Annotated in this window: 55 protein-coding genes, 1 tRNA gene and 1 pseudogene (2 of these 57 cut by a window edge); 26 read left to right on the forward strand and 31 right to left on the reverse strand. The window is 64.1% G+C overall.

What is annotated here, in order from left to right:
- The 3 genes from X265_RS00495 to X265_RS00505 form a co-directional block, all read left to right on the forward strand.
- On the forward strand, positions 1-209 hold the 3' portion of the coding sequence (locus X265_RS00495; RefSeq protein WP_128963140.1) for a sn-glycerol-3-phosphate import ATP-binding protein UgpC. The gene continues 877 nt to the left of window position 1, outside the view; the window shows 209 of its 1,086 coding nt (coding positions 878-1,086); the start codon falls outside the window, past its left edge; it ends in the stop codon at positions 207-209.
- Positions 210-458: 249 nt separating this feature from the next.
- A complete protein-coding gene (locus tag X265_RS00500) occupies positions 459-884 on the forward strand; it encodes an Hsp20 family protein (RefSeq protein WP_028133593.1) in 426 nt (141 codons plus the stop codon).
- Positions 885-934: 50 nt separating this feature from the next.
- Positions 935-1,207, forward strand: coding sequence for a BQ00720 family protein (locus tag X265_RS00505; RefSeq protein ID WP_035704148.1), 273 nt, complete (start codon positions 935-937; stop codon positions 1,205-1,207).
- A 140-nt stretch (positions 1,208-1,347) separates the two neighbouring features.
- Here the strand turns inward: X265_RS00505 and X265_RS00510 are convergent, their stop codons facing one another.
- The gene (locus X265_RS00510) at positions 1,348-1,929 is read right to left on the reverse strand and encodes a TetR/AcrR family transcriptional regulator (RefSeq protein ID WP_128963141.1); all 582 of its coding nucleotides are present in this window, start codon (positions 1,927-1,929) and stop codon (positions 1,348-1,350) included.
- Positions 1,930-2,192: 263 nt separating this feature from the next.
- Between X265_RS00510 and X265_RS00515 the strand changes: the two genes are divergently transcribed.
- Positions 2,193-3,332 (forward strand): alpha/beta fold hydrolase, encoded by a 1,140-nt coding sequence (locus X265_RS00515; RefSeq protein WP_128963142.1) that lies wholly within the window; start codon positions 2,193-2,195, stop codon positions 3,330-3,332.
- Positions 3,307-3,387 (forward strand): annotated as a pseudogene (locus X265_RS00520) (DUF1150 family protein); the annotation flags it as partial. The gene X265_RS00515 and the pseudogene X265_RS00520, both read left to right, overlap by 26 nt.
- A 266-nt stretch (positions 3,388-3,653) precedes the next feature.
- Here X265_RS00520 and X265_RS40260 read toward each other — a convergent pair.
- The 10 genes from X265_RS40260 to X265_RS00570 all read right to left on the reverse strand — a co-directional run bounded on the left by X265_RS40260 (position 3,654) and on the right by X265_RS00570 (position 13,196).
- Positions 3,654-3,854, reverse strand: a complete 201-nt coding sequence (locus X265_RS40260; RefSeq protein ID WP_188637430.1) for a hypothetical protein — start codon at positions 3,852-3,854, stop codon at positions 3,654-3,656.
- On the reverse strand, positions 3,851-4,963 hold the full coding sequence (locus X265_RS00530) for a tetratricopeptide repeat protein (protein ID WP_128963144.1): 1,113 nt from the start codon (positions 4,961-4,963) through the stop codon (positions 3,851-3,853). The genes X265_RS40260 and X265_RS00530 overlap by 4 nt, the downstream gene beginning before the upstream one ends.
- 135 nt (positions 4,964-5,098) lie before the next feature.
- Complete coding sequence (ptsN, locus tag X265_RS00535) at positions 5,099-5,560, reverse strand: PTS IIA-like nitrogen regulatory protein PtsN (protein ID WP_008141251.1); 462 nt, start codon at positions 5,558-5,560, stop codon at positions 5,099-5,101.
- Between the two features lie 219 nt (positions 5,561-5,779).
- Positions 5,780-6,391, reverse strand: a complete 612-nt coding sequence (gene hpf, locus X265_RS00540) for a ribosome hibernation-promoting factor, HPF/YfiA family (RefSeq protein ID WP_128963145.1) — start codon at positions 6,389-6,391, stop codon at positions 5,780-5,782.
- Between the two features lie 168 nt (positions 6,392-6,559).
- Complete coding sequence (rpoN, locus tag X265_RS00545) at positions 6,560-8,185, reverse strand: RNA polymerase factor sigma-54 (protein ID WP_128963146.1); 1,626 nt, start codon at positions 8,183-8,185, stop codon at positions 6,560-6,562.
- Positions 8,186-8,275: 90 nt separating this feature from the next.
- On the reverse strand, positions 8,276-9,292 hold the full coding sequence (gene lptB / locus X265_RS00550) for an LPS export ABC transporter ATP-binding protein (protein WP_128963147.1): 1,017 nt from the start codon (positions 9,290-9,292) through the stop codon (positions 8,276-8,278).
- Positions 9,293-9,512: 220 nt separating this feature from the next.
- Positions 9,513-10,241, reverse strand: a complete 729-nt coding sequence (locus X265_RS00555; RefSeq protein ID WP_164938353.1) for an LptA/OstA family protein — start codon at positions 10,239-10,241, stop codon at positions 9,513-9,515.
- 5 nt (positions 10,242-10,246) lie between these two features.
- The gene (gene lptC, locus X265_RS00560) at positions 10,247-10,969 is read right to left on the reverse strand and encodes an LPS export ABC transporter periplasmic protein LptC (protein WP_128963149.1); all 723 of its coding nucleotides are present in this window, start codon (positions 10,967-10,969) and stop codon (positions 10,247-10,249) included.
- Between the two features lie 184 nt (positions 10,970-11,153).
- Entirely contained in the window at positions 11,154-11,768 is a 615-nt protein-coding gene (locus X265_RS00565; RefSeq protein WP_128963150.1) for a ribonuclease D, read from the reverse strand.
- 102 nt (positions 11,769-11,870) lie between these two features.
- Positions 11,871-13,196 (reverse strand): UbiA family prenyltransferase, encoded by a 1,326-nt coding sequence (locus tag X265_RS00570; protein WP_128963151.1) that lies wholly within the window; start codon positions 13,194-13,196, stop codon positions 11,871-11,873.
- 253 nt (positions 13,197-13,449) lie between these two features.
- On the opposite strand from X265_RS00570, the gene X265_RS00575 reads away from it, so the two are divergent.
- Positions 13,450-14,721: an MFS transporter gene (locus X265_RS00575; RefSeq protein WP_128963152.1), complete on the forward strand. Its 1,272-nt coding sequence runs from the start codon at positions 13,450-13,452 to the stop codon at positions 14,719-14,721.
- A 227-nt stretch (positions 14,722-14,948) separates the two neighbouring features.
- Here the strand turns inward: X265_RS00575 and mauJ are convergent, their stop codons facing one another.
- From mauJ to X265_RS00600, 4 genes are all read right to left on the reverse strand, one after another.
- Positions 14,949-16,394 carry a methylamine utilization protein MauJ gene (mauJ, locus tag X265_RS00580; protein WP_128963153.1) on the reverse strand — a complete coding sequence of 482 codons (1,446 nt, stop codon included), beginning with the start codon at positions 16,392-16,394 and terminating at the stop codon, positions 14,949-14,951.
- A 163-nt stretch (positions 16,395-16,557) separates the two neighbouring features.
- Positions 16,558-17,262 carry a recombinase family protein gene (locus X265_RS00585; protein ID WP_128963154.1) on the reverse strand — a complete coding sequence of 235 codons (705 nt, stop codon included), beginning with the start codon at positions 17,260-17,262 and terminating at the stop codon, positions 16,558-16,560.
- Between the two features lie 1,406 nt (positions 17,263-18,668).
- Positions 18,669-20,129: a DUF6538 domain-containing protein gene (locus tag X265_RS00595; protein ID WP_128963156.1), complete on the reverse strand. Its 1,461-nt coding sequence runs from the start codon at positions 20,127-20,129 to the stop codon at positions 18,669-18,671.
- Positions 20,130-20,214: 85 nt separating this feature from the next.
- Positions 20,215-20,301, reverse strand: a tRNA-Leu gene (locus X265_RS00600).
- A gap of 150 nt (positions 20,302-20,451) precedes the next feature.
- Between X265_RS00600 and X265_RS00605 the strand changes: the two genes are divergently transcribed.
- Positions 20,452-21,417, forward strand: coding sequence for a complex I NDUFA9 subunit family protein (locus X265_RS00605; protein WP_128963157.1), 966 nt, complete (start codon positions 20,452-20,454; stop codon positions 21,415-21,417).
- A 58-nt stretch (positions 21,418-21,475) separates the two neighbouring features.
- On the opposite strand, the gene X265_RS00610 is transcribed toward X265_RS00605, so the two are convergent.
- From X265_RS00610 to X265_RS00620, 3 genes are all read right to left on the reverse strand, one after another.
- Entirely contained in the window at positions 21,476-22,216 is a 741-nt protein-coding gene (locus tag X265_RS00610; RefSeq protein ID WP_128963158.1) for an SDR family oxidoreductase, read from the reverse strand.
- Positions 22,217-22,219: 3 nt separating this feature from the next.
- Positions 22,220-23,545 carry an FAD-binding oxidoreductase gene (locus X265_RS00615; RefSeq protein ID WP_128969087.1) on the reverse strand — a complete coding sequence of 442 codons (1,326 nt, stop codon included), beginning with the start codon at positions 23,543-23,545 and terminating at the stop codon, positions 22,220-22,222.
- A gap of 171 nt (positions 23,546-23,716) precedes the next feature.
- Complete coding sequence (locus X265_RS00620; RefSeq protein ID WP_128963159.1) at positions 23,717-24,523, reverse strand: undecaprenyl-diphosphate phosphatase; 807 nt, start codon at positions 24,521-24,523, stop codon at positions 23,717-23,719.
- Positions 24,524-24,693: 170 nt separating this feature from the next.
- Here X265_RS00620 and X265_RS00625 point away from each other — a divergent pair, with 170 nt between their 5' ends.
- From X265_RS00625 to X265_RS00635, 3 genes are all read left to right on the forward strand, one after another.
- Complete coding sequence (locus X265_RS00625) at positions 24,694-25,386, forward strand: glutathione S-transferase family protein (protein WP_128963160.1); 693 nt, start codon at positions 24,694-24,696, stop codon at positions 25,384-25,386.
- Positions 25,335-26,510 (forward strand): tRNA epoxyqueuosine(34) reductase QueG, encoded by a 1,176-nt coding sequence (queG, locus tag X265_RS00630; RefSeq protein ID WP_128963161.1) that lies wholly within the window; start codon positions 25,335-25,337, stop codon positions 26,508-26,510. Before X265_RS00625 ends, queG begins: the two co-directional genes overlap by 52 nt.
- A 185-nt stretch (positions 26,511-26,695) precedes the next feature.
- A complete protein-coding gene (locus X265_RS00635) occupies positions 26,696-27,493 on the forward strand; it encodes an acyl-CoA thioesterase domain-containing protein (protein ID WP_128963162.1) in 798 nt (265 codons plus the stop codon).
- Positions 27,494-27,542: 49 nt separating this feature from the next.
- Here the strand turns inward: X265_RS00635 and X265_RS00640 are convergent, their stop codons facing one another.
- Both X265_RS00640 and X265_RS00650 read right to left on the reverse strand, forming a co-directional pair.
- Positions 27,543-28,010 carry a nuclear transport factor 2 family protein gene (locus X265_RS00640; RefSeq protein ID WP_128963163.1) on the reverse strand — a complete coding sequence of 156 codons (468 nt, stop codon included), beginning with the start codon at positions 28,008-28,010 and terminating at the stop codon, positions 27,543-27,545.
- A gap of 142 nt (positions 28,011-28,152) precedes the next feature.
- On the reverse strand, positions 28,153-28,953 hold the full coding sequence (locus X265_RS00650) for an alpha/beta hydrolase (protein WP_128963165.1): 801 nt from the start codon (positions 28,951-28,953) through the stop codon (positions 28,153-28,155).
- Positions 28,954-29,216: 263 nt separating this feature from the next.
- Here X265_RS00650 and infC point away from each other — a divergent pair, with 263 nt between their 5' ends.
- Positions 29,217-29,756, forward strand: a complete 540-nt coding sequence (infC, locus tag X265_RS00655; RefSeq protein ID WP_128969088.1) for a translation initiation factor IF-3 — start codon at positions 29,217-29,219, stop codon at positions 29,754-29,756.
- A gap of 209 nt (positions 29,757-29,965) precedes the next feature.
- Here the strand turns inward: infC and X265_RS00660 are convergent, their stop codons facing one another.
- Complete coding sequence (locus tag X265_RS00660) at positions 29,966-30,364, reverse strand: hypothetical protein (protein WP_164938355.1); 399 nt, start codon at positions 30,362-30,364, stop codon at positions 29,966-29,968.
- Positions 30,365-30,638: 274 nt separating this feature from the next.
- Here X265_RS00660 and rpmI point away from each other — a divergent pair, with 274 nt between their 5' ends.
- Positions 30,639-30,839, forward strand: coding sequence for a 50S ribosomal protein L35 (gene rpmI / locus X265_RS00665; protein ID WP_008143958.1), 201 nt, complete (start codon positions 30,639-30,641; stop codon positions 30,837-30,839).
- 82 nt (positions 30,840-30,921) lie between these two features.
- Positions 30,922-31,281, forward strand: coding sequence for a 50S ribosomal protein L20 (gene rplT / locus X265_RS00670; protein ID WP_027561620.1), 360 nt, complete (start codon positions 30,922-30,924; stop codon positions 31,279-31,281).
- Between the two features lie 8 nt (positions 31,282-31,289).
- Here rplT and X265_RS00675 read toward each other — a convergent pair whose 3' ends face one another.
- On the reverse strand, positions 31,290-31,688 hold the full coding sequence (locus tag X265_RS00675) for a hypothetical protein (protein ID WP_128963167.1): 399 nt from the start codon (positions 31,686-31,688) through the stop codon (positions 31,290-31,292).
- Positions 31,689-31,839: 151 nt separating this feature from the next.
- On the opposite strand from X265_RS00675, the gene pheS reads away from it, so the two are divergent.
- The 4 genes from pheS (at position 31,840) to X265_RS00695 (ending at position 36,702) form a co-directional block, all read left to right on the forward strand.
- Positions 31,840-32,922 carry a phenylalanine--tRNA ligase subunit alpha gene (pheS, locus tag X265_RS00680; RefSeq protein WP_128963168.1) on the forward strand — a complete coding sequence of 361 codons (1,083 nt, stop codon included), beginning with the start codon at positions 31,840-31,842 and terminating at the stop codon, positions 32,920-32,922.
- Positions 32,923-33,068: 146 nt separating this feature from the next.
- Positions 33,069-33,473 (forward strand): endonuclease domain-containing protein, encoded by a 405-nt coding sequence (locus tag X265_RS00685; protein ID WP_244659435.1) that lies wholly within the window; start codon positions 33,069-33,071, stop codon positions 33,471-33,473.
- On the forward strand, positions 33,470-35,878 hold the full coding sequence (pheT, locus tag X265_RS00690; RefSeq protein ID WP_128963170.1) for a phenylalanine--tRNA ligase subunit beta: 2,409 nt from the start codon (positions 33,470-33,472) through the stop codon (positions 35,876-35,878). The genes X265_RS00685 and pheT overlap by 4 nt, the downstream gene beginning before the upstream one ends.
- 53 nt (positions 35,879-35,931) lie before the next feature.
- The gene (locus tag X265_RS00695) at positions 35,932-36,702 is read left to right on the forward strand and encodes a sulfite exporter TauE/SafE family protein (RefSeq protein ID WP_128963171.1); all 771 of its coding nucleotides are present in this window, start codon (positions 35,932-35,934) and stop codon (positions 36,700-36,702) included.
- 7 nt (positions 36,703-36,709) lie between these two features.
- Here X265_RS00695 and X265_RS00700 read toward each other — a convergent pair whose 3' ends face one another.
- The gene (locus X265_RS00700) at positions 36,710-38,098 is read right to left on the reverse strand and encodes a flavin monoamine oxidase family protein (protein ID WP_128963172.1); all 1,389 of its coding nucleotides are present in this window, start codon (positions 38,096-38,098) and stop codon (positions 36,710-36,712) included.
- Positions 38,099-38,285: 187 nt separating this feature from the next.
- On the opposite strand from X265_RS00700, the gene X265_RS00705 reads away from it, so the two are divergent.
- Positions 38,286-39,257: a YiiX/YebB-like N1pC/P60 family cysteine hydrolase gene (locus X265_RS00705; RefSeq protein ID WP_128963173.1), complete on the forward strand. Its 972-nt coding sequence runs from the start codon at positions 38,286-38,288 to the stop codon at positions 39,255-39,257.
- A 42-nt stretch (positions 39,258-39,299) separates the two neighbouring features.
- Here the strand turns inward: X265_RS00705 and X265_RS00710 are convergent, their stop codons facing one another.
- On the reverse strand, positions 39,300-39,575 hold the full coding sequence (locus X265_RS00710; protein ID WP_024338640.1) for a metal-sensitive transcriptional regulator: 276 nt from the start codon (positions 39,573-39,575) through the stop codon (positions 39,300-39,302).
- Positions 39,576-39,637: 62 nt separating this feature from the next.
- Between X265_RS00710 and X265_RS00715 the strand changes: the two genes are divergently transcribed.
- The gene (locus tag X265_RS00715; RefSeq protein WP_164938356.1) at positions 39,638-42,085 is read left to right on the forward strand and encodes a heavy metal translocating P-type ATPase; all 2,448 of its coding nucleotides are present in this window, start codon (positions 39,638-39,640) and stop codon (positions 42,083-42,085) included.
- A gap of 189 nt (positions 42,086-42,274) precedes the next feature.
- Entirely contained in the window at positions 42,275-42,715 is a 441-nt protein-coding gene (gene nikR, locus X265_RS00720) for a nickel-responsive transcriptional regulator NikR (protein ID WP_128963175.1), read from the forward strand.
- A 145-nt stretch (positions 42,716-42,860) separates the two neighbouring features.
- Here the strand turns inward: nikR and X265_RS00725 are convergent, their stop codons facing one another.
- Positions 42,861-43,805 (reverse strand): hydroxymethylglutaryl-CoA lyase, encoded by a 945-nt coding sequence (locus X265_RS00725; RefSeq protein WP_128963176.1) that lies wholly within the window; start codon positions 43,803-43,805, stop codon positions 42,861-42,863.
- Complete coding sequence (locus X265_RS00730) at positions 43,802-44,977, reverse strand: CoA transferase (RefSeq protein ID WP_128963177.1); 1,176 nt, start codon at positions 44,975-44,977, stop codon at positions 43,802-43,804. Before X265_RS00730 ends, X265_RS00725 begins: the two co-directional genes overlap by 4 nt.
- A gap of 106 nt (positions 44,978-45,083) precedes the next feature.
- On the opposite strand from X265_RS00730, the gene X265_RS00735 reads away from it, so the two are divergent.
- Both X265_RS00735 and X265_RS00740 read left to right on the forward strand, forming a co-directional pair.
- Positions 45,084-46,016: a LysR family transcriptional regulator gene (locus X265_RS00735; protein WP_128963178.1), complete on the forward strand. Its 933-nt coding sequence runs from the start codon at positions 45,084-45,086 to the stop codon at positions 46,014-46,016.
- Positions 46,017-46,270: 254 nt separating this feature from the next.
- The gene (locus tag X265_RS00740; protein WP_128963179.1) at positions 46,271-47,686 is read left to right on the forward strand and encodes an MFS transporter; all 1,416 of its coding nucleotides are present in this window, start codon (positions 46,271-46,273) and stop codon (positions 47,684-47,686) included.
- Between the two features lie 115 nt (positions 47,687-47,801).
- Here X265_RS00740 and X265_RS00745 read toward each other — a convergent pair whose 3' ends face one another.
- A complete protein-coding gene (locus X265_RS00745; RefSeq protein ID WP_128963180.1) occupies positions 47,802-49,457 on the reverse strand; it encodes a S53 family peptidase in 1,656 nt (551 codons plus the stop codon).
- 271 nt (positions 49,458-49,728) lie between these two features.
- Between X265_RS00745 and X265_RS00750 the strand changes: the two genes are divergently transcribed.
- A complete protein-coding gene (locus tag X265_RS00750) occupies positions 49,729-50,898 on the forward strand; it encodes a phosphorylase family protein (protein WP_128963181.1) in 1,170 nt (389 codons plus the stop codon).
- Between the two features lie 84 nt (positions 50,899-50,982).
- Positions 50,983-51,723, forward strand: a complete 741-nt coding sequence (locus tag X265_RS00755; RefSeq protein WP_128963182.1) for a sulfate transporter family protein — start codon at positions 50,983-50,985, stop codon at positions 51,721-51,723.
- Positions 51,724-51,729: 6 nt separating this feature from the next.
- Here X265_RS00755 and nth read toward each other — a convergent pair whose 3' ends face one another.
- Positions 51,730-52,509 carry an endonuclease III gene (gene nth, locus X265_RS00760; protein WP_164938357.1) on the reverse strand — a complete coding sequence of 260 codons (780 nt, stop codon included), beginning with the start codon at positions 52,507-52,509 and terminating at the stop codon, positions 51,730-51,732.
- 22 nt (positions 52,510-52,531) lie between these two features.
- Between nth and X265_RS00765 the strand changes: the two genes are divergently transcribed.
- Both X265_RS00765 and X265_RS00770 read left to right on the forward strand, forming a co-directional pair.
- Positions 52,532-53,050 (forward strand): DUF2244 domain-containing protein, encoded by a 519-nt coding sequence (locus X265_RS00765; protein WP_128963184.1) that lies wholly within the window; start codon positions 52,532-52,534, stop codon positions 53,048-53,050.
- Between the two features lie 56 nt (positions 53,051-53,106).
- Positions 53,107-54,003: a methylated-DNA--[protein]-cysteine S-methyltransferase gene (locus X265_RS00770; protein WP_128963185.1), complete on the forward strand. Its 897-nt coding sequence runs from the start codon at positions 53,107-53,109 to the stop codon at positions 54,001-54,003.
- A 162-nt stretch (positions 54,004-54,165) separates the two neighbouring features.
- Here the strand turns inward: X265_RS00770 and X265_RS00775 are convergent, their stop codons facing one another.
- The 3 genes from X265_RS00775 to X265_RS00785 form a co-directional block, all read right to left on the reverse strand.
- Positions 54,166-54,789 carry a 2,3-bisphosphoglycerate-dependent phosphoglycerate mutase gene (locus X265_RS00775; protein WP_128963186.1) on the reverse strand — a complete coding sequence of 208 codons (624 nt, stop codon included), beginning with the start codon at positions 54,787-54,789 and terminating at the stop codon, positions 54,166-54,168.
- Between the two features lie 26 nt (positions 54,790-54,815).
- Positions 54,816-55,634: a 4-hydroxy-tetrahydrodipicolinate reductase gene (gene dapB, locus X265_RS00780; protein WP_128963187.1), complete on the reverse strand. Its 819-nt coding sequence runs from the start codon at positions 55,632-55,634 to the stop codon at positions 54,816-54,818.
- A 114-nt stretch (positions 55,635-55,748) separates the two neighbouring features.
- Positions 55,749-55,756: the final stretch of a DUF1330 domain-containing protein gene (locus X265_RS00785; RefSeq protein WP_128948834.1), read on the reverse strand. Its footprint extends 304 nt past the window's final position; only the last 8 of its 312 coding nucleotides appear in the window; its start codon lies beyond the right edge, outside the window — the gene reads right to left on this strand; its stop codon occupies positions 55,749-55,751.

The raw sequence follows: 55,756 nt of genomic DNA on the forward strand, positions 1-55,756 counted from the left end.
GCGTCGGCGCCGAGACTTTCGTCTACGGCTCCCGCGAACAGGAAGACCAGCGCGTCGCGGCCACCCCGGGCGAGCTGCCGCCCGGCGAGGTCATCGTCCGCATTCCCGGAACCGAGGCCCCTGCCATCGGCCAGAAGATCCGTGTCGCCGCTATCCACTCCAAGCTACATCTGTTCAGCGGCGACGGCCGGACGCGAATCGAGGCCTGAATTCTTCCTGAGGGCGGCCGAACGGCAAAGGCCGCGAAAACAACCCCATGCACAGTAGACGGGGTTCTGTTTTCGTTGAGGTAATTCGCGCGCAGAGCTTCATGACCGGGCAAGGCCGGAAGCAGTGAATCCACAGCCTTCCGCTACGTCCTTGAACCCGCACAGGGATATGCCCATATTGCTGATCAAGGGGTGCCTAGATCGGGCCCCGAAACACCAAAGTCGCTTTCCGCGAGGACTTTGTAAACTATGTCTCGTGTTCCCACGCTCTCCAGTCCGTTCCTTCTGGGCTTCGACGAAATCGAGCGCGTGCTCGACCGCGTCGTCAAAGGCGCCGACGGCTACCCTCCCTACAATATCGAGAGGTGTGATCGATCGGACGGCCAGCCCGAGCGCTTGCGCATCACGCTGGCGGTCGCCGGCTTCACCCGCGACCAACTCGATGTAACCATTGAGGAAAACCAGCTCGTGATCCGCGGGCGGCAGCAGGACGACAAATCCCGGCAATACATCCATCGCGGCATCGCCGCGCGCCACTTCCAGCGCACGTTCGTGCTGGCCGAGGGGATGCTGGTGCTGGGTGCGGATCTGAAGAACGGGTTGTTGTCGATCGACCTCGCCCGGCCCGAACCGGAGAGGATCGTTAAGACAATCGCTATCAATGAGCACGAATAATGGAACGAGTAGCGGACTCGACCGCTTAGTTCGTTAGAGGAGTCGAGACCATGAGTGAAGGTCACGTTGCGTTCGAATACGAAGCCAAGAACGTCTCGCCCGAGACGCTGGCAACCCTGGGCGAAGGCCATATCGCCTATGTGAAGCAGATCCGTTCCGAGGACGTACCGGACCTGTTCCCCGAGGCGCCGAAGATTGCGCCCGGCCTCAAGCTGTTCGCACTCCACGCCGCCGACGGCACGCCGATCATGTTGACCGACAGCCGCGAAGCCGCGATCGCCAACGCCTGGAGCAACGAGCTGCAAGCCGTCAGCGTGCACTGAGCGCGCGCTCTCCGGACGAAGTGAGTTTCAAACGGGCATGCCTTCAGACGAAGGCATGCCCGTTTTTCGTCTTGAGAGATGATGTTTCGGCATTGCTGTCGCGAGCGCTGCAAACCACCCAGAATCCTCCATGAATCCGGTCACCTCCTGGGACCGGCGCAGCTCTGAACACTTGCATCCGCCAGCGCCTCGAATACGGCCGGCGTGCGTTGCAGGCGGGCGATCGTTCGCGCGCCTTCGAGGGCGGCGACCAACGCGGCTGCGGTCGAGGATGCGCGCGCGGGCGCGAAACCGCATCCTCGAAAATGCTCCACGATAACCTCGGTTGAATCAATAAATCCGCGCGCGACCCGCTTGGTCAGATCAGCGTCGAGTGCAGGAAGCTCGTTCGCCAGATTCTGCATGAGACATCCATACTGGAAATCGGAGGCGATCATTTCGGCCGCGAACGTACTGAAAATCTCACGAACAAACTTCAGGGCATCGCCCGTCGTATTCGCCGAGATGTTTCGCAAGACCGCGATTCGGCTCGCCACGTAATGATCGATTGCTTCCTCCGCGAGCTGCGCCTTGCCGCGCGGAAAGTGAAAGTAGAACGATCCCTTCGGCGCGCCGCTTTCCTCGATGATCTGGGTCAATCCAGTCGCCGTGTAGCCCTGGATGCGAAACAGTCGTTCGGCGGTGGCAATCGCGCGAGCGCGGGCATCAGTCTTGCGTGGCATGCCGTGAGCGTAACACCTCTCGCTTGACGTTACTATGGTGATCGATATAGTATGGCGATCACCATAGTAACCAGCGTCTCTTTGTCATGCGCCATCCAGTCAGTCCCAAGCCAGCGGCGTCCCGACGAGCCGTCCTGACGATGGGCGCGGCCGGCCTGGTCGCGACTTTACTTCGACCGGCCCGCGCGAACCCCATGGGAGAAACAGGTTTGGCCACCTCAACATATGGCGCGGGAACGCTTCCCAAGGGTGTCCGCTCGCGCATGATCCATGAGATCAACGGCCTCGATGTCCATGTTCTCGAGGCCGGTTACGAAAGTCCCGGCCGGCCACTTGCGCTGCTGCTGCATGGCTTTCCGGACTTGGCTTACGGCTGGCGGCACCTCATCCCGATCCTGGCGGACGCCGGGTACCATGTCGTGGCGCCCGACCAGCGGGGATTTGGCCGTACCACCGGCTGGGTGAATAGCTATGACGCCGCTCTCGGACCCTTCAGCCTCCTGAACATGACGCGTGACGCGATCGGGCTGGTTTCGGCGTTGGGGTATCGGCGCACGGCAATGCTCGTCGGGCACGACTTCGGCTCGCCCGTCGCGGCCTATTGTTCGCTGGCGCGACCTGACGTCTTTCCCTCGGTGGTGCTGATGAGCGCACCGTTCCCCGGTCCGCCGGCGTTTCCGTTCAACACCGCGAACAGCGAAGCATCGCAGGTGCAACCGAGCAGTGAGAATCAAAAGTTGGCGGCCGCGCTGGCGGCGCTCGATCCGCCGAGAGCGTATTACCAACAATATTTGAGCACACGGGGCGCGAACGATGACATGTGGCACCCCCCACAAGGCTTACATGCGTTTCTTCGCGCGTTTTTCTACGTCAAGAGCGCCGACTGGCCGGGAAACAAGCCGCATCCGCTGAAGTCGCGAAGCGCTGTCGAACTTGCACAAATGCCGACCTATTACGTCATGGATCTCGGCAAGACGATGCCCGATGCCGTCGCTCCATTCCACCCGTCCGACGCCGAGGTCCAGGCCTGCAAATGGCTCACCGAGCCGGAGCTTGGCGTGTACACGGAGGAATATGACCGCACCGGCTTTCAAGGCGCCCTGCAGGCATATCGGGTCTATTCCGATCCTGACCTGAACGCCGAGTTGCGCATGTTTTCGGGCAAAACGATCGATGTCCCCTCGCTTTTCATCGGCGGGATGAGCGATTGGGGCACCTACGCGGCGCCGGGCGCGCTCGAACTGATGACGACGAAGGCGACAACGAGGATGGCGGGCATCGAGCTGATCGACGGCGCCGGTCATTGGATCCAGCAGGAGCAGCCGCTTCGTCTCAGCATGCTCCTGCTCGCCTTCATCAAGGGGGCGGGTGGACCGGCCAATCATGTTGACCGACAGCCGTGAAGCCGCTGTCGTCAAGGCCCGGTGCAGCGAGTTGCAAGCGGTGAGCGTGCACTGAAGCGCGCTCCGCGTGAAGAGAGATTTGGCAGGCCTTCGCAGAAGGCGTGCCCGTTTTCTTTTTGAGCGGTGGATCGCCTGCTCTCTCTGCGTCATTGCGAGCGCAGCGAAGCAATCCAGAATCTTTCCGCGGAAGGAGTCTGGATTGCTTCGTCGCACCAGCGCAAAATTGTTTCGCAATTTTGTCGCGGGCTCCTCGCAATGACGGTGTGGAGAGATGCGTGCTCGACCACCTGCGCCTCGCGCGAGCCGCCCAGGCGAGCCCTATCAGGTCAGCCGCACACGGATATCAGGCTTCAGCACCTTACCCACCTTGGAGCGCGGCAGATCGTCCCACACTTCGATCTGCTCCCAGTCATTGCGTGCGTAGCGAAGCGATCCAGACCGCCTCTGCCGAAAGATTCTGGATTGCTTCGCTGCGCTCGCAATGACGGCGTATGAGGCGGCAGCGCCTCTCTCGCGCATCATTTCAGAAATCCGAGCCCTTCGCGCGCCGTGTCCATGGCCTCTTTGTCGGTCGGCGGCAGCGCGAGTACGCTGTTGAAATCCGCGCGCGCACGCTTGGAGTCGGACATCATCATGTAGAGCAGGCCGCGATTGGCCAGAGTATCCTGGTTGTTCGGATCGATTCGAAGCGCCTCGTTGTAGTCGGCGAGCGCGCGATCGTGCTCTCCCAATTCGCGATAGGCAGCGGCCCGGCGTTTGTACGGCGTCGCATTTGTCGGCTGCAGCCTGACCGCTTCGTCGCAATCGGCAACGGCGCGTTTATCGTCACCCATCTTGTGCCACGCGAGAGCGCGGGCGAGGTAGGCACTGACGAAGGTCGGAGCCATCCTTGTGACCTCGTCAAACTCCCGGATGGCAGCATCGGCCTCGTCCTTTTTCAGGAAGACGACGGCCCGGCAGTAATGGCCGCCGGCCTTGTCGGGCTCCAGACGCACCGAACTGTTGCAGTCGTCGAGAGCTGCGTCGAGCTCGCCTTTGCGGGCATGGATGTTGCTCCGCAGCTCGTAAGGCGCCCCGGCGGTCGGATTGCGCTGCATGGCTTCGGTGTAATCAGCGACCGCACGATCGGCATCGCCCTTCGCTTCGTACGCTTCGCCCCTCCTGAGGAGAGCAGAATAAGCTTGCTTGGGATTGCGCGCGATGGCCTCGGTGAATCCGGCGATCGCGAGATCGAAATCGCCCTTGTTGAAATATTCGAGCGCACGCGATGTGTAAGACGGTCCGTAGCCGGGATCGAGGCGAATGGCCTCGTTGTAGTCGGCCATGGCGCGATCCCGATCGCCTTTGGCGGAATAAGCGCGTCCGCGGCAATTGTAGGCGCGCCCGAAATTCGGATCGATCCGGATCGCGGCGTTGCAATCCTCGAGTGCACGATTCCAGTCCCGCTTGAGATGGTAGGCTTCGCCGCGCAGCTCATAGGCCGTCGCGTTGGTCGGATCGGTCGCGATGATCTCGGTCTTCTCGGCGATGACGCGGTCGTTCGACGCATCGTCAGCGTGGGCCACGACCGTTGCGGCCATGGTGACGGAGCACACGAGACCGAAAATCCGGCCGATCGAACCGCAAATCATGTCTCAAAATCCCTGCGCCGCATCGATCGAAGGACGCGGCGATTCAATTCGTCACGCGCGGGCGCGAATATTCACGCGCCCGGCTGCAAATACGTCGCAGGCGGCGTGGCTCGGGTTCGAACGGGAAAGAGGGCCTTACGCCGCGGTTGCCGGCGGCAGGGCCAGCACCGAATAGATCGCCTGGGCATCGCGCGAGGCGCGGAGCTTTTTGGCGATGTCCTGGTCGCGGAGCAGGCGGGCGATGCGGGCGAGCGCCTTGAGATGATCGGCGCCGGCGCCTTCGGGGGCGAGCAGCAGGAAGACGAGGTCGACCGGCTGGCCGTCCATCGCCTCGAAGTCGATCGGGCGATCGAGCCGGGCGAACAGGCCGAAGATCTTTTCGAGCTTGGGCAGCTTGCCGTGCGGAATGGCGACGCCGTAGCCGACGGCGGTGGTGCCGAGCTTCTCGCGCTGGAGCAGCACCTCGAACACGGAGCGCTCGTTCTGGCCGGTCAGCTCGGCGGCCTTGGCCGCGAGTTCCTGGAGCGCCTGCTTCTTGCTGTTGACCTTCAATGCCGGGAGAATCGCCTCGGGCGCGACCAGATCGGTAATCGGCATGGAAGTCTTCCGAGGTGAATGAAGCCGTCAGGTTCCGAATTGGCCAACTTGATAGACCAAGCTGGGCCGGCGTCAATAACATGAAGCAGGAGGCGCACTTAGCCCCGTTCCTGATGTGGGGCGCTTCTACTCCAACGCAATCCCGGTGCCAACTGCCGCGTGCGGCTTTGCCCCGGTCATTGTTAAGGACTGTGGTTGTTACGGGGGCCGGTTTCGATCCTAATCGCCCGCTTTGCCGTCCGGTTTGGCACCGGGCGGGTCGATCCAGCCGACATTGCCGTCGGCCCGGCGGTAGATGATGTTCACCCGGCCCGAGGAGCCATGCTGGAATACCAGGCAGGGTGCCCCGCTGAGGTCGAGTTCCATGACGGCTTCGCTGACCGACATCTGTTTCAGCGACGTGGTGGCCTCGGCGATGATCACGGGGCTATAGCCGGTGACCTCGTCCTCGTCGTCCGCCTCGCCAGGGGCTTCCAGCACGTAACTGGTGGCGTCGAGGGCAGCCAGGGCGGCGGAGGCGACGTGGGCCTTGCGGGCCGAGCGGTCCTTCAGCCGGCTCTTGTAGCGCTTCAGCCGCTTCTCGATCATGATCAGCGCCTGGTCGGCGCTGGCATAGGCGTCCGGCGCGTTCGAATCGGCCTCGAGCGTGATTCCCGAATCCAGATGCAGCGCGCAGTCGGTGCGGAAGCCGAAGCCGTCCTTGGACAGGGTGATGTGGCCGGAATAATTGCCGTCGAAATATTTGCGCAGGACCTCTTCAGTCCGGTCGGTCACGCGGCCACGCAGGGCCTCGCCGACGCTGACGCTCTTGCCCGAAATCCGAAGAGTCATGTGATGCCTCGCTTGGTTTGCGCCCGGCAACGATGACGCGTCGTCGTAGCCGGGGTTCTTCCTGCGCATGATCTTTCGGAAAACCGCTTTGCACTTTTCCGGATCATGCGCGTGCTTGGATCGGTCGCGATGGGAGGGTGAGAGTAGCGCGATTCCGCGCCAGTGCAATCAGGCCGGCTCGGGATTGCGGGAGCGATCGGATAATGCGGTGGAGAGGACGTTACCAAGAGCGCTCTGCTTGTCGCGACGGCGTTGCACCGAGGACGGAATGCGCATGGCTTCGCGGTACTTCGCGACCGTGCGGCGGGCAATATCAATGCCCGAAGCGCGCAACCGTTCCACGATCGTGTCGTCGGACAGGATCGCTGACGGCTCCTCCGAATCGATCAGCTGCTTGATGTGGTGACGCACGGCTTCGGCCGAATGCGCCTCGCCGCCGTCGGCCGACGCGATCGAGGCCGTGAAGAAATATTTCAGCTCGAACGTGCCGCGATTGGTCGCCATGTATTTGTTGGCGGTGACGCGCGACACCGTGGATTCGTGCATCTGGATGGCGTCGGCGACGGCCTTCAGATTCAGCGGCCGCAAATGCGCGACACCGTGGGTGAAGAAGCCGTCCTGCTGGCGCACGATCTCGGTTGCGACCTTCAGGATGGTGCGGGCGCGCTGGTCCAGCGCGCGCACCAGCCAGGTCGCGTTCTGCAGCGCATCGGTGAAATAGGATTTGTCGCCGTCCTTGCCGATCTTCTTCGACAGCTCGGAATAGTAGGTCTGGTTCACCAGGACGCGCGGCAAGGTGTCGCTGTTGAGCTCGACATGCCAGCCGCCGTCCGGACCCGGCCGGACATAGACGTCGGGCACCATGGTCTGCAGTCGCGCCGAGCCGAACTTCATGCCGGGCTTGGGATTGAGACGCCTGATCTCGCCGATCATGTCGGCGATGTCCTCGTCGTCGACGCCGCAGAGCTTGCGCAAGCTCGCGATGTCGCGCTTGGCGAGGAGATCGAGATGCTCCACCAGCGCCTGCATTGCGGGATCGTAGCGGTCGAGTTCGCGGAGCTGGATCGCGAGGCACTCGCTCAAACTGCGCGCGCACACGCCCGGCGGATCGAATTTTTGCAGCACGGCAAGAACGTCCTCGACATCCTTTTGCGATGCGCCAAGCCGCTCGGCGGCCTGCCCGAGATCGGGCGGCAGGTAGCCGGCCTCGTCGACGAGATCGATCAGATACTGGCCGATCATGCGCTGCGCGGCGCCGGTGAATGCAACCGACAGCTGCTCGGCCAGATGGTCGGACAATGTTGTCTCGGCCGCGACAAAAGCTTCGAGATTGTAGTCTTCGTCACCGGAGGCACCGCCGCCCCATTCGGTGTAGGTGGTCGGCGCGGCGTCCTGGGCGTTGCGCGCGGCCGTCTCCGCCGGCTCCTCGGAAAAGACGTTGTCCAGGCCCGTGTCCAGGGTCTGCTCGATCTCGGCCCGGGTGCCGAGATCCTTGCTCATCCATTCTTCCCGGCCGGGCTCGAAGGCCTCGCCGCTGCCGCCAAAGCCGTCCGCGTCGCCCGAACCGCCGGAATCCTCGCCATCATGGTCGCTGAACTGGGCGGTCTCGGCCGAGGCCTCGCCGGGGGCCTCGTCATTGGCCCGCTCCAGCAGGGGGTTACGCTCGAGTTCCTCCTCCACGAAGGTGGTGAGATCGAGATTGGACAACTGCAGCAGCTTGATCGCCTGCATCAGCTGCGGCGTCATGACCAGCGACTGCGATTGCCGGAACTCTAATCTCTGCGAAAGCGCCATCTAACAAGAACCGTTCTCGAAAATTGGTCCGATTCTTGCTTATCTTAGTCTGAACCCGATGTACACGCCTTGACGAAACGCAAAAACGGGCTAGAGGCGGAATTCCTCGCCAAGGTAAAGACGGCGAACATCGGGATCTGCGACGATCTCGTCCGGGCTCCCCTCCGTCAGTATCTCACCGGCATAGACGATGTAGGCGCGGTCGGTGAGGCCGAGCGTCTCGCGCACATTGTGGTCGGTGATGAGCACGCCGATGCCGCGGTTGGTGAGATGGCGGACGAGATCCTGAATGTCGCCGACCGCGATCGGATCGATGCCGGCAAAGGGCTCGTCGAGCAGCATGTAGTTCGGACGCGTCGCCAGCGCGCGCGCGATCTCGACGCGGCGGCGCTCGCCGCCCGACAGCGCGATCGACGGGGATTTCCTCAAGCGCGTGATGTTGAACTCGTCGAGCAGGGAGTCGAGCTGCTGCTCGCGCTTCTTGCGCGAGGGCTCGACCACTTCGAGCACGGCGCGGATGTTCTGCTCGACGGTGAGGCCGCGGAAGATCGAGGCTTCCTGCGGCAGGTAGCCGATGCCGAGCCGCGCGCGCTGATACATCGGAAGTTTCGTGACGTCGTGGCCGTCGAGCTCGATCGCGCCGCGATCGGCCTTGATCAGGCCTGTGATCATGTAGAACACGGTGGTCTTGCCGGCGCCGTTCGGGCCGAGCAGGCCGACCGCCTCGCCGCGGCGGACATAGATGCTGACGCCGCGCACGACCTGCCGGCTGCCGAAACTCTTTTCCACGCTATGCACAGCCAGGAAGCCCGGCCGGCGCAACAGCTGCGGGCCGCCCGAACCATTGGTCTTGGCGCTGGATCTGGCCCTGGGGGGCTGCGCCGGCTTGGGCGGCTGCGCCGGGGCCGGCCGCGATCGCGGCGGAGCCTCGAGGCCATAGGGATCGGAGGCCTGCATGGGCTCACGGGCGATCGGCGGCGCGTCGCGCACCGGGCTCGGCACCAGGCCACCGACGCTGTCACCGAGGGCGGTGATGTCCTGACGGGCAAATCCTGGCCGGCCGCGCTTGGCGGGGCGCCGACGGAACATGCTGAAGAGATCGACCATCCCCGCCTTCTAGCCTTCTGCTGACCCTGCGCAGTACTCGCGCGGTCTGCGGCGCCGGCCTCTCGATTCGCCGACGCAGCATGAATGAAGGGATGTCTCATGCCCAGTGAAACACGCCCGAAAAGCGGCGGACCCGCTTCGAAAGCCCTGCGCGCTAGATACAGTCTCGCCACGCAAGCTTCAACCTCGGATCGGCCGCATCAGAGCCAAGCTGTTGAATTCACTTTTGTTTAGTTCCACCCGGCAATTGCAGGGGCGAGCCTGCGCCCGGAGCGACCGGCGTTCCGCATTTGCCGTTGCCGCCGCCCTGAGACTGGATGAACAGGCCCTGGACCTTGCCGCTGTCGGATTCCACCCGGGAGACGCCGGTGGTCATGTCGACCATGAGGCGGTCACCGCGCAGCACGTTCTGGCACTGGGTCAGCACCACCTGGCCCCCGGGGCCACCGACCACGGTGATGAGGTTGGTCTTGGTATCGAACACGGCGGTCTCGCCTGTGACCACCTGGTCCTTCTGGGTGACGACGACACTGCCGCGCGCCTCCAGCCGCTTGATCGAGGAGGCGCCGCCCGGCCCCGGCGTCGCCGATTGCATCGGCGGTGCCGCCTTCGCGCCCTTGGCAGGAGCTGCCTGCGGCGCGGCCTGCTTGTCGCTGCTGGATTCGTAGAACACCACCAGCGTCTTCGAGGTCATGGTGGTGTCGCCCTGCACGACCTTCACATTGCCGGAGAAGGTCGCCTCCTTCTTCTTGTCGCGCATCTCGAGGGAAGCCGCCTCGATCTGGATCGGCTGATCGCGGTTCTGCGAAAAGCCCTGCATCGCATTGGGCACACCCTGCATGGCGCCTTGCGCGCGCACCGCATCCGTTGCGCCCAGCGCGAGGCCAGCGACAAGCGCAGCCGTACGAAGGATCGCGCACCATTCATTGCGCGGGAAAAGACTGACCATGAAAATCACTTTGAGTTCGCAGATTTGTTCCTGGACTTCGGCGGTGGCGGCGCGGGCTGCTCGACGGGAGCCGGCGCCAGCTCATCCGTGCTGATCCTGTCCAGATGCATCACCACATTGCCTTCGAAACGAATGACGTCACCGCCTTCCGTGATGCGCAGCCGGTCGGCGGTGAGCGTGCCGTTGGTCAGCTTGACGTCGACCCGCTCGTCCGAGGAGACCGTGCCCTTGTTCATGTCGACGAAAGCCGAGTTCAGCCGTGCCTCGTAGCCGGTCGAGGTGCGCAGGAAGATGTCCTTGTGCAGATCGAGCTGCTGCTGCTTGTTGTCGAAGCGGCCGGTGCGGGCATCGAGGAATATGGTCGACTTGTCTTCCATCAGCACCTTCGCCTTGAGGTCGTTGAGATCGACATGGTCGGGATCGGTGATGTCCTGCGTCGCGGTCTTGGCCCAGAGCTCGTAGGGCCGCTGGTCCGGCGTGAAGCCGGACAGGTGCGGCGTTTCCATCGTGATCTTGGTGCCTGTGACCACGAGATTTCCGGAGTCGAGCTTGATGGGGATCTTGAAAGGATTGAGGAAGGTCGAGACCGCGACGATCGCCGCCAGGGACGCGGCCACTGTCGCCGGCACCGCGATGCGCAGAATCCGCACCAGGCGGCTGTGGCGCGCCGCGCTGGCAAACTTCGCCGCAAGCTCGGCGTCGTAAGTGGGATTGTGGGCCGAATTCACCTGATCTCCAGGGTGCCGCTCGCCTTGTCCTGATAAAGGCCGCGCCATTGTACCCGGCAACGTCCGAATATGCAGCCTCGGATGTCAGCCTTGGACATGTCAGCCCCGGACAGGCCGCAGGAAAGTGTCCGAAACGGGGCGATCGTCTCTCCCTTGCCCGCTTGCGGGGAGAGGTTAAAACACCTCAGGAATGCGCGAAAATGTCCTCTTCCGCCCACCCCTGGAGGTCGAGCAGGGCACGGGTCGGCAGGAAGTCGAAACAGGACTTCGCGAGCTGGGTGCGGCCCTCCCGGACCAGCATGGCGTCCAGCCGCTCGCGTAAGGCATGCAGGTGCAGCACGTCGGAGGCGGCATAGGCGAGCTGCGGCTCGGTCAGGCTGTCGGAACCCCAATCGCTGGACTGCTGCTGCTTGGACAGATCGACATTGAGCACCTCGCGCACGAGATCCTTGAGGCCGTGGCGATCGGTGTAGGTGCGGGTCAGGCGCGAGGCGATCTTGGTGCAGTAGATCGGCCCGGTCATCACGCCGAAAGTCTGGTACAGCACGGCGACGTCGAACCGGGCGAAATGGAAGATCTTCGTATTGGCGGGATTGGCGAGCAGGGCCTTCAGGTTCGGCGCATCGGTGTGCCCCTTCGGGATCTGCACCACGTCGGCGCTGCCGTCGCCCGGCGAGAGCTGGACCACGCAGAGCCGGTCGCGATGCGGGTTCAGCCCCATGGTCTCGGTGTCGATCGCCACCGCGCCGGTGTAGCGGGAGAGATCAGGCAGGTCGCCGCGATGCAGGCGTACGGTCATGGCGTTTCAAACCTTCAATCGAATCGATCGGTCGGCAGCATAGGCTTGGCAGATGGCCCGCGATTTAGCCACTGCAGGCGGGCCATGCAAGCCGCGGATGGTTCAGATCGCCGCCAGCATGATGCAGACCATCGCCGCCACGGTTAGGCGGCTGGCGCCGTCCCGGAAGGCATACAGAATCGGATCGTCGGGCATCTCGCGGCGATGCGCGATCATCAGGGCGCGGCCGAACCAGTAGAGCAGCAAAGGCGCGAGCAGCCACAGCATCCAGGGCCGGCTGTAGAGCGGCGTCACCGCGGAGGAGGAGACGTAGAGCGTAAATACCGTCACCGCGTTCATGGCGCTCGCGGCCGCCATCGCGGCGATGATGTTGAGGTCGGTGATGCGATAGTCGCGGTTGGAGGGATCGGCGAGGCCCTCGCCCTGGCGCATGCTGAGCTCGCTGAAACGCTTGATCAGCGCCAGCGAAGTGAACACGAACAACGAGAACACCATCAGCCATTCCGACAGCACGACGCCGGCCGCGACCGCGCCGGCGACGATGCGCAAGGAATAGAGCCCGGCGAGCGTGACGACGTCGACCAGCATCTTGCGCTTGAGCACGAGCGAATAGGCGATGGTGGTGGCGAGATAGGCGGCGAGCACGCCGAGGAAGCTGGCCGAGATGCAGAGGCTGGCGACGAGCGCAAAGCCCCACAGCACGGGGATCGCCGAGAGCGCCGAGGAGATCTTGAGATCGCCGGCCGCGAGCGCGCGATGACGCTTGGTCGGATGCTGGCGATCGGCGGCGAGATCGAGCAGGTCGTTCATCAGATAGGCGCCGGACGCACAGGCCGAGAACGCCAGGAACGCCAGCAGCGTCGTGCCGAGCGTGGCAAGATTGATCTGATGCGCGGTGATGACGGGCACGAACAGCAGCGTGTTCTTGGCGTATTGATAGACCCGCAGCGCTTTCGCCCAGGTCTTCAAACTTGCGCGGCCGCGGCTGACATGATCGATGCGATCGACGGCAGTACGGTCGAACGGCAGATGATCGCCGGCGGCGAGATCGGAGGGCGTGACGACGCCGTCGAAGCCGAGATGCGCGGCGATGCCGGCCGCATGAGAGGCAAAGCGGTCCGCGACCAGATAGATCTTCGCGCCGCGCGCCCGCGCCGCCAGCGCCTGGTTCAACACGCCGGCATCGTAGGGCAGGTGGGCATAGTCGAGCTCGGCGCGCGCCAGGATCTCGGTGAGTGCCGCCATCCCGGCGCGGCCGCCCGCGCCGAAGCGGGCGAGCATGCGGGCAGGGCTTGAGAACAGCGCTTCCATCAGCAGCTCGGAGCGCAGCAGCGCGCCTTCGAGATCGATCACGAGCGTGCGAGCCTGCGCCGGCGCAGCCTGCGGCGCGGGCTCGCTGCGATCGTACTGCCTGACGGGCTGCTCCATCCGAAAACGCTCTGACTGACCTCGGCACGGCCGCAAACGGGCTGGGAGGCGGGAAAAGGACGGCCGCGAGCCTAGGCGGCATTGGCTAAGGCCGGCTTAATCCGGCCGCAAACGGGCACGATCACCGAGCTGTTGCACGGATCACACAATCCGGCGCGGTCGCGATATACCAGCGGAACTTGATGCACGCCGCGATGGAAATCGCCCACGCCGACCCTATCTGAGGCCAGCTTCCTATCACGCCTCAGGTGCCATGACAGACCAGACGCTCGCCGCGCCGATCGACGATCAGCAGGAACGCCAGCGCGGCTTTACGCGCTACCAGTCACTCCTGGTGGCGCTGCTCGCCTTCGCGCAATTCACCATCATCCTCGACTTCATCATCATGTCGCCGCTCGGCGCCATCGTGATGCCCTCGCTCGACATCACGGCCGCACAGTTCGGCGTGGCGGTGTCGGCTTACGCCTTCAGTGCAGGCTTGTCGGGCATCCTGGCGGCCGGCTTTGCCGACCGGTTCGATCGCAAGCGGCTGCTGCTGTTCTTCTATACCGGCTTCACGCTCGGCACTGCGCTCTGCGCGGTCGCGCAGGATTATCACGTGCTGCTGGTCGGCCGCGTAGTGACCGGCTTGTTCGGCGGCGTGATCGGCTCGGTCGTGCTGGCCATCGTCACCGACCTGTTTCCCCTGCATTTGCGCGGCCGCGTGATGGGATTCGTCCAGACCGCCTTCGCCGCGAGCCAGGTGCTCGGCGTGCCGGCCGGGCTGTTTCTCGCCAATCACTGGAGCTGGCATGTCTGCTTTGCCGCGATCGTCGGCCTTGCGATCGTGACCATCGCCATCATCGCCTTCGCCATGGAGCCGGTCGATGCGCATCTGAAGCTGAAGCAGGACAAGAACCCGTTCCACCATCTGGTCGCGACGATATTCGAGCCGCGCTACACGCTGGCCTTCTGCGTCACCACCTTGCTGGCGACCGGCGGCTACATGCTGATGCCGTTCTCCAGTGCGTTCACCGTGAACAATATCGGCATCGACATCGTGCATCTGCCGACGATCTATCTGGTCTCCGGCCTGTTCAGCATCGTCACCGGCCCGCTGGTCGGCCGCGCCGCCGACACCTTCGGCAAATATCCGACCTTCGTGTTCGGCTGCGCGATGACCGTGCTCATGGTGCTGATCTACACCCATCTCGGCCACGTCTCGCTGGTATCAGCGATCACCGTCAACGTGCTGCTGTTCGTCGGCATCTTCTCGCGCATGATCCCGTCGCAGGCGGTGATGTCGGCGATCCCCGAGCCCAGCCAGCGCGGCTCGTTCAGCGCCATCAGCGCCTCGCTGCAGCAGCTCTCCGGCGGCCTCGGCTCGGTGCTCGCGGCCGCGATCATCTCGCAGCAGCCCGACGGCTCACTGCTGCATTTCGAGCGGATCGGCTACGTCGTCGTCACGACCACGCTCATCACGCTGGTGGCGATGTATTTCGTGCAGAAGGGGGTGGCGGAGCGGACGGGGAAGCGGGTGGTGTGAGGGGGGCGGGGTTTGGCCCCACGAACGACCTATCGCGGCGGCGAGACCAAGATCGCCGTCCGGCTAGCTCCAACGATGGGAAGCAACCCTATTCGGGGACCAAATCCCGCAAAATGGTGCCCAGGAAAGGACTGGGTCGCCACCACTGAAATAGCCCTATTTTCTAGGGGATTCGAGCCTACCGGCTGGGTCATGTGTACCGGTGTTGTGTACCGGAAACAAGCAGCTCAGTTCGAACCGCCGAGGGTCACCTCCATCTGGTAACCCATGGCGTCGCGCTCCATCTGCCGTGCAAATTCCTCATCACGACGCCGCCGCTGGCCCGCCAGGGCCTTCCAGTGCGCCAGCTCCGCTTTGGCACCAGCGCCGTCGAGATACATGTTCATCGGAATGAAGGCGTCCTTGCGTCCGATCAGCTCACCAGTGTCCGCCTCGACGATGTGGAGCTGGCCGTTGCCAAAATAATCCTGCTCGAACCGCCTGACTTCATGAACCCGCTCCGCTGAGTCAGCGCTGCCGGTGTCCCGCACCCCGATATCCTTGAACACGTCGAAGACGATACGCTCCTGCCCGAAATCGAGCAAAAACCTGAACGTGACGTCCCCTTGAAGCGACTCGAAGTGCATCTGAACGAGGCTGCCCGAATGGCCCAGGCGTTTGCACCGCAGACCTTCGAGCGGGCCGTAGGCCCCCTTTCGGCGAATGCGCACGCTGATGTCCGGCACGTCCACGACGGGATCACCGGAGAGCGGCTTACCTTCCTGCATGAACTTCACGATCTCAGGCCCCAAGATCTTCTTGAAGCCCGCCAGCTCGTAGAGGTGCTTCCTGAAGTTCGTACCCCGAGTTTCGACGCCAAAAACCTGCTCAATTGCCCTGATCGCGAGAGCCCGCACGATCGGAAGCTCAGACCCGAGCCGACGGAGATCGCCCGGGATGTCAGGGTCAACGATCGGCTTCCGTGCGCCATGCGCCATGGCACATCGGCCAGATTTGAACAGGTGCGTACCGACCTCCTCGGCGGTCAAAAAGCCCTGCGCCTTGATACCGTCGATTGCCTCCTTGACCCCGAAGCCTTCAAGGTCGGCTATCGCGCCCGCGATCCAGGCAATGCGCTTCTCGTCGCGTGGGAAGGCGGTTTCGAGCACCTTGTAGAACGACAAGAATGCGTAGCCGACGTGGTTGAGGCTGCGCCCCTCCCGCATCAGCGCCAAGGCGAGCATCGCCTTCTCTGCGGTGACCTCGGGGAAGTAGGACAGGTCGAACTCGTCGCAAATCATGAAGCCGCGCTGCTTGTCGCGTCCCATGGGACTCGGGAGACTTCCGCCGCCAAGACCACCGCCCTCGACCGCGTAACCCCGCTCCTCGACCCAGCTGAGCGTGGAGATGAAGCGCATCACCAGCTCCTCGCATTCGTGCCGGGCTTTGCCAGATGGGACCATCATGGCGACGGCCGGGAAGAAGTCCTTCATCACCGGCATGATCCAGATGTCGACCCCGCGCCACCGCACCTTCTGCGCGACGATCGGCCAAGGACTGGTGGTCGCGATGTTGGCGACGATCCACTCACCGCGCTGAGCCAGCTCGCCCTTGATGACGTCTCGGTGGTCCGAAATATCGCGCCGGAAGACCGAGTCTTCTTCGAGGTCCGAGATCTTTGCCGCTACATTCATCGTCGAGAACCCTTAGCTCTTCCTTTCGCCTGTCCTTGCCATTGAGAACGACTCCGGCAGGGAATCGCGCCTGAGAGTCCCAGCATATAGCGCCTACCGAGAAATCTACACCTAAATGTAGAGGCTCGCACCCTGTAGCCCGGGGGTGTTGCGGACCCTAAGGTCACAGCTCACCCAGCATCCTGGCGACGGCGGTGGCTGCGTAGGGCTTCCCGGATTCGCTGACGAACCCGGCATCGGCAAGTGCAGCAGAAATATCTCGCAACGACCGTCGTCCTGCTTTAGGAGATCGCCGCCGCAGCTTCCGCGCCAGGGCAATCATCTGACCCCCGTGCTCGCGCTGATCCAGCTCTGCGTAGCTCTTGCGGCCTTCGACCTTCACGCCTGAGGCGCGCTTGCGGTCACGAGCGGCCTTCAACTTGGCGACCAGCCGTGCTTTTTCGAGTTGAGCAAACACGCCAGCGATCTGCCGCATTGCGACCTTGAACGGATCTTCCGTGGCAGTGAGGTCGTCCCCGGTAGCGGTGAGCACCCGAACGCCACGCTCGATCAGCGCAATGATCCCCGCTTCCTGCACGATTAGCTGCCGGGCGAAGCGCGATGCGTCCTCGACGATGACCGTGCGCACGCCATTGCCCTCGATCCGATCCAAAAGCGCAGAGAACCCCGGCCTGCTTTCGATGGGATCAGCACCGGAGACGTCGGCATCGTAGTACTCGGCGACGATCTCCCAGCGATCCCGCTTGGCGAACGCCTGGATGGACTCCCGCTGACGCTTGTCGCTGTCCTTGTCCGCCCCGACGTTGGCCGCACTCGACGTCCTGAGGTAGGCAATAGCCTGTCGTGATTTCGCAGTTGTATCAGACACTTGATTAGAATCTCTGTTTCGTAATCTTGAGAAATCGTAACAGACTGAAGGCTACGTTTCAACGAAGATCTAGAAGTCTGCATCCTGTGACTGCGGAATGTTGGAGATTTTAGTGAAGGACTTCTCGGAACGAACCGTGAGCAATGTTCTCTACATGTTCTCATCCATCAGTAGGCGCTGCCCTGTTTCAACCCCTAGGCCTGATTTGCGAGTGGCCTGATTTGGTCGCCTTCCCGAAATTGGGCTGGCTATCTGCCTGCTAAAGGCGCACACTCCTGCCATCACAGCCCGGACCGTGGCCTCTTTCTGTGATGAGATCGCACAGCGTTCCCGCCCTTTCGTTTTTGGGACCGCCCATGTGCAAAGATTGCAATCAGATCGACATTAGGATTCGACAGCTACGCAGGGTGCAGGAGCCACCAGGTCTGGATGAGCTTAGCCACGCCATGATCCGAATGGCTATTGAGGCGCTAGAGACCGACAAGGCCGCCCTGAAGTGCGGCGGTATCCAGCGAGAAGGTAAGCTGCCCGATGGACCGTGAGATGCTTCAGAGGCATCTAGAGGAAGCCGATCGCCACGTTGCGCAAGGCGAACGCCATATTGCCGAGCAAGAGATTCGGATCGCGAACCTTGCTAGGCTAGGGCGAGATACGATCGAGGCCCGGAAGCTTCTGGACAACTTTTACGTCAGCCAGGTCCAGCACGTTCAGCACCGGGATCGGCTCAGCGAGCAACTAGCGCAGTAAGGCCGCCCCAGTTGGCGGCCTCTCACGTTTGGCCACGCGACGCACGTCGATGCATCAACGAATCGGAAGGTAGGGCATTCGAACTGGAATTGGCTCTCAGCCGCGAGCGTGCCCGACCGCCGTCGGTGACTAGGGAAAAGCGGGACGAGACATCCGTCGAGGGCTCGGGGCGTGGACTCCTCCGGGGTGATGTACCACCATCCAAGGTCTGATTTTTTTCTTGCATAGGCCCCCCACTCGGATGACCCACTCCTACTTCGAACTCCCAAAAGACCCCTTTTCCGCGAACGACAACTTTCAAGAACTGGAGATGCAGTTCTTTGAGGTCGCCGAATGCGAAGACCTGCCAATTTCTCGGGATTCTTCGACGGTAGGCGGCCCCGAGCTGCAACTGCGCCCGCAGGTTCTCCCTTCTATGGTTTCAGGCGCTCCTGGGGCGGAGCACCATTCTGGAGGGGTATCTCCGTCATCAGGAACACACCGGTACGCCAACTGGACGACCAAGACCAAGATCGGCCGCCGCAAGGTCACGAGGTGCCTCTCGCTGGCTCAGGTCAAAGACGCACAGTCCGCCTGGCATCACGCCAGAAGTATCGGCCAGCCCATGAATGTGAATGCTGATCGAAGAATGACCCCCAATCGGCGTCATGCTGACCCCACTAGGTCGTTGATTTTATTGAATTGCAACTATGAGACCCCGGCGCCGATCGACGTCGGGACCCCGCGCCGAAACACACGTTGACCTTATTCCGCGCTGTCTTCACCGCCCTGCGAACGCCAAGATCCCCGGCTTTGGGATCGATGAATAAATAGCCTCTTGAGGACCTCTCATAAAATTCTGGAAAACCTTCCTCGATGATTTGCCGATGCAGCACTACGTCTCTGGCTTCGTCAGTCTTCACGGGGCCCGCCTCGGGCGTCACGTGCACGACCCAATTTTTACCTTCACGGCGAATGTCCTCTTTGCGAAGCTGAAGCATCTCGCCTACCCGCGCTCCCGTGAAGGCACACAACCACGGCACCCACCGTTTGGCCAACGCCAGCTTCGGAGCAACCCTCCCAGCAACAGAATTCCGGGCGTGCTTGAGAATGGCGGATGCTTCTCGGTCGTAAAATCCCTTTGACCTAAGCTTGCGCGATTTGCCGACCTTGATGGTAAGTCCTTCGGCAGGGTTGGAGTGCATGCGGCGGTTCATGACTGCCCAGCCAAACACCGTCTTTAGGCCGGCTAAGTCACTGTCCTTCACGGTCTTAGCACTCGCGCCGCCTAGCAGCCGGTGATCCTTGAAGCGGACTATGTCCTCCGGCGTTACGCGGCCCGCCTCGTCATGCTTCAGGAAGGCCACGAGCTTCATCATCGTTTTCTCATAGCTCTCATAGGTACTCTGCTTGCGACCGGCGGCCTTCGCCTCCTTCCACCAATCCTCGACCAATGCCGATAGCGAGCCGTTCGAGGCGCCAGGCTCTAAGGCTGCCTTTCCTCGTTCTGCCGCAGCGTTCCTTTGCGGGAATGGAATTGCTTGGGAATCGGGCGAGTAGTCGCCTTCACCTCTTGCCAATTTGGCCAAAAGTACGCTGGCACGCTGCATGGCCGCACCGAGCGCGCGGGCCATGGTTCGGCGGTTGTCAAAATTAATAAAGATCCCGTTGGCCGTCAGATAGCCGTCAGCAGCATCCAAACACGCCTGTTCCATCCGGAAAATCTTGTCCTCCGGCAATTCCGGAGCGCCATCCAACGCTCGCTGAGACGCAGCAAGTCTGTGCTCGCTCGTCTGCGGGGGGCCAAACAGCCGATCTCCGGCCACGACATCCCAGCCGGTCTGTTGGCTTGGATTATCCCTGTACATCTGCAGCCACTGATCGTAGGCGGCCAGGGCAAGTTGATGCGCCTCGCGTTCAGTCAGCAGTTTTGGCCCTGCGCGCAGGTTGGCCCAGCGGGCCTCGAGCTCGGCAAGTGCCTTCGCGAAGCGCTGTTTGGCCTCGCCCGGATCGCGGGTCTGAAGGCTTACCTTCTCCTCGCGCTTGCCGACGATCTTGCGCAAATCGTCCGGGACAGCCTTTCGGAGCTGATAGATTCCAGTTTTGGGATGCTTCCACGGACGCGACATAGCCAACGGCATTGTACCACCCTTCTGTACCACTGAGGAGCGGGTAAGCCGTTGAATTTGCTAATTTGCTTTGGATTTCACGCTCTTAGAAGAGCGATGGTGCCCAGGAAAGGACTCGAACCTTCACGGCCGTTAAGCCACTGGCACCTGAAGCCAGCGCGTCTACCAATTCCACCACCTGGGCATGCCGTTTGGGGCACGGAGGCGGTTACTACGGTTCGGTGACGCCGTTGTCAATTCATGCTTGGTCATGCGGATTGCGCATTGCACACCGGGCCGATACAAGCCTGATATCACGCACTTGTTCGCAAAAATGGACCGCAGGATAGCTCCCATGGCATCGAATCTGGAAACTCTCGTCACGGTTTTCGGCGGATCGGGCTTTTTGGGCCGGAATGTCGTCCGCGCGCTGTGCCGCCGGGATTACCGGGTCAGGGTCGCGGTGCGGCGGCCGGAACTGGCCGGATACCTCCAGCCCTCGGGCAAGGTCGGGCAGGTCCACACCATCCAGGCGAACCTGCGCTATCCAGCCTCGGTCGAGGCGGCGGTGCGTGATTCGCAGGTCGTGATCAATCTGGTCGGCATCCTCGCCGAGGGCGGCGCCCAGACCTTCGACGCTGTCCAGGCCAAGGGCGCCGAGACGGTGGCCAAGGCGGCGGCCGCAGCCGGCGCCAGCCTGGTGCATGTCTCGGCGATCGGTGCCGATTCCGAATCGCCCTCGCGTTATGCCAAGGCAAAGGCGGCCGGCGAAGCGGCGGTGCTGGCCGCAGTGCCGTCGGCCGCGATCTTCCGTCCCTCCGTGATGTTCGGCCCCGAGGACCAGTTCACCAACCGTTTCGCGGCGCTGGCGCGGATGTCGCCGGTGCTGCCGCTGATCGGCGGCGAAACCAAGATGCAGCCGGTTTATGTCGGCGACGTCGCCACCGCGATCGCGGACGCCGTCGACGGCAAGGCCAAGGCGGGCGCGACTTACGAGCTCGGCGGGCCGGAGGTGCTGACCATGCGCGAGATCATCGAGGCGATCCTGGAGATCACCGATCGCGAGCGGATGCTGGTGCCGCTGTCGTTCGGCCTCGCGCGCCTCAAGGCCGCCTTCCTGCAATTTGCCCCCGGCGCGTTCAAGCTGACGCCGGACCAGGTCACGCTGCTCGAGCGCGACAATGTCGTCTCGGAGGCGGCGAAGGCCGCCGGCCTGACGCTGGAAGGCCTCGGCATTACGCCCGATTCCCTGGAAGCGATCGCCCCGCAATATCTCTGGCGCTTCCGCCCGCAGGGTCAGTTCCAGCGCAAGAACGCGTGAGGCGTTTTCACCTCTCCCGCTTGCGGGAGAGGGAGCGCACCGTCGGCGCGGCGAGATCTCAAAACTTCAGCTTCTTGAATACTGCCTCGGGCAGCGTCTTGATGACCAGCATCACGAGGCGCCATTTGCCGCTGACGTAGACGACGTCCGTCTTGTTCTCGACGGCGCTGAGGATCGCATCGCCGACGACAGGGGCTTCGACGGTCAGCGGGCCGATCAGCTTCATGCCTTCGGTCATTTTCGTGCGGACGAAGCCGGGCTTCACGGTGACGACATGCACGCCGCCGCGGCTCGCGCGGGCGCGCAGGCCTGACAAGAAGGCGCTGAAGCCGGCTTTCGCCGAGCCGTAGACATAGTTCGAGGCGCGGCCGCGATCGCCGGCCACCGACGACACGCCGACGATTGTGCCACTGCCACGGTTCAGGAATTTTTCCGCGAACAGGCCGAGGATCAGCGAGGGGCCCTCGTAGTTCGAGCGCATGATCGTGGTGGCGTGCGCAAGATCGCTCTCGGCGGCTGGCTGCACACCGAGAAGGCCGACGATCGAGATCACCACATCGGGCAGGGCGGGAAGGCCGGCGACAAAGCCCTCGAACGACGCGGTGTCGAGCACATCGAATGTGTGCGTGCTCGCTTCGATCGCATAGCGCGCGCGCAGATCGGCGGCGTCAGGCTCCAGCGCCGCGACGTCGCGGCCTGCGAGGCCGACGTCGTAACCCGCCTTGGCAAAGGCGCGCGCCGCGGCGCGGCCGATATCGGAGGAGCCGCCGAGCACCAGAACGGACTTGCGTGACGTCACGGCTTAGACCTCATCGAACAGGCGTTGTGAAAGTTTGGAGCGGATGTTCTTGGCGGGATCGAGCGCTTTTCGGATCGCGTTGAAGCGCGCCAGCGCGGGATAGCCGGCCTCGAAGGTGGCGCGCGACTGCCGCGCATCCTTGGCAAGATAGAGCCGGCCGCCCGCCGCGACGACCAGACGGTCGATCTCGTCGAGAAATTTCAAAATGTCGCCCTTCACAGGAAAGTCCAGGGCCAGCGTGTAGCCGGGCAGCGGAAACGACAGCAAGCCGTCGCCATGGCCGAGCTTCTTCAGCACCGCCAGGAACGACGCATCGCCGCGCGTCGAGGCGCGCTCGAGGATTTCGCCGAGAACCTCGCGCGCGCGGACTTCCGGAATCACGCATTGATGCTGCAGGAAGCCGCGCCGCCCGTAGATGCGATTCCAGTCGGCGATGCTGTCGAGCGGAAAGAAATACGGATAGAGCGAGACCACATGATCGCCGCCGGCGCGCCGCGCACCCATGCGGTAATAGATCTCGTTGAAGGCGCGGATGCTATGGCGGTTCAGCGTCATCGACGGCAGGTCGATCGGGACAGCGAGCCCGGGATTCCTGCCGACGGGGAATCGATCGGCGCCTCGGCCAAGCTCATCCGCGCTTGCGTGCTCGCCGAGATAGATCAGCGATCGGCCGAGATCGCGACTGCGCGCCGCGCAATCGATCCATGCCACCGAATAGGTTGCGGAGTCACTTGCCTCGAGCGCGCGCATCGCGGCGTCGAGGTCGGACGCGGAAATCACCCGCTCGCGGATCCAGCCGGTTTCCACGGAGCGCAACCGCATCGTCGCCTCCAGGATCACGCCGGTGAGGCCCATGCCGCCGATGGTCGCGAGGAAGGCATCGGAATTCTGCTCGCGCGAGACTTCGATGGTCTCGCCCGCGCCTGATCGCAGCAGGATGCTCTCGACATAGCGGCCAAAGCCGCCCTCGCCGTGATGGTTCTTGCCATGCACGTCGGCGGCAATGGCGCCGCCGATCGAGACGAAGCGCGTGCCCGGCACCACGAAGGGCAAAAAGCCGCGCGGGCCGAAAGTGTCGATCAGGTCGGACAGCAGCACGCCGGCCTCAAGGCGGATGCGCCCCGTCGCTGGATCGAACGACCTGATCCGGTCGAACGCGGTCATGGCGATGGTCCTGGCAGCGCCGATCGCGGCATCGCCATAGGCGCGGCCATTGCCGCGGGCCACCGAGCCGGCGACGACAGCCTCCGCCACGCCCTCGAACGATCGCGGCCGCAGCATTTCGCTATCGACGACCGGGAAGCGCCCCCAGCCGCTGACTGTCGTCATCATTCAGCTCCGCCCGCGGGCCACCCCGCTCCAGGAACTGCCTAGCGGCGAAAAGCTGATATTGCGTTGAGGCGGACTGGCAAGTTTGCGGCCGGTGTCCACCTCTCCCCGCAGGGGAGAGGTGAGTCGGAGCGCACCCACCAACATCGAAACCGTGGCGGATTCCTAGACTTAACGTCCCAGCGCCAGCGCGATCAGGCCGAGCGTGCCGACGATGACGCGCCACCAGGCGAACACCACGAAACCGTGCCGCGTGACGTATTCCAGGAACGACTTCACCACGATGATTGCGGTGATGAACGACACCACGAAGCCGATCGCGACGATGCCCATGTGGTCCATCGTCATCTCGGCGCGACTCTTGTAGAAGTCGTAGGCGAACGCGCCGATCATGGTGGGGATGGCGAGGAAGAACGAGAACTCCGCCGCCGCGCGCTTGTCGGCGCCCAGCAGCATCGCGGCGACGATGCTGGCACCGGAGCGCGACACGCCCGGGATCATGGCGACGCACTGGGCGATGCCGATATAGAGATACATCAGCAGCGGAAATTTGGTGGCGTCATGCTCGCGCGGCTTGAGATCGAGCCTGTCGACCCAGAGCAGGATGGCGCCGCCGACGATCAGCGTGAAGCACACGACCCACGGATTGAACAGCATGCTCTTGATGTATTTGCCGGCGACGAGACCGACGACGACAGCGGGCAGGAACGCTACCAGCACGCCGATCACGAAGCGGCGCGAATAGGTGTCGCCCGTGAAGAAGCCGATCACGACGTCCCACAGCTTCCTAAAATAGAGCCCGACGATCGCGAGGATCGCACCCAACTGGATCAGAACCGTAAACGAATCCCAGAACGCGCCCTCGCCGAGGCCGAAGAAACGTTCGGCAAGCAGGAGGTGGCCGGTCGAGGAGACGGGAAGGAACTCGGTCACACCCTCGATGATGCCGAGGATCACTGCCCGTATTGTATCTGACATATTTACGGTCCATTTCCGCTGGAAAAGCGGGGCTCTTCTCGCCTATTCGCCCCCATGCCGCAATCGCAAAAATGCGCCATCACGCCCTTGCTTCGCGGTTTTGAGGGACTAGTGTGGCGCCGCACAAACATTGATGGATTCTTAAGCACCATCAAATAGTCAAAGGATTCATGTTTACCCTGTTTCATCATCCGTTCTGTCCGCATTCGCGCTTCATCCGCCTGATCGCGGGCGAATACGGGCTCGAACTGAAGCTGATCGAGGAGCGCAGCTGGGAACGCCGCGAGGCATTTCTGCTGCTCAATGCGGCGGGCACGACGCCTGTTCTGATGGACGACGAACAGCCGCCGATCCCGGGCGCCGCGATCATCGCCGAGTATATCGACGAAGCCTATGGCGCCGAAATGGGGCCGAAGCGGCTGATGCCGGAGACGGTTGCCGAGCGTGTCGAGGTGCGCCGGCTGATGGCGTGGTTCAACGAAAAATTCTTCGAGGAAGTCTCGCACCCGCTCGTCACCGAGCGCATCTACAAGCGCTTCATGAGCGAGGAAAATGGCGGCGGGCCGCCTTCGGCCGACGTGATGCGCGCGGCCAAGGCCAACGTGCGCTATCATCTCGCCTATATCGGCTGGCTGGCGCAGACGCGTAATTTCCTCGCCGGCGACCGGCCCACTTACGCGGATCTCGCCGCCGCGGCGCATCTCTCGGCGATCGACTATCTGGGCGACGTGCCATGGAGCGAGGACGACGCAGCAAAGGCGTGGTACGCGCGGGTGAAATCCCGCCCGTCGTTCCGCCCGCTGCTGAGCGAATGGCTGGCGGGCGTGCCGGCGTCGCGCACCTATGTGGACCTGGATTTCTGAACACCGATCCAACTGAACTGAAGGCGGCGCTGGCGCGCGAGGCGCGCGGGCTCGGCTTCGACTGCATCGGCATCACCGAGCCCGGCACGATCGAAAAGGCCGGCGCGCATTTCCTCGAATTCATCGCATCGGGCGGCCATGGCGACATGGACTGGCTCGCGAGCCAGCCGGAGCGGCGCATCGATCCGCGCGGGCTTTGGGAGGACGTGCGCAGCGTCATCATGCTCGGCGTCAACTATGGACCTGACCAGGATCCGCTCGCGATCCTGCAGCAGCGCACGCGCGCGGCGATCTCGGTCTATGCGCAGGGCGACGATTATCACGACCTGATCAAGAAGCGGCTGAAGGCGCTGGCGCGCTGGCTGCTGGCGACGGCGCCCTCGGACGTAAAAGTGTTCGTCGACACCGCGGCGGTGATGGAGAAGCCGCTCGCGCAGGCCGCACATCTGGGCTGGCAGGGCAAGCACACCAATCTGGTCTCGCGCGAATTCGGCTCCTGGCTGTTTCTCGGCGCGATCTACACCACACTCGAGTTGCCGCGCGACCGCGCCGAGATCGATCATTGCGGATCGTGCCGGGCCTGTCTCGACATCTGTCCGACCGCGGCATTCCCTGCTGCTTACAAGCTCGATGCGCGGCGCTGCATCTCCTATCTCACCATCGAGAATAAGGGCCAGATCCCGCACGAGTTTCGCCAAGCCATCGGCAACCGGATCTATGGCTGCGACGATTGTCTTGCGGCGTGTCCCTGGAACAAGTTTGCGCAGGAGGGCCGTGAGGCCAAGCTCGCCGCGCGTGATGAACTGCGCGCGCCTGGTCTTGCCGAGCTTTCGCGGCTCGACGATGCGGCGTTTCGCGCGCTGTTCACGAAGTCGCCGGTGAAGCGCATCGGCCGCGATCGCTTCTTGCGGAACGTGCTGATTGCGATCGGCAACTCAGGTGATGCGGCACTGGCACAGGAGGCGCGGCGATTGCTCGACGATGCGAGCCCGCTGGTGCGTGGGGCGGCCGTGTGGGCGTTGGCGCAGTTGGTTGGGCGGGATGAGTTTGCAGCCATGAAGGTCATTGCGCTGAGCAACGAGCACGACGATAGCGTTCGCGAGGAATGGCACACCGTCTCCTAGCTATCGGTGTCATTCCCCGCGGAAGGGGAATCCAGTGCGCCGCAGCCTCTCGATCCATCACTGCCGTCTCGGCGGACTGGATCGCCCGGTCAAGCCGGGCGATGACGGCGGAGTGTGAATGCGCGCCCGCGACCACACGAACACTCACCCTTGATTTCCCCACTCGTTCCCGCAAAGTCGCACGCATGACAAACATGCCTTTCTTCACCCGCGACGGCGACACATTCCATCCGACGGAAGTCGCCAACGGTCCCTGGGATCCGAAATCGCTGCACGGTCGTGTCATCGTCGGCCTGCTCGGCTTCGCCATCGAGGAGCGCCATTCCGGCCCCGAATTCGTGCCGGCGCGATTGACCGTCGACATGTTTCGGCTGCCGACGATCGACAAGCCGATTCACGTGACGACGCGGCTCGTGCGCGACGGCCTGCGCATTCGCGTGGTGGAGGCGGAGTTCCTCTCCGGCGGCGTCAGCATGGCGCGCGCTTCGTGCCAGCTGTTGCGCAAGACGCAGAATCCTGACGGCAATGTCTGGTCACCGCCGAATTGGGACGTGCCGAAACCGGCTGACATTCCGAAGCCCACCGACCCCAGGCTCGGCATGAACGGCAAATGGACGACGCGCCCCATCGTCGGCCATATGGGCTCGCTCGGCCCGCGCCGGCTGTGGATGAGCGAGGTGCGCGAGCTCGTTGCCGGCGCGCCGATGACGCCGTTCGTCCATGTCGCTGTTGGTGCCGACTTCGCGAGCCCTTTCGCCAATGCCGGCGACAAGGGGCTCGGCTACATCAACAGCGACGTGACGATCTATCTGCACCGTCTGCCGGTGACGAACTGGATCGGCTTCGACGTGGTGAATCACCAGGCCACCGACGGCGTCGCGATCGGCGAATGCTGGCTCTACGACGAGCAGGGCCCGATCGGCATAGCCACAGTCGCCGCACTGGCGCAGCGCAGGCCGATGGCGAATCCATCGAAGCGGTAGTTTTTCGTCATTCCGGGGCGCGCCATTTGGCGCGAGCCCGGAATGACGGCTAGGTGAGATGCCGCTTCATCTCGTCTCGCGCCTTCAGCTCCGCACCCTGCTTGGCGACGATCTTCGCGATCCTTTCAGGCGCGAATTTCAGATCGACGAACGCCGGCGCGGTGTTGGCGACCTCGTGGTAGCTGGCGATCTTGACGTCACGCAGCGTCATGATCGCCACGCCCTCGAACATCGCACGCGCACCGGCAGCTTCCGGCAAGGTCGAGCGATAGCTGAAGGTGTAGCGCGCATAGAGCGTGGTGCCGTCGGTGACGGGATCATGCATGTCCCAGCGGAAATCCGTCGCCGTGCGATAGAACCAGTCGTCGATCATGCCGGCGATGTTCTCGCGGCCTGCGAAGGCCCCGTAGAAGACATCGTGATAGACGCCGTCCTCGGTGAAGAGCTCGGCGAAGGCGCGGCCGTTGCGCTGCTCGACAGCGTCGCAGAAGGCGCGCAGCAGGGTGGTGGCGCTCATTGGCTGTTCTCCCGGCTTCTTGGTCATGCCCCGCGGAAGCGGGGCATCCAGTACGACGCGACCTATCGATCGAACCACAACAGCCTCGGCGTACTGGATCGCCCGCCTTCGCGGGCGATGACACCGAGTGGTTGGCAATACTTCACCCGATCTCCGCCACCGCCGCAAGAATGCGCGCGATGTCCTGCGGGCGGGACAGGCGGTGATCGCCGTCCTGGATCATGGTGAGCACGACATCATCGGCCGGCAAACGATGCGTCAGCGCGAAGGCGTGCTGCCACGGCACATCGGGATCCTGCGCGCCTTGCAGGATGCGGACGGGGCAACCGAGATCGATGGCGCTGCCGAGCACGAGATGATTGCGTCCCTCCTCGATCAGCCGGCGCGTGATCGGATAGGGCGTGCCGTCGCCATATTCGGATGGCCTGAGCCAAAAGCCCTTGGTCTCGATCTCCTTCTTCACCTCGGGCGAAAACTTCTTCCACATCAGCTCTTCGGTGAAGTCCGGCGCCGGCGCGATCAGCACGAGGCCCGCGAGCGATGCTTTCCCCGCACGCTTCTTGATCTCGCGCGCGAGCAGCAGCGCCATCCAGCCGCCCATGGAGGAGCCGATCAGCACTTGCGGACCGGTACAGAAGCGCTCGAACACCGCCACGCTGTCCTCGAGCCAGCCCCCGATGGTTCCGTCGGCGAACTCGCCGCTGGATTCGCCGTGGCCGGAATAGTCGAACCGAACCACGGCACGGCCGTGCTCTGCGGCCCAGCCATCCAGCGCCACCGCCTTGCCGCCCTGCATGTCCGATTTGAAGCCGCCGAGCCAGACGAGACCGGGACCTTGGCCGGCCTCCTTTCCGGCGCGATGGCGCACCGCGATCCTGCGCGCTGACGGACCCTCGCCAACGTCGATGAAGTCGAGCACGGCATCGGGAATTGCTGCGGTCATGGAACGTTTACTCTGGCTGTGGGGTTTGAGGGCTTGAGAGCACATTGGGATACGTCCCGCAGGGCAACCCTATCTTGGTATTGACCCTTTGGGACGCTTGCGGAACAGGGGCAAGGTGTCTATGTCGAGCACCGTGCCGATAGGCGTGGCCAAAATGCCTCGCATTTGAAGGTTTTTCGCTCCTCGCAGGGGCGACTTGCTTGCCGGCATCAGCATCTTCCTTCAAAATAGCCGCTTCCTTTCACAACTTTGGAGAACCACCCATTCGCCGTCCCAATAGAGCCCCGGCCCCTGCCGCCAAAGACGGGCCGCGCATCAATGATGATATTCGCAATGCGCAGATCCAGCTGATCGACGCTGCCGGTGAGAACAAAGGCACCGTCGAGACCATGCTTGCCATCAAGATGGCCCAGGAAGCCGGCATGGATCTGGTCGAGATCTCACCAAATGTCAGCCCTCCCGTCTGCAAGATCATGGACTACGGGAAGTATAAGTATTCCGCCCAGAAGAAGGCCGCGGAAGCCCGCAAGCGTCAGAAGACGGTCGAGATCAAGGAGATCAAGCTCCGCCCGATGATCGACGATCACGATTATGACGTGAAGATGCGCGCGATGCTGCGGTTCTTCGAGGAGGGCGACAAGGTCAAGATCACCTTGCGCTATCGCGGCCGCGAAATGGCGCACCAGGAGATCGGCACCAAGTTGCTGGACAAGATCAAGACCGACGTCGCCGAACTCGCCAAGGTCGAGCAGGACGCCCGGTTCGAGGGCCGCCAGGTCGTGATGGTATTGGCGCCGCGCTGAGCGCAGCTGTTCAGGACTTGAGAATTCAACGGCCCGTCCGGATCATCCGGCGGGCCGTTTTGTTTTCACCTCTCCCGCTTGCGGGAGAGGTCGACACGCGAAGCGTGGCGGGTGAGGGCCTTTTCCTCTGGGGTTGTCCCGTTGCGAAGAGAACCCTCTCCCCGACCCTCCCCCCAAGTCGGGGGAGGGAGCGCACCGGGCTTTCTCGGCTACGTTCGTGTCGCCTGCCAGGTGCCGCTGCATTGATCGCCGGAGATGACGCCCCTCCAGGAACCGGCACCCGCTGCGCCGCCGAGCCGGCCGCCGCCGCTGGCGTGGGAGGCGCCGACCGACACCTGCACCGCGACAGCGCCACCGCGATTGACCTTGCCCGAGACCCGGCCGCCGCCGGCGGACGACACCCGGCTGCCTGTGACGGTGAAGGGAACGCTGTAGCCCGAGCTGCAATTCCCGCGCGTGGTGGCGAAGGTGACATTCCAGACGCCGTCATAGCCGCCGATGCGGGCATCGGCGGTCGAGGGGACAGCGATCGCGGCAAGCACGGCGAACAGCGCAAGGTGGCGCGGACGGGTCAAACCAGACAAAATCGATTGGGAAAAATGGACCATTTTGGTCCTGCTCCGGACGGGACGGCGTGAACGATGAGGTGGCAACTCCCAATAGTCGGCGAGCGGGTTCCAGCGGTTCATCGTTGCCTTCCGGCCCGTTCTCTGTCATAAGCCCGGCCTTCATCGCCCGGCTGATTAAGGGCTGCCGTGGCGGTGTTTCGTGCGGGTTTTCGCGCTTGTTCGCAAAACCTGAGCACAATCAACGCTCTAACGAGCATTTTTGACGGCCATGCCGCCTTCGCGGGCGGAGTTCTGTGGCCATGAGGAGAGCCAAATGCCCAAGCTGAAGACCAAATCGGGCGCTAAAAAGCGCTTCAAGGTGACTGCCACCGGCAAAGTGATGTTCGCCCATCGCGGCAAGCGTCACGGCATGATCAAGCGAACGAAGAAGCAGATCCGTCAGCTGCGCGGTACCGCGGTGCTGTTCAAGACCGACGGCGACAACGTCAAGAAATACTTCTTGCCGAACGCCTGATCGCGTTCACGATCATTGCCATCTCCGCCGCGCCATCCGCGGCGATCCGAAACCCTAAGTCATCTTTCGAAGGATTTTTGTCATGTCTCGCGTCAAACGCGGTGTGACCGCCCACGCCAAGCACAAGAAAGTCTACAAGGCCGCCAAGGGCTTCTACGGCCGCCGCAAGAACACCATCCGCGCCGCCAAGCCGGCCGTGGAGAAGGCCCAGCAATACGCCTTCCGCGACCGCAAGCGTAAGAAGCGCACCTTCCGGGCACTCTGGATTCAGCGCATCAACGCGGCCGTCCGTCCGTTCGGCCTGACCTACAGCCGATTTATCGACGGCATGGCCAAGTCCGGCATCACCGTGGACCGCAAGGTGCTGTCGGATCTCGCGATCAGTGAGCCCGCGGCGTTCCAGGCGATTGCCGAGAAGGCCAAAGCCGCCCTCGCAGCCTAAGGCCAGCGCTAGCGGGCCTTCAGCGCGCGCTCGGAGTAACGCTGGGCGACCTCCGCCCGGCAGAATGCCGTGAACGAGAGATACATGGTGCCGGACTTGTTCCGGTACTTGATGTCGCACGCGTGCATCTCGCGCTTGTAGGCTTGGTTCTGCGACGCGTTGAGGCCGGGCTTGAAGTCGGCTTCGCATTTCTTTTCGACGGCGGCGCCGAGCTCGACGTCACCGCTCGCGGTCAACTCGCAATCCTTGAAGACCTTCATCGCGCTTTCGCAGCTCTTCTGGCTGCTGATGGTGTCCGCGACCTCGTCCAGCGTCATGGATTTGTCCATGCAGACCATGGCACGCGCCGGAGTGCCGGCCACCGACAGACCAACGGCCAGGACGGCCAGACAGCATTTCGAAAGCATCGCAAGGGTCTCCTCGTATCCTGTCTTGGTGCCGGGCCCCCGCGCGAGGTTCAATCCAGCCGCTCAGAGGCTCAAATGACCGGCTTTTTGCTTGACGTTACGCCCTTCCGGCGGCGACAACCCAGCCGAATTTGGAGCTAAGGATTTGACTGTGTCCGACCTCGCAACGCTCGAAACATCCATCCTCGACCAGATCGCCGCCGCCGGCGATGAAGCCGCGCTCGAAGCGGTGCGCGTCGCTGCCCTCGGCAAGAAGGGCTCGATCTCGGCGCTGCTGGCCACGCTCGGCAAGATGTCGCCCGACGAACGCAAGACACAGGGCGCGGCAATCAACCAGGCCAAGGACAAGGTGACCGGGGCGCTCGCCGCTCGCCGCGACGTGCTGAAGTCCGCGGCGCTCGATGCGCGGCTCGCGTCCGAGACCGTCGACGTCACCCTGCCGCTGCGCGATGCGCAGGCCGAAGCCGGCCGCATCCATCCGCTCAGCCAGGTCTGGGACGAGCTGACCACGATCTTCGCCGACATGGGATTCTCGGTCGCCGAAGGCCCCGATATCGAGACCGACGATTACAACTTCACCAAGCTGAACTTCCCGGAAGGTCATCCGGCGCGCGAGATGCACGACACGTTCTTCTTCCATCCGAAAGAGGACGGCTCGCGCATGCTGCTGCGGACCCACACCTCGCCGGTGCAGGTGCGCACCATGCTCAGCCAGAAGCCGCCGATCCGCGTGATCTGCCCGGGCCGCACCTACCGCATCGATTCGGATGCGACCCACACACCGCAATTCCACCAGGTCGAAGGGCTGGTGATCGACAAGCATTCGCATCTCGGCCACCTCAAATGGATCCTGCACGAGTTCTGCAAGGCGTTCTTCGAGGTCGACCACATCAACATGCGCTTCCGTCCGTCCTTCTTCCCGTTCACCGAGCCGTCGCTGGAAGTCGACATCCAGTGCCGCCGCGACAAGGGCGAGATCCGCTTCGGCGAAGGCGAGGACTGGCTGGAGATATTGGGCTGCGGCATGGTGCACCCGAACGTGCTGCGCGCCTGCGGCATCGATCCCGACGAGTACCAGGGTTTTGCCTGGGGCATGGGCATCGACCGCATCGCCATGCTGAAATACGGCATTGCCGACCTGCGCCAGCTGTTCGACAGCGACGTCCGCTGGCTGAGCCATTACGGCTTCAAGCCGCTCGAGGTGCCGACGCTGGCCGGAGGGCTGAGCGCGTGATGAGTTGCGCTGGCGGCATCTCTGCAAAGACTCTCTCCGTTCCCTCCCCCCTTGTGGGGGAGGGTCAGGGAGGGGGGTAGCCGCGGATGCCGCACGCAGTTGTGAGCGAACGTCAGCGCAGCCGGGCGAGGCAACTTCGCCGGACGATGACGCGCGCTGAAACACTGCTGTGGCGCTATCTGAAAGCCAATCGAATCGACGGTCTTGGCATCCGTCGCCAAACACCGATCGGAAACTACGTTGTCGACTTCGTCTGCTTTTCCTCGAAGCTCATTATCGAGCTTGATGGCGAGTCGCACGACTTTGAAGAGCGACAAAAGGCAGATCAGCGCCGCGACGCATTCTTTGCCGCCGAGGGTTTTCACGTACTGCCTTTCACCAATGAGCAGGTGATGTCGAACCTCGAGGGAGTTGTTGAAGCGATCCGCCAAGCCGCTTCCGCCGCGGCCCGCGGCTCACCCCCCTCCCTGGCCCTCCCCCACAAGGGGGGAGGGAACGCTGACACCGACCAAAGCAACTCAACCGACAAGAGCCGAGGCAGACAGCCATGAAATTCACCCTCTCCTGGCTGAAGGACCATCTCGACACCGACGAGCCGCTGGAAAAGCTCGCCGACAAGCTCACCATGATCGGGCTCGAGGTCGAGAACATCGAGGACAAGGCGAAGGCGCTCAAGCCCTTCACCATTGCGAAGGTGATCTCGGCCGAGCAGCATCCGAATGCGGATCGCCTGCGTGTCTGCATGGTCGAGACCGGCAACGGGGCTGCGCCGGTGCAGGTCGTGTGCGGGGCGCCGAATGCGCGCGCCGGGCTGGTCAGCGTGTTCTCGCCACCCGGCACCTACATTCCCGGCAAGGACATCACGCTCGGCATCGGCACGATCCGCGGCGTCGAGAGCCGCGGCATGCTGTGCTCGGCGGCCGAATTGCAGATCTCCAACGATCATGACGGCATCATGGAATTGCCGGCGGACGCGCCCGTCGGCGCTGGTTACGCCGAATGGGCCGGGCTCGGCGATCCCGTGATCGAGATCAATCTGACGCCGAACCGGCAGGACTGCACCGGCGTGCACGGCATCGCGCGCGATCTTGCCGCGGCCGACATGGGCAAGTTCAGGGATCCCGGCATCAAGCCGATCAAGGGCGAATTCCCCTGCCCCGTGAAGGTCACGGTCGAGGACGCCACGCTGTGTCCGGGCTTCGCGCTGCGCCTCGTGCGCGGCGTCAAGAATGGTCCGTCGCCGGAATGGCTGCAGAAGCGGCTGAGCGCGATCGGCCTGCGCCCGATCAATGCGCTGGTCGACATCACCAACTTCATGACCTACGACCGCGCGCGCCCGCTGCACGTGTTCGACGCCAAGAAGGTGAAGGGCAATCTGGTCGTGCGCCGCGGCCGCGAGGGCGAGAGCCTGCTCGCGCTCGATGGCCGCACCTACAATCTCGATCCCTCGATCTGCGTCATCGCCGACGAGCACGGCGTCGAATCGCTCGCCGGCATCATGGGCGGCGAAGCCTCGGGCTGCGACGAGAACACGACCGACGTGCTGATCGAATCGGCGCTGTGGAACGAGATCAACATCGCCCAGACCGGCCGCAAGCTCGGCATCAATTCGGACGCACGCTATCGGTTCGAGCGCGGCGTCGATCCGGCCTTCATGGTACCGGGGCTGGAGCTCGCCACCAGGCTGGTGATGGAGATGTGCGGCGGCACGCCGTCGGAGAACGTCGTGGTCGGCAAGGCCTTCGGCGACGACCGCCTGATCGAATTCCCGGTGACCGAGGTGAAGCGTCTCTCCGGCATCGAGGTGCCGATGCCTGAGATGAAGCGCATCCTCACCCATCTCGGCTTCATGATGGCCGGTCCCGGTCCCGTCGTGAAGGTCGCGGTGCCCTCCTGGCGCTCCGACGTGCATGGCAAGGCCGACATCGTCGAGGAGGTCGTGCGGATCTACGGCGTCGACAAGGTGCCGATGACGCCGTTCGAACGCGGCGAGGATGCGCGCAAACCGGTGCTGACGCCGCTGCAACTTCGGACCCGCCGGGCCCGGCGCGCGCTCGCGAGCCGCGGCATGACCGAAGCGGTGACCTGGTCGTTCATCACCAACTCTGCAGCAAAGCTGTTCGGCGGCGGCCAGCGCGAGCTCGAAGTGGCCAACCCGATCGCCGCCGATCTCTCCGACATGCGGCCGAGCCTGTTGCCGGGCCTGGTCGCGGCCGCCCAGGCCAATGCCGATCGCGGCTATGGCGATGTCGCGCTGTTCGAGGTCGGGCAGGTGTTCCGGGGCGATCGCCCGCAGGACCAGTTCATGGCCGCGAGCGGCGTGCGTCGCGGGCTTGCCTCGTCGGAAGGCGTGGGACGGCACTGGTCCGGCTCGGATCAGGCCGACGTGTTCGACGCCAAGGCCGACGCGCTCGCGGTGTTGGCTGCCGCCGGCGCGCCGATGCAGGCGCTGCAGATCGTCGCCGGCGGTCCCGCCTGGCTGCATCCCGGCCGCTCCGGCACGATCCAGATCGGGCCACAGAACGTGCTCGGCACTTTCGGCGAGATGCATCCGCGTGCGCTGGAGGCGCTCGGCGCCGACGGCCCGCTCGTCGTGTTCGAGGTGACGCTCGACCGCATCCCCGAGGCGAAGAAGAAGCCCACCCGCGCCAAACCGCTGATCGAGCTCTCGGCGTTCCAGCCCGTCTCGCGCGACTTCGCCTTCATCGTCGATCGTGCCGTGAAGGCGGCAGACATCGTGCGCGCGGCGCAGAGCGTCGACAAGAAGCTGATCACTGGCGTTATTGTGTTCGACGTCTACGAGGGCAAGGGCATCGACGACGGCAAGAAGTCGATCGCAGTCGCGGTGACGCTGCAGCCGCGCGAGAAGACGCTGACCGATCAGGAGATCGACGCCGTCGCCGCGAAGATCGTGGCTGAGGTCGCGAAGAAGACCGGCGGCACGCTGCGGGGATGATGCCGAAAAGTGGGACGCGGTTTTCGGACAACATCATGCTCCAGAAGTAAAGCATGAGCTTTACGGATTTCCTCCCGAGGGACGTCAGCCTCACCATTGCGATGGCGCTCTGCGCCATCGCTTTCGTTTCCGGCACCGCACGCGGCTTTTCCGGCTTCGGCGCGGCGCTGATCTTCATGCCGCTGGCGAGCAGCGTCGCGGCGCCGCGACTTGTCGCAGCGCTGCTCCTCGTCATCGATTTCGTGTCCGCCGCACCATTGGCGCCCGACGCCTGGCGCAAGGCAGACCGCAGGGCAACTGCGGTGATCGTGCTCGGCGCGCTGGTCGGCGTGCCGCTCGGCACCTATTTCCTCAGCGTGCTCGAACCCGTCACCACGCGCTGGATCATCTCCGGCTTCGTCGCAGCGCTCCTGCTTCTGCTGCTGTCCGGCTGGCGCTATCGCGGCAAGGACCATGCCTGGCTCTCGGTCGGCATCGGCGGCCTCTCCGGCTTCTGCAGCGGGCTGGCGCAGACCGGCGGGCCGCCGATCGTCGGCTACTGGCTCGGCCGCCCGATCGCACCGATCGTCGCGCGCGCCAACATCGTCTTGTTTTTCGGCGCCTCGGATTTCTTCTCGATGATCAGCTACGCCACTTCAGGCCTGATCTCGCGCGAGTCGCTGGTGCTGTCCCTGATCGTCGGCCCGGTCTATGCGCTCGGCGTCGCCTTCGGCGCGTCGCTGTTCGGCCGCGCCAGCGAAACCATCTTCCGCAGAATCTGCTACGCCCTGATCGCAATCGCGGTGATCACCGGCCTGCCGGTGCTGGACGGGGTGTTGCGGTAGACTGCCTCTACCGCCGGGGCGCGCGGCGCTTCTTCGTCGATTGCGTCGGCACCTCGGCGGGCTCGTCCTTCAGCGCACCGATCTTGCGTAGCGCGGCGTCGGCGGCGCGCTCACCGCTGTCCCAGGCACCATCGACGGTGCCCCACAACGTCTCATGCGTGGCTTCGCCTGCGAGGAACATGTTGCCGATCGGCTCGGCCAAAACCTTTCGCGAGAGCTGGCCGCCGGGCGCGGCCGCCGACATTGCGCCCATCACATAGGGCGAGGCGTTCCAGCGCGTCGCGGCGGTCTTCTGCACGGCGGCCGCGGCCTCGCTGCCGAACAGCTTCGTGATCCATTCCCTGGCGAAGGCCGTCATCGCCTTCTCGCCCTGCTCGGAGAGATCGCGCCCGAAGGAGCCCCCGACGTCGATCGAACACAGCGAGGAACCACCGATATTGGCGATCATCAGCGCGGTGCGGGTCGAGTTGCTCTGCTCGATCAGGACGTCGTCGCGCGAGAGGCCGAGCGGATTGCCCGGGAGCTGCAGCACGATGTGATCGTAACTGCCGAGCGTGAGCTTGGACGCCGCATCCAAGGTGCGCTTGGGGATGTCGGGCGCGAACTTGATCGCGCCGCTCGCGAGCACATTGGTCGAGACCGTGATGATGGCCGCACGCGCGACGATCTTTCCGGCCTGCGTCTCCACGCTGACGTCGCGATTGGTCCAGAGAATCCGGTTGGCCGGTGTCGCGAACGCGACCGGCACCTGCTCGCCGAGCCTCGCGATCAGGGTGCCCAGACCCTGGCGGCAGGCGATCGCGGCATTGCGGTCCTGGGCGCGCGCCTTGTCGATCGCGGACAGCTCCTTCAGGTCCTTGCCGGCAAAGCTCGCGCCGAGCACGAACTCCGCGGCGCCGGCCCAATCGCCGAGGTCCTTCGGCAAGGCCGAGGCGCAGGACGTATCGAGCTTGCCGCGCGCGGCCTCGTCGATGGCCCTGTTGGCGCGCACCAGCGCCGCCAGAAACTCCTCGGTCTCGCCAGCACGCGCATTGCGGCGGCCGATGCGCATCTTCTGACCCGACGGCGCCGGCGAAACATCGAGCCCGGCATTGCGGGCGAGCCGGATCATCGGGTTGGTGTCGGGATTGTGCATCCAGCGCGCGCCGCGATCGAACGGCACGTCGAAGGTGGCGACGTCAGTGATGCAGCGCCCGCCGATCTGCGACGACGCCTCCACCACGATCACCTTGCGGTTGGCCGCCACGATACGCCGCGCCGCAGCGATGCCGGCCGCACCCGCACCGATCACGACAATGTCAGCCTCGCGCGGCAGCGGCGCAGCCGTTGCGCGCAGAACCGGCGCGGCCGCAAAGGCCGCCGACGCCGATAGGAAGCTGCGGCGCGTGATTTTCATGTCATGGTTTCCGGAAACTTGCGGGCGACGGGAACAGCCGGCGAACCTTGCCGCATCTGATGTTGCGCAGCAACCATCATGGTGAATCAATCGTGCTTGAACTCACAGAGCCATGAACCGAATTGCAACAGGTTTCGACCATGATACAGATGGAAAAAAGACGGCCAGAAAAGCCCGGGGAGAGCTCATGGGGACGGTCCTGGATTCAGTCGGCAAAGTGATTGCCGCGTACCTCTCGAAGGAGGTGCCGGGTTACGAGCCGTTCACGCCGAGCGACCCCGAACACCTGCGCGGCGTGATCCAGCCCGGCGACGTCATGCTGGTCGAGGGCAACAACCGCATCTCCGGCATCATCAAATACCTGACGCAGTCGACCTGGTCGCATGCCGCGCTCTATGTCGGTCCTGTCGAGGGCGCGGCCGAGCCCGACGGCGAGCCGCATGTGCTGATCGAGGCCAATATCGGCGAAGGCGTCACCTCCGCTCCGCTGTCGAAGTACTTCCCCTATCACACCCGCATCTGCCGGCCGGTCGGGCTGTCCTACGAGGACCGCACCACGGTGTGCCGCTATGCGATCAACCGCATCGGCTTTGGCTATGACACCAAGAACATCATCGATCTGATGCGCTTCCTGTTCCCGCTGCCGGTGCCACAGCGCTGGCGGCGGCGCATGATCGCGCTCGGCTCGGGCGATCCGACCAAGATCATCTGCTCGGCACTGATCGCGCAGGCCTTCGATGCCGTGCGCTACCCGATCCTGCCGAAGATCACCAAGGCCGGCAGCCGCGCCGCCCGCCGCGAGATCCTGCACATCCGCGATTCCTCGCTCTACATGCCCCGCGACTTCGATATCTCGCCCTATTTCGAAGTGGTCAAACCCACCATCGTGCACGGCTTCGACTACACGGCCTTGCACTGGGCCGACAAGCAAAAGCCGCTCGAGGAGGTGGCGGGCTCATTCGGTGTGTTTCCAGAAACGTTCCGTGCGCCGCCGCTCGTTCCTGAAGCGATTGACGAAGAAGCGCCGGCTTCGGCTGAGCAAGTGATGCCGGCGACGACGCTCGATCGCGTCACCGCCTCCGAACATGTGCCGCTGCTGAGGAGGCTGGCCGCGTATCGCCCGAGACGCCGCGGACGGACGAGAGAGCGGGCGGCCTAACCGCCAGCGTCGTCCTGGCGAAGGCGCCTCAACCGGAGAGAACTACCGCTCCGCCCGTCCGATCACCGCCATCAGCTCTGCGATCTTCTCGCGCTGATCGGCCTTGTCGCCGCTCGCGATCGCGTGCTCGACGCAATGGGCGACGTGGTCCTTCAGGATCTCTTCCTCGACCCGGCGCAGCGCGGCGCGGACAGCCGATATCTGCGTCACGATGTCGATGCAGTAGCGGTCTTCCTCTACCATTTTCGACAGGCCGCGAACCTGGCCCTCGATCCGGCCGAGACGTTTTCCGACAGATGCCTTGATGTCCTTGCGCATGCGGTCTATATACCCTTACCGGGTATAGGTTGCAAGACCGAGTCAAGGACCGGAGCATGGAAATGAGCGACGCGGATCACGGGCATCATCACAACGAACAGACTCACGGCGGATGCGGTTGTTCCAGCAAGGCGGCCGCTGCTCCCGTGCCCGCGACTTCCTCCTGCTGCGGCGGCCATGGCGACCATTCCGGCCATGATCACGGCCACGACGCCGCCGTCACAAAGGTTCTCGATCCCGTCTGCGGCATGACGGTCGATCCTGCGACCTCGAAACATCGCTTCGAGCATCACGGCGAGACCTTCCATTTCTGCTCGGCCGGCTGCCGCACCAAATTCGCCGCGGATCCCGCCAAGTATCTCACCAAAAACAAAACGCCCGAGCCCGAGATGCCGGCGGGCACGATCTACACCTGCCCCATGCATCCCGAGATTCGCCAGGTCGGACCCGGCAGCTGCCCGATCTGCGGCATGGCGCTGGAACCGGAGGTCGCGAGCCTGGAGACGGGACCCAATCCCGAGCTCGCCGACATGACGCGGCGCTTCTGGATCGGCGGCGCGCTGGCGTTGCCGCCCGTCGTTCTGGAGATGAGCGGCCATCTCGCCGGGCCGCACAATTGGATCGATCCGACCTTATCGAACTGGATCCAGCTCGTGTTCGCAACGCCCGTGGTGCTGTGGGCCGGCTGGCCGTTCTTCGTCCGCGGCTGGCAGTCGCTGCTGACGCGCAACCTCAACATGTTCACGCTGATCGCGATGGGAACCGGCGTCGCCTATGTCTACAGCCTGATCGGCACCATCGCGCCGCAGATTTTCCCCGCAACCTTCCGCGGCCATGAAGGCGCGGTCGCGGTCTATTTCGAGGCCGCCGCCGTCATCACCGTCCTCGTGCTGCTCGGCCAGGTGCTGGAGCTGCGCGCCCGCGATGCGACTTCTGGCGCCATCAAGGCGCTGCTGCAGCTCGCGCCGAAAACCGCGCGCCGTGTCGACGCCGATGGCAGCGAGCACGAGGTCGAAATCGACACGCTCCATGCCGGCGATCGCCTGCGTGTTCGTCCCGGCGAGAAGGTGCCGGTCGACGGCGTCATTCTCGAGGGCCGCTCCTCGCTCGATGAATCGCTGGTGACGGGCGAATCCATGCCGGTGACAAAGGAGGTCGACGCCAAGGTCATCGCCGGCACGCTCAATCAGTCCGGCAGCTTCATCATGCGCGCCGACAAGGTCGGGCGCGAGACGCTGCTGTCGCAGATCGTGCAGATGGTGGCGGATGCCCAGCGTTCGCGCGCGCCGATCCAGCGGCTGGCCGACCAGGTCGCCGGCTGGTTCGTGCCGTCGGTCATCGCTGTCGCCATCGCGGCCTTCGCCGCCTGGGCCTGGTTCGGACCGGAGCCGCGGCTGGCCTTCGGCCTCGTCGCCGCCGTCAGCGTGCTGATCATCGCCTGCCCCTGCGCGCTGGGGCTCGCCACCCCGATGTCGATCATGGTCGGCGTCGGCCGCGGTGCACAGGCCGGCGTGCTGATCAAGAACGCCGAGGCGCTGGAGCGGATGGAGAAGATCGACACGCTGGTGGTCGACAAGACCGGCACGCTCACCGAAGGCAAGCCCAAGGTGGTCGCGATCGTGCCGGCATCCGGTTTCGCGGAAAAGGACATCCTGCGGCTTGCCGCCACCGTCGAGCGCGCCAGCGAGCATCCGCTGGCTGACGCGATCGTGCGCGCCGCGAAGGAGAAGCAGCTTGCGCTGGGCCAGGTGGAAGAATTCGACTCGCCAACGGGCAAGGGCGCGACCGGCAAGGTCGACGGCAGGAGCGTGGTGCTCGGCAACGCAAGATATCTGACATCGATCGCCATCGACACCAAGCCGCTCGATGCCGAGGCCGAACGCTTGCGTGGCGACGGCGCGACCGTCATCAACATGGCGGTCGACGGCAGGCTTGCCGGCCTGTTCGCCATCGCCGATCCGGTCAAGGCCTCGACCCCGGACGCGCTGAAGGCACTCGCCGCTGAGGGCATCAAGGTGATCATGCTGACCGGCGACAACAGAACCACGGCCGAAGCGGTGGCGCGCCGGCTCGGCATTGCCGATGTCGAGGCCGAGGTGCTGCCCGACCAGAAGAGCGCGGTGGTGGCGAAGCTGCAGAAGGCCGGCCGCAGCGTCGCAATGGCCGGCGACGGGGTCAACGACGCACCGGCGCTGGCGGCGGCCGAGGTCGGCATCGCCATGGGCACCGGCACCGACGTCGCGATGGAAAGCGCAGGCGTCACGCTGCTGAAGGGCGATCTCACCGGCATCGTGCGGGCGCGAAAGCTGTCGCAGGCGACGATGAGCAATATCAGGCAAAACCTGTTCTTCGCCTTCATCTACAACGCCGCCGGAATCCCGATCGCCGCAGGCATCCTCTATCCGGCCTTCGGCCTGCTGCTGTCGCCGATCATCGCGGCCGCCGCGATGGCGCTATCCTCGGTGAGCGTGGTCGGCAACGCGCTGCGGCTGCGCGCAACGCGGTTGTGATGACCTCTCCTCTCCCTCTCCCCGTTCTTACGGGGAGAGGGTTGGGGTGAGGGGCCGCCTCCGCGAATTCATTGCAAGTGAGACTTGCGGAGGGTCCCCCTCATCCGAAATTCAAGCTACGCTTGAATTCCGACCTCTCCCCGCACGCGGGGCGAGGTAAGAAACAGCGGTACCCGCGGAGAGGGCCTGATGCAGCGGATTACCATCACGATCGAGGACGATCTTCTGGCGGAGATCGACGCCGCGGCCGAGGCGCGCGGCTACCAGAACCGCTCGGAGATCATCCGCGATCTCGCCCGCGCGGGCCTGCAGCAATCGAGCGAGGACACTGCACAAACGGGCGCCTGCGTCGCCGGCCTCGTCTATGTCTACGATCACGCCGCCCGAGACCTCTCGAAGCGGCTGGTGCAGGAATTCCACGGCCATCATGACCTCGCGCTCGCGACCCTGCATGTTCATCTCGACGACAACAATTGCATGGAGATGACGGCGCTGAAGGGCGATGCTGCCGAGGTCCGGCACTTTGCCGACCACATCATCGCCGAGCGCGGCGTCCGCTACGGGCGTGTGGTGATGATCCCGACGGGGGACAGCAAGCCGAAGGTGCGGAAGCACGGCCATCGGGCATGAGTGAGCCTAGTGCTCGTGCCCCGGACAGGAATCGTAGGGTGGGCAAAGGCGCACTTGCGCCATGCCCACGATTAATCCAAGACGGCATAGAGGTCGTGGGCACGCTTCGCTTTGCCCACCCTAAGATAGTGCCTGAGTGGCGAGATCACGCCGCCTTCGCACTCGCACCCGGCAACCCCGCCCGCGCGAGGCCGCCGTAGAGCTGCTCGTTCGGCATTTCCTCCCGCAAAATCTTGCGCACCGCGATCAGCCTGTCGAGATCGATCCCCGTCGCAAAACCCTTGCTCTCGCACAGGAACACGAGGTCCTCGAACACGACGTTGCCGGTCGCGCCGGGCGCAAAGGGGCAGCCGCCAAGGCCGCCGAGCGAACCGTCGAGGATGCGGACACCTTCGTCCAGCGCCGCGGCGGCGTTGGCGATGCCCATGCCGCGGGTGTCGTGGAGATGGATGCAGATCGGCTTTGTCCCCGCGAGCTTGACAGCGGCGCGCGACAATTCGGCCACCTGTTTCGGCCCGGCATAGCCGACCGTGTCGGCGATCGCGACGAAATCGACACCGGCCTCGAGGCATTTCTCGACGAGACGCAGCACCTCTTTCGGATCGACCGCGCCGGTGATCGAGCAGCCCAGCGCCATCGAGATCGCCGCGTTCACCAGCGGCTTGTGGCTGCTGGCATCGCGCAGCTCGCAGAGCCGCTTGATGTTGGCGATCGCCGAATCGCGCGAGCGATGCGCATTGGCCTGGCTGTGCTCCTCGGTCGCCGATACCACCGAGGCGATCTCGCCGACGCCTGATTGCAGCGCCTCGTTGACCCCGCGCTCGTTCAGCGCGAGCGCGATGCCATGGGCGCCGGGAAGGCTCGCCACCGTTCCGATGACCTCGCGGACATCGACGAATTGCGGAAAGGTCTTGGCCGGCAGGAACGAACCGACCTCGAAATGCCTAACGCCGGCGGCGTATTCCTCGCGCGCCCAGCGCTGCTTCGCGGCGGTCGAGGGAAACTTTTTCACGAGCTGGAGCCCGTCGCGCAGGCCGACCTCGCGCAAGACGACGCGGTCTGCGGGGTAGATGGTCTCGATCCGGCTCATGCGCGCCTCCCAGCGGCTTTTGACGTGATATCGTTGCTGTCGACCTCGGCGCGAACCGCCGAGGTGTCGGCGCCGAGCGGCGCGACCTTGAGGCCTTCGCCGAGATGATCACCGTTCCACTCGATCGGCAGCGTCGGCACGTGGAACGGCTTGCCGTCGGCGGTGACGTTGGTGACGAGCCCGCCCGGCCGCAGCACGTGCGGATCGGCGAGGAGATCCTCGGGCCGGTTGATCGGGGAGAAGCAAATGTTGAGCGCGTCGAGCTTTTGCGACAGCTCGGCCACGTTCCACTGGCGGATGATCTCCGCCACACGCGGAAGGATCCGCGGACGCGCGAGGATGCGATCGGTGGTGGTGCGCAAGGCGGGATCGTCGAGAAACTCGTTCAAGCCGAACTCGCGGCAGAACGCCTGCCAGTGGCCCTCGGTCACGACGCCGATGAAGATGCGGCCCTCACCGGCGGCATCGAAAATGTCGTAGATCGGCCAGGCGTGCTCGCGCTCCGGCATCGAGCGCGGCTTGTTGCCGGTCATCTCGTATTCCACCATGTGCTGGGCAACCAGGAACAGGCAGTTCTCGAACAGCCCGATGCGGATGTCCGCACCGTCGCGCTTGCCGCCGCGTTTCTGATAGAGCGCGGCGAGAATCGCGATCACGCCGAACATGCCGCCCATGATGTCGTTGGCGGAGGAGCCGACGCGCTGCGGCTTCTCCTTGGTGCCGGTCATCGCGGCGAGCCCCGACATCATCTGCACGACCTCGTCGAGCGCGGGACGATGCTCATAGGGGCCGGAGAGAAAGCCCTTGTGGCCGGCGATGATCAGATGCGGATGCCTGCGGCGCAACTCCTCGGCGCCGAGCCCCTGCTTCTCGAGCAAGCCATCGCGAAAATTTTCCAGGAACACATCGGCGGTTTCCAGCAGCCGGTGCATGGTGTCGCGATCCTCAGGGACCTCGAAGTCCAACACCACGCTACGCTTGCCGCGGTTGAACAGCGGGAAGAACGCGGTGCCCATGCCGCCCAGGGAGCGGGTCTTGTCGCCGGCGGGCGGCTCGACCTTGATCACCTCGGCTCCCAACTGCGCGAGGATCATGCCGCAGGTCGGGCCCATGACCATGTGGGTCATCTCGACGACCCGCACGCCTTCGAGCGGCAATCCGGTCTCAGCCATCCGTCACTCCCTGTCGGTTCGGCGCAAAGACTAGGTCTTCACAAGCCTTCTTAAAAATATAATCTGTCGAAGAATGCCTTCGCAGATCTAGAACGTTGGCCCGCCCATGGATTCGCGCCAGCTCCGCTATTTCATCGCCGTTTACGAGCAGCGGAACCTGTCGCGCGCCGCCGACCAGGTGAATGTCGCCCAGTCCGCGCTCAGCCATCATATCTCGAATCTGGAGGCCGAGTTCGCCACGCCTTTGTTCGAGCGCAAGTCGCGCGGCATGGATCCGACCGCGGCCGGCGAGCGGCTCTACGAGCATGCGCGCATCATCCTGCGCGCGATGGCGGAGGCCGAGACCGAGGTGCGCGAGGGCGCCCGCGTCATCGCCGGCGAGATCTCGATCGGCATGGCCAATTCCGGCGTCAAGGCGATCGGCGTCGAGCTGATGCGCACGGTGCTGACGAAATATCCAAAACTCAAGCTGTCGCTCACCGAGAGCCTGTCGGGCGCGACGCTGATGCATCTGATGGTCTCCAATGTCGACCTCGCCCTGGTCTACAATCCGCCGTCCGAGAAGGAGCTGATCACCGAGGCGGTGCTCGAAGAGGAGATGTTCCTGGTCGGCATCCCCAAACTCGTCGGCAAGGGCAGGGCGCCGATCCGGTTCGAGGAGCTGAGCCGGCTGCCGCTGATCCTCTTGCGCTACGGCCTCGGCCTGTCCTCCCGCGCGCTGCTCGATGATCCCGTGCTGCTCAAGCGGCTGGAGGGCGCCGCGATCCTGCACGCCAACTCCATCACGGGCATGACCGGCGCGCTGGTGGAGGGGCTCGGCTGCACCATTGCCACCAAGCTGTTCGCGCGCGAGGAGCTGGCCGCTGGCCGCCTGGTCGCGCGCAAGGTGGTCGAGCCGAAATTGACCCGCACGCTCTATCTCTGCCGCCTCCGCAACCGCCCGATGACCTACGCCATGGAAGAGATGCGCCGCTTGATGCTCTCGCTGATCGCCGACCAGGTGCGCAGCGGCGGCTGGCAGGCGACACTGGCGGGGTGAGTTCTCGCCACGCCGTCATTGCGAGCGCAGCGAAGCAATCCAGAGTCTTTCCGTAGTGGGATTCTGGATTGCTTCGCTGCGCTCGCAATGACGCGCGGATGGCTCGTTCGAAAATCTCGAACGCTTCCATCGATATGTTCTTCTGGATTTCCGGCTTCCAACCGCCAACATGGCACGATCCGGCAAGGTTCACAAAAGACCACAGAGATGAGCCGCCGGAACCGCGCGCTTATAGCGCGCCACGGGAGGACATCATGAGCGTCGTGGGAATCGACACGAATATCGGGATCGACACGCCATCACCATCAGGACCCGACGAGATCTCGCGGCGGCTCGAGGCGATGGCGGCGACGGGCTATGTCTGGAGGCTCGTCATCCTGCTTTCGCTCGGCGGCTGCTTCGAGATCTACGATCTGTTCCTGACCGGCTACATCGCGCCCGGCCTCAGCCGCAGCGGCCTGCTCTCCACGACGACGCAGGCCTTCTTCGGCTTCTCCGGCATCGGCGCCTTCGTCGCCGCAACCTTCGCCGGCCTGTTCGTCGGCACCTTCTTCCTCGGCTTCCTCGCCGATCGTTTTGGCCGGCGCGCGATCTTCACCTATGCCCTGCTCGCCTACACCACCGCGTCCGTGATCATGGCCTGCCAGACCTCCTCCGGAGGTCTTCTGCTGTGGCGCTTCCTCGCCGGCATCGGCATCGGCGTCGAGGTCATCACCATCGATGCCTACATTACCGAGCTGGTGCCGAGCCGGATGCGCGGACGCGCCTTTGCGGTGAACCAGTCGATCATGTTCGTCGCGGTGCCCGTTGTCGCCTTCCTCGCCTGGTGGCTGGTGCCGCTCGCGCCTTACGGCGTCGAAGGCTGGCGCTGGGTGGTACTGATTGGCGCCGCCGCCAGCATGATCATCTGGGTGCTGCGGCTGTTCGTGCCCGAAAGCCCGCTCTGGCTGGCGCGTCACGGCCGCACCGAGGACGCGTTCCGGATCCTCGCAACCCTCGAAGCCAGAGGCGGCGCAGCGATGAACCCCTCAACTTCGCCCGCGCGGCCAGCGACTCAGACGACCACACGCGTCGCCTTCGCCGATCTTTTCCGGCCGCCTTATGTCTCGCTCGTCGTCCTGTTCATGGTGTTCAACCTCTGCCAGGCCTTCGGCTTCTACGGCTTTGCCAATTGGGTGCCGACGCTGCTGGTGGAGAAAGGCATCACCGTCACCAAGAGCCTGCAATATTCCTTCATCGTCGCCTTCGCCTATCCGATCGCGCCGCTGCTCGCCGCCAGCTTCGCCGACAGGTTCGAACGCCGGTGGATCATCGCCGGCGCCTGCATCGCCATCATCGTGTTCGGGATGGCGTTCGCGCAGATGACCGCGCCGGCCTTGCTGATCGTCTGCGGCGTGCTGCTGACCGCCTGCAACACGACGATGTCCTACGCCTATCACGCCTACCAGACGGAGGTGTTTCCGACCCAGATCCGGGCGCAGGCCTCGGGCCTCGTCTATTCGATGAGCCGGCTCTCCGCGACATTCTCCGGCTTCATCGTCGCCTACATGCTGAAGGAGGCCGGCGTGACCGGCGTGTTCGGCCTGATCACCGCGGCGATGCTGATCGTGGTGATCGCCATGGCGCTGTTCGGCCCTGATGTGCGCGGCAAGGCACTGGATACGGTGTAGCTGAGTTCGCCATTGCGAGCGTAGCGAAGCAATCCAGAGTCCGTCCGCAGAGACAGTCTGGATTGCTTCGTCGCGAGAGCTCCTCGCAATGACGGAGGAGAGAGCGCCGATAGGCTCACGCCGCCAGCAGATCCTGCAACGCCGCGCCGTTGGGAACGCCGAGGCCGGAGCAGGGATCCCAGCCGGGACCGGCCTTGTACATGCCGTGCAGCGAGCCGGTGATGTCGTTATTGCCGACCGTGATGTCGCGGAACACGCCTTGCGCGTGCGAGGCGTAGATCAGTGGGTTGATGAAGCCGACGGTCTTGCCGAATTTCTTGGTCGTAGCCTCGTTGATGCGGGCGATCAGCCCGGCCATCAGCGGCGCCACCGCACTGGTACCGCCGATCGTGGTCATCACACCGTTGAGGAAGATCTGATAGCCGGTCGCAGGGTCGGCATCGCCGGCGACGTCAGGCACGCCGCGGCCGCTCCGATGGGCCGGCGATTTCGGGACATGCGCGTTGGCCTGGTATTTCGGCTCGGCGAACATCACGCTGACGCCGCCACCACCCGCGCCGTCCTGCGGACCGCCGTTCCAGACCACCTCTGTAATCGAACCATTTGGCGCTCTGAGATTGGTCCCACCGCAGGCGAGCGCAAAGGGGCTCGACGCCGGGAAATCGGCATGCGGCTTGCCGTCCCAGCCCTCGGCCATGTCGGCCGAACCGTTGTCACCGGACGCGACGCAGACAGTGACGCCCATGGCGGCGGCATCTCGGATCGCTTCGTTGAGACCGTCCACGAATTGCTGCGAGCTCTCCGGATCCTCCGGTCCGCCCCAGCTGATCGAGATCACCGAGGGTTTTCGCGCGTTGTCATGAACGGCGGCCTTGACCGCATCGATGAAGCCGTTGGTCGTGTTGGGCGCGAAATAGACGACCATCTTGGCGCCGGGCGCGACCGCGCCGGCCACCTCGATATCGAGCACGACCTCGCCGTCGGCGTCGGAGTGGCCGGGCTTGTTGGCACCGCCGTCGACGCTTGCGGGTGCGATCTGCGGCATCGGGATGCCCGCCTTCTTGAAGAACGTTTTCAGATCCGAGGTCTTGTAGCCTGCGCCCGTGGGATGACCCTTGGTGTCGATGTCGTTGAGCTCGATGATGGCGATGCACTGCCCGGCGCCGGTCTCGCCGCCCGGGAAGTTGTAGAGCTTGGCGATCTCTTCGACCGAGAAGCTGCCGCCCTGCCCTGCTCGCGCGGTCGCCCCCTTCTTCGCTGTCTTGCTGGCCGACTTGCGCCGGAAATGCGGCTGCGCCACCGGCCGGTTATCGAGGCCATGCACGCCGACCACGATGCCTTCGAGCTCGGCCGGGATCTGCACATTGCCCTTGCGCATGCGATAGGTCGCGCCCTCGTGCTTGACCTTGTTGAGCTTGACGCCGAAAGCCGCACCCATCGCTTTCACCGTGCCGGTCAGCTTCACCGTGCGGGAAGCCAGATGCACGCTCTTGACGTTGAGGTCATGGTGATGGGCGAAATCGTCGATCTTGGCGACATCGGCCGTATCGGCGCCCATCTGTTCGGCGAACTCGGTGCGGGAAAGATATTGTCGCTCGCGCGGCGGTTGCGCGCCGAGTGCCATCACCTGTTCGTCGTCGGCGCGTTTGGCGCGGAGACGAACGCTGATCTCGATTTCCTGCTTGGGGTCGGCCGCGCCGACGAGCTTGGCCCCCTTCGGCAATTTGCGGGCGCTGTTCGCCAGCGTGACACGCTTAGTCGAGCTTGCCATGACTTCCTCCGTTTGTGATTGGAAGGCTGATTGTCGCACCTCAACTATAGGTGTAATCTCAGCAGCGAATTGGTTCAGGTGATTGATCGATTATTTTCGCACGCGAGCTTGTTTGATAGGGCGAGCGCCCTTCCACTCTCAAAGCGACACGGAATGGGTCAATAGCCCCGACCATTCCGTGAACGGATTTTCGATCTAAGATTGCAACCGTCGGCTGATCCGGCCGACCAACGAAATACGTTTGTCAAAAACAATTGGCGGAGACCGCGTGATGCCTGCTGACCGCAAATGGATTGAGAGAAATCTGGGGTTCGATCCGATCACCACGCCGCCGCCGCGCGAGACCTTTACAGTCAAGCGTATCGCGGACGCCGCCGTGAGGAAGACCGCGAAGGTCGCGCCCGAGGACTTTCAGCGCGAAATCATCGATTTCGATTCCGAATCGACCGAAGGCCGTGAGTTCATGGCCTTCTCGACCGCGACCGGACTGTCGCGCTTCACCGACATTCCCTGGCCCAAGGGGCTCGCCCCGCAGACCGGGCCGAAGCCGGGCAACGGCAAGGGCCCGCTGCCCCGTGCCGACGTACTGGTCGTGACCTGGACCGTCGACGAAGGGCACGCAACCAGCCGCGTGCTGACGCCAGGCAAGGATTCGCACAACGACTACGTTCCTTACACGCACAACTACGCAACCATCTCGAAGAAGATGCGGAATGGCTGCCCGGCCAAGGAGCTGAAGCGGCTCGGCAGCTTCTGGACCACGACGATCGGCAAGAAGAAGGTCGTGGTCTTCAAATCCGATTCGCACATGTCGCAGGACGGTCCGCAGTTGCCGAACATCGACGTCTGGCGCCAGATCATCACGGAGGTGCAGCCGACGCTCGTCATCACCACGGGCACGGCCGGCGGCATCGGCAGAAAGGTCGAGGTCGGCGACGTCGTCGTCAGCCCGATCGTGCGCTTCGACTGCCTGTCGAAATTCAAGAAGCAGCCGTTTGCGCAGGCGCATTTCTCCAGCAAGCCGGCCAAGACGACGAAGTTCGCAACCGCCAAGACGCTGTTCAAGGCCAATGCCGGACAGCTGCCAAAGGACAACACGAGGCCGCCGAAGATCTTCGTGGTCAAGCCGAGCGAACTGTCGTCCTCCGTGGTCACGACCGATTTCTTCGGCTTCGACACCTCGGACAATCACTTCAAGCTTCAAGGGCTTGGCGACGTCTCCGAGATGGGCGATGCCGTCCTCGGCCTCGTGGTGCAGGAGATGGGCGCCAAGGCGCCGCGCTGGCTTGCGATCCGCAACGTCTCCGATCCGCAGATCAAGGCCGAGGGCACCTTGAAGCAGCAGGAGCAGGTCGCCGCCCAGATCTACAAGGGGTTCGGCCGCTGGAGCACGGTCTGCAGCGCCATTGCCTGCTGGGCCAGCATCGCAGCGGAGCCTTAGGACTGATCAAGCCAAGGGTCAGCCTCCCTTGCCGAAGCGGCCCGGGGTGTCTACCTCTCGCGGATGGTTTGGTGAGAGGTTCCCATGCTGGATGCCGCCGTCAAGGCGCTGTCGCAAATGATGTCGCCGCCGATGCGATCGATCCTGTGGCGGTCGATCGGCCTTGCGCTGGTGCTCATCGTGGTGCTCGCGATCGGGCTGCAGCGGCTGCTGAGCTGGTTCGCGACCTATGGCGAGGTCTGGCTGGAGGGCCTGCTCGGGCCGAGCTGGCACTCCTCGCTGGAGGTGCTGGCCTGGATCATCTCCATTGCCGCCGGCTTCGGCGTCGTGTTCGGCAGCGTATTCCTGATGCCGGCGATCACCTCGCTGGTGGCGAGCTTCTTCGTCGACGACGTCGCCGACATCGTCGAGCGCGAATATTATCCGGCCGAGCGGCCGGGCATGGCGCTGCCGTTCAACCAGGCGATCCTCGAAGGCATCAAGACCGCGCTGTTGACCATTCTGGTCTATCTCGCCGCGTTGCCGCTGGTGTTCCTGGCCGGCGCCGGTTTCCTGATTTTCTTCCTTGCGGCAGCATGGCTGCTCGGGCGTGAATATTTCGAGCTTGCCGCGATGCGCTTCCGCTCGCCGGAGGATGCGAAAGCGATGCGCCGCGACAATGCCGCGACGATCTTCACCGCGGGCCTGTTCATCGCGGCTTTCGTCTCGATCCCGGTCGTGAACCTGGCGACTCCGATCTTCGGCATGGCCTTCATGGTCCACATGCACAAGCGGCTGTCGGGCTCCCGGCCCGAGCTGATCGAGCCGGCGCGGCAGGTGCGATAGCGGTGCTCACACCGTCTTCTCCGGCCACCGGCAGAGGTCGTTGATCAGGCAGACTTCACAGCGCGGCTTGCGCGCGAGGCAAGTGTAGCGGCCGTGCAGGATGAGCCAATGATGAGCATGCAGCATGAATTCGGCCGGGATCACCTTTTCGAGACCAAGCTCGACCTCGAGCGGCGTCTTGCCGGGTGCAAGGCCCGTGCGGTTGCCGACGCGGAAGACGTGCGTGTCCACCGCCATCGTGTGCTCGCCGAAGGCCATGTTGAGCACGACATTGGCGGTCTTGCGTCCCGCGCCCGGCAGCGACTCGATCTCGGCGCGCGTGCGCGGCACCTCGCCGCCGAACTCGGCGAGAAGTTTCGCCGATAGCGCGATCACGTTCCTGGCCTTGGTGCGATAGAGGCCGATGGTCTTGATGTAGTCGCGCAAACGCTCCTCGCCGAGGTCGAGCATCTTCTGCGGCGTGTCGGCGATTTTGAACAATTCCCGCGTCGCCTTGTTGACCCCGGCATCGGTCGCCTGCGCGGAGAGCACCACGGCGACCAGCAGCGTGAAAGGATTGACGTGCTCGAGCTCGCCCTTCGGCTCGGGATTGGCTTTGCGGAAGCGGCTGAAGACCTCGCGAACTTCGGCCGGTGTCCAAGGCTTGATGGAATTGGGCTGTGGCGCCTTGAGGGATTTCTTCGCGGGCTTGTTCTCAGCAGGCTTGGGCTTCGCGATGGCCGCCTTTGCCGTTTTCTTCGGCACGGCGGCTTTGCGCGGGGCCGGCTTGCGGGTGATTTTCGCCATGATCGGGATATACTGAGGGACGATGAGCACAGGCAACGAAATTGAGCGCGAGAATGAGCAGCAGATCTTCTCCGCGCTGCTGACGCCGCATCGCTCGCTCAACCGCACCGGCTTTCTCGCCGTGATGCTGTTCCTGAGCGTCGTCAGCTTTGCCACCGGCATCGTCTTCCTGATGAAGGGCGCCTGGCCGGTGCTCGGCTTTTTCGGCCTCGACGTGCTCGTGGTCTGGTGGGCCTTCAAGGTCAATTTCCGCACCGCCCGGGCGCGCGAGGAGATCACCGTCACGACCTCCGAATTGCGCGTGCGGCGGATCAGTCATCGCGGTCAGGTCGCCGAATTCACCTTCAATCCGCTCTGGGTCCGCCTCGACATGGAGGTCGACGAGGATTTTGGCATCGAGCATCTCTACCTGATCTCGCGCGGTCAGCAGATCCAGATCGCGCGGTTCCTCGGACCGGATGAAAAAGCAAGCTTTTACAAAGGCTTGATTGAGGCGCTCAACGCCGCCAAGCGGGGCCCGACCTACAACCCGATCACCTGATCGGCGGGTCGGAAATCGGGTGGTTTCGACCCGGTGCCGGGCCTACATTTCCGCTCATGATGACACTCGCCATACATGACCAGCGCCTGGCCAGGCCGGGCTCCCAGACCGCCGCGTTGCGCGACTATGATTCGGTGCGCCGGGCGATCGCTTTCATCTCGGAAAACTGGCGCGCGCAGCCGACCATCGAAGCGGTGGCGGACGCGGCCGGCGTCACGCCGGATGAGCTGCACCATCTGTTCCGCCGCTGGGCGTCGATCACGCCGAAGGCTTTCATGCAGGCGCTGACACTCGACCACGCCAAGGGACTGTTGCGGGACTCTGCGAGCATCCTCGATGCGGCACTCGACTCCGGGCTTTCAGGTCCCGGCCGCCTGCACGACCTCTTCGTCACCCACGAGGCGATGTCTCCCGGCGAATGGAAGAACGGCGGCGCAGGACTCACTTTGCGCTACGGCTTCCATCCCTCGCCCTTCGGCACCGCGATCGTGATCGCGACGGACCGCGGCCTTTCAGGTCTCGCCTTCGCCGATCCGGGCGAGGAGCAGGTCGCGCTCGCCGACATGACGCGGCGCTGGCCCAACGCCACCTATGTCGAAGACCACGAAGGCACCGCACCGCTGGCGGCGCGCATCTTCGACACCAAGCTGTGGCGGCCGGACCAGCCGCTCCGCATCGTGCTGATCGGCACCGATTTCGAGGTGCGGGTATGGGAGACGCTGTTGAAGATCCCGATGGGGCGCGCGGTGTCCTATTCGGACATCGCCTGCAACATCAACAATCCGAAGGCCTCGCGGGCCGTCGGCGCCGCCGTCGGCAAGAACCCGGTCTCCTTCGTCGTGCCCTGCCACCGCGCGCTCGGCAAGAGCGGCACGCTCACGGGCTATCACTGGGGCATCACCCGCAAGCAGGCGATGCTGGGCTGGGAAGCCGGACAGCTGGGGATGCAGTGATCTTTCTTCCCCCTCGCCCCGCTCTTGCGGGGAGAGGGTCGGGGCGAGGGGCGGCTTCCGCAAAATCGGAGGCAGCTGGACTCGCGGAGAGTCCCCCTCACCCGGAATCCGCGCTGCGCGCGAATTCCGGCTCTCCCTGCAGGCGGGGAGAGCCGAAGAAGCCTATCCCGCCAGATCCAGCTTCGACGCCACCGTCGAATCCGCATTCAGCCGGTAGATGATCGGAACACCGGTCGCGAGTTCGCGCTTCAAGATTCCTTCGGGCGAGAGCTTTTCCAGCACCATGATCAGCGCGCGCAGTGAGTTGCCGTGCGCGGCCACCAGCGTGCGCTTGCCGTTGAGCACGCCAGGTAGAATCTCCTGCACGTAATACGGCAAGGCGCGCGCGAGCGTGTCCTTCAGGCTTTCGCCGCCGGGCGGCGGCACATCGTAGGAGCGGCGCCAGACATGGACCTGCTCCTCGCCCCATTTCTTGCGGGCGTCGTCCTTGTTGAGGCCGGAGAGATCGCCATAGTCGCGCTCGTTCAGCGCGAGGTTCTTCGAGGTCGGCAGGCCCTGCTGGCCGAGTTCGCCGAGAATGAGATCGAGCGTGTGCTGCGCGCGCGTCAGGACCGAGGTGAAGGCGACATCGAACACGAGCCCCTGTGCCTTGAGCTTGCGCCCGGCTTCCCTGGCTTCCTTCACACCAAGCTCGGTGAGGTCAGGATCTTTCCAGCCTGTGAACAGGTTCTTCAGATTCCATTCGCTCTGGCCGTGGCGCACGAGCACGAGAAGACGTTCGCTCATTGACTGCTTTCCGTTCGCTAATTTGGTTAGATGTCGGCGAGGCCAAGCACGTCGGCCATGGAATAGTGCCCCGGATTCTTGCCATGCGCCCACAGCGCCGCCTTCAGCGCGCCATGGGCGAACAGCATGCGGTCCTCGGCCTGGTGCGACAGCGTCAGGCGTTCGAACGGGCCGAGGAACGTCACGCTGTGATCACCGGCGACGGTGCCGCCGCGCAAGGAGGCAAAGCCGATCGCGCCCGGCTTGCGCGCGCCGGTGATGCCATCGCGGCCGCGCTCCGAATGCGCCTCATCGAGCGGGATACCGCGACCGCTCGCCGCCGCCTGCCCCAGCATCAGCGCGGTGCCGGAGGGCGCATCGACCTTCATGCGGTGATGGGATTCGACGATCTCGATGTCGAAGCTCTCGTCGAGCGCCTTGGCGACGCGCTTGACCACCGCGGCCAGCAGATTGACGCCGAGGCTCATATTGCCTGACTGCACCACGACCGCGCGGTTTGTGACACTCTTGATCACGGCGTTGTCGGAGCCCGAAAGCCCGGTGGTGCCGACGACGTGGACGATGCCGCGCTCCGCCGCGATCGCGACATTGGCGATCGTCGCGGCCGGCACGGTGAAATCCAGGATGCCGTCGGCATCCTTCGACATCGCCCAGAGGTCGGCGGACAGCTTGATGCCGTTGGCGGGCAGACCGGCCAGCACGCCGGCATCCTTGCCAAGCAGCTCCGAGCCCGGCGCCTCCAGGGCGCCGGCCAGCACCGCGCCTTTGCTGTCGGCAATCGCCCGTACCAGGGCGCGGCCCATCCGGCCGCCGGCTCCGGCTACAATCAAGCGCATGTCTGACATGGTGTGATCCTCTCAGCTGCGTTGTAGCGGCGCGATGCAGTTCCGGCAACCGAGGGGGATCTGAAGCCGTCATTCCGGACCGCCCCAAGGGTGAGCCCGGAATGACGGGGCGCCTCAACCGT

The organism is Bradyrhizobium guangdongense, from assembly GCF_004114975.1.
GTDB classification, from domain to species: domain Bacteria; phylum Pseudomonadota; class Alphaproteobacteria; order Rhizobiales; family Xanthobacteraceae; genus Bradyrhizobium; species Bradyrhizobium guangdongense.

Coding starts and splice junctions, on each gene's coding strand:
- X265_RS00500 (WP_028133593.1), top strand. CDS start 459: ATGTCTCGTGTTCCCACGCTCTCCAGTCCGTTCCTTCTGGGCTTCGAC.
- X265_RS00505 (WP_035704148.1), top strand. CDS start 935: ATGAGTGAAGGTCACGTTGCGTTCGAATACGAAGCCAAGAACGTCTCG.
- X265_RS00510 (WP_128963141.1), bottom strand. CDS start 1,929: ATGCCACGCAAGACTGATGCCCGCGCTCGCGCGATTGCCACCGCCGAA.
- X265_RS00515 (WP_128963142.1), top strand. CDS start 2,193: ATGATCCATGAGATCAACGGCCTCGATGTCCATGTTCTCGAGGCCGGT.
- X265_RS40260 (WP_188637430.1), bottom strand. CDS start 3,854: ATGATGCGCGAGAGAGGCGCTGCCGCCTCATACGCCGTCATTGCGAGC.
- X265_RS00530 (WP_128963144.1), bottom strand. CDS start 4,963: ATGATTTGCGGTTCGATCGGCCGGATTTTCGGTCTCGTGTGCTCCGTC.
- ptsN (WP_008141251.1), bottom strand. CDS start 5,560: ATGCCGATTACCGATCTGGTCGCGCCCGAGGCGATTCTCCCGGCATTG.
- hpf (WP_128963145.1), bottom strand. CDS start 6,391: ATGACTCTTCGGATTTCGGGCAAGAGCGTCAGCGTCGGCGAGGCCCTG.
- rpoN (WP_128963146.1), bottom strand. CDS start 8,185: ATGGCGCTTTCGCAGAGATTAGAGTTCCGGCAATCGCAGTCGCTGGTC.
- lptB (WP_128963147.1), bottom strand. CDS start 9,292: ATGGTCGATCTCTTCAGCATGTTCCGTCGGCGCCCCGCCAAGCGCGGC.
- X265_RS00555 (WP_164938353.1), bottom strand. CDS start 10,241: ATGGTCAGTCTTTTCCCGCGCAATGAATGGTGCGCGATCCTTCGTACG.
- X265_RS00565 (WP_128963150.1), bottom strand. CDS start 11,768: ATGACCGTACGCCTGCATCGCGGCGACCTGCCTGATCTCTCCCGCTAC.
- X265_RS00570 (WP_128963151.1), bottom strand. CDS start 13,196: ATGGAGCAGCCCGTCAGGCAGTACGATCGCAGCGAGCCCGCGCCGCAG.
- X265_RS00575 (WP_128963152.1), top strand. CDS start 13,450: ATGACAGACCAGACGCTCGCCGCGCCGATCGACGATCAGCAGGAACGC.
- mauJ (WP_128963153.1), bottom strand. CDS start 16,394: ATGAATGTAGCGGCAAAGATCTCGGACCTCGAAGAAGACTCGGTCTTC.
- X265_RS00595 (WP_128963156.1), bottom strand. CDS start 20,129: ATGCCGTTGGCTATGTCGCGTCCGTGGAAGCATCCCAAAACTGGAATC.
- X265_RS00605 (WP_128963157.1), top strand. CDS start 20,452: ATGGCATCGAATCTGGAAACTCTCGTCACGGTTTTCGGCGGATCGGGC.
- X265_RS00615 (WP_128969087.1), bottom strand. CDS start 23,545: ATGACGACAGTCAGCGGCTGGGGGCGCTTCCCGGTCGTCGATAGCGAA.
- X265_RS00620 (WP_128963159.1), bottom strand. CDS start 24,523: ATGTCAGATACAATACGGGCAGTGATCCTCGGCATCATCGAGGGTGTG.
- X265_RS00625 (WP_128963160.1), top strand. CDS start 24,694: ATGTTTACCCTGTTTCATCATCCGTTCTGTCCGCATTCGCGCTTCATC.
- queG (WP_128963161.1), top strand. CDS start 25,335: ATGGCTGGCGGGCGTGCCGGCGTCGCGCACCTATGTGGACCTGGATTT.
- X265_RS00635 (WP_128963162.1), top strand. CDS start 26,696: ATGACAAACATGCCTTTCTTCACCCGCGACGGCGACACATTCCATCCG.
- X265_RS00640 (WP_128963163.1), bottom strand. CDS start 28,010: ATGAGCGCCACCACCCTGCTGCGCGCCTTCTGCGACGCTGTCGAGCAG.
- X265_RS00650 (WP_128963165.1), bottom strand. CDS start 28,953: ATGACCGCAGCAATTCCCGATGCCGTGCTCGACTTCATCGACGTTGGC.
- X265_RS00660 (WP_164938355.1), bottom strand. CDS start 30,364: ATGGTCCATTTTTCCCAATCGATTTTGTCTGGTTTGACCCGTCCGCGC.
- rpmI (WP_008143958.1), top strand. CDS start 30,639: ATGCCCAAGCTGAAGACCAAATCGGGCGCTAAAAAGCGCTTCAAGGTG.
- rplT (WP_027561620.1), top strand. CDS start 30,922: ATGTCTCGCGTCAAACGCGGTGTGACCGCCCACGCCAAGCACAAGAAA.
- X265_RS00675 (WP_128963167.1), bottom strand. CDS start 31,688: ATGCTTTCGAAATGCTGTCTGGCCGTCCTGGCCGTTGGTCTGTCGGTG.
- X265_RS00685 (WP_244659435.1), top strand. CDS start 33,069: ATGACGCGCGCTGAAACACTGCTGTGGCGCTATCTGAAAGCCAATCGA.
- pheT (WP_128963170.1), top strand. CDS start 33,470: ATGAAATTCACCCTCTCCTGGCTGAAGGACCATCTCGACACCGACGAG.
- X265_RS00695 (WP_128963171.1), top strand. CDS start 35,932: ATGAGCTTTACGGATTTCCTCCCGAGGGACGTCAGCCTCACCATTGCG.
- X265_RS00700 (WP_128963172.1), bottom strand. CDS start 38,098: ATGAAAATCACGCGCCGCAGCTTCCTATCGGCGTCGGCGGCCTTTGCG.
- X265_RS00705 (WP_128963173.1), top strand. CDS start 38,286: ATGGGGACGGTCCTGGATTCAGTCGGCAAAGTGATTGCCGCGTACCTC.
- X265_RS00710 (WP_024338640.1), bottom strand. CDS start 39,575: ATGCGCAAGGACATCAAGGCATCTGTCGGAAAACGTCTCGGCCGGATC.
- X265_RS00715 (WP_164938356.1), top strand. CDS start 39,638: ATGAGCGACGCGGATCACGGGCATCATCACAACGAACAGACTCACGGC.
- nikR (WP_128963175.1), top strand. CDS start 42,275: ATGCAGCGGATTACCATCACGATCGAGGACGATCTTCTGGCGGAGATC.
- X265_RS00725 (WP_128963176.1), bottom strand. CDS start 43,805: ATGAGCCGGATCGAGACCATCTACCCCGCAGACCGCGTCGTCTTGCGC.
- X265_RS00730 (WP_128963177.1), bottom strand. CDS start 44,977: ATGGCTGAGACCGGATTGCCGCTCGAAGGCGTGCGGGTCGTCGAGATG.
- X265_RS00735 (WP_128963178.1), top strand. CDS start 45,084: ATGGATTCGCGCCAGCTCCGCTATTTCATCGCCGTTTACGAGCAGCGG.
- X265_RS00740 (WP_128963179.1), top strand. CDS start 46,271: ATGAGCGTCGTGGGAATCGACACGAATATCGGGATCGACACGCCATCA.
- X265_RS00745 (WP_128963180.1), bottom strand. CDS start 49,457: ATGGCAAGCTCGACTAAGCGTGTCACGCTGGCGAACAGCGCCCGCAAA.
- X265_RS00750 (WP_128963181.1), top strand. CDS start 49,729: ATGCCTGCTGACCGCAAATGGATTGAGAGAAATCTGGGGTTCGATCCG.
- X265_RS00755 (WP_128963182.1), top strand. CDS start 50,983: ATGCTGGATGCCGCCGTCAAGGCGCTGTCGCAAATGATGTCGCCGCCG.
- nth (WP_164938357.1), bottom strand. CDS start 52,509: ATGGCGAAAATCACCCGCAAGCCGGCCCCGCGCAAAGCCGCCGTGCCG.
- X265_RS00765 (WP_128963184.1), top strand. CDS start 52,532: ATGAGCACAGGCAACGAAATTGAGCGCGAGAATGAGCAGCAGATCTTC.
- X265_RS00770 (WP_128963185.1), top strand. CDS start 53,107: ATGATGACACTCGCCATACATGACCAGCGCCTGGCCAGGCCGGGCTCC.
- X265_RS00775 (WP_128963186.1), bottom strand. CDS start 54,789: ATGAGCGAACGTCTTCTCGTGCTCGTGCGCCACGGCCAGAGCGAATGG.
- dapB (WP_128963187.1), bottom strand. CDS start 55,634: ATGTCAGACATGCGCTTGATTGTAGCCGGAGCCGGCGGCCGGATGGGC.